This window comes from Actinoplanes sp. NPDC049598, assembly GCF_040675435.1.
In the GTDB taxonomy this organism is placed as follows: Bacteria; Actinomycetota; Actinomycetes; order Mycobacteriales; family Micromonosporaceae; genus Actinoplanes.
The window spans coordinates 55,074-112,744 of record NZ_JBFAOX010000022.1 but is presented as its reverse complement, the minus strand read 5'-3'; the positions used below and the strand labels follow the sequence as shown (position 1 = coordinate 112,744).

Genomic DNA, 57,671 nt, shown 5'->3' with positions numbered 1-57,671 from the left:
AGCCGGCCGGCCAGGTGCCGAACGGTGTCGGCGCGCTCCACGCGCCCTGGTTGGCCGAGCCGGCGTCGTAACTCAGGTTGTTGTCGCCGTTGGTGTTGTACAGCAGCCAGTACGGCGTGTTGGCGGTCAGCGTGGCCGCGATCGGCCGGGTGTTCCACGAGTTGGCCGTCAGAGAGCCCGTCGTGCTCGTGGCCACCCGGGCGCCGGGTGAGCCGTTCGCGTCGGCGTAGATGGCCAGCTGGTACTGGTTGTCCGGGGCCGCCTGCACGGTTCGCAGGTAGACCGACATGGACGTGACCGTCGCCGGGTCGGCGCCGGTGACGAAGCGCGAGCCGTTCATGTAGTTGGTGGCGCCGTAGTCCACCGACGCGCCGGGCTGGGTGTAGCCGATCCGCTGCACCGCCGGGGCGGCCGTGTAGGTCGCCGTGTACGTCGTCGCGGTGGCGGGCGCGGTGATGACGTGGGTCGCCGCGCCGCCGTCGGACCACGAGGCGAACGTCGACGAACCCTGCGGAGACGGCGCCGAAACCGAGTTTGTCGAGCCCTGAATCACCGTACGGCCGAATGGTGTTTGCCCTGAGGACGAGCCGACGGTCAGCTGCAGCCCGGACGGCACCGTGGCGAAGGTCAGGTCGACCGTCTTCGGGTCGAGCCGGCGCGTCACGGCGTGGGTCAGGCCCTCCTGGTCGGTGGCGACGAGCTTCAGCTCCAGATAGGACGGGTACTCGTGGTCGGGCGCCTCGAAGGAGCCGGACGCCGCGCCGGTCCAGCTGCGGATCGCGTGCTCGTGGCAGTTGTCCGGCGCCGAGCAGTGGTGCATGACCAGATCCCAGTTCAGGCGGGAGGCGGGCAGGGCGCCCTGCTGGGGATCCGTGGCGTGGCCGGTGAAGGCGATCGTGTCGCCGACGGCCCAGGTGGTGCCGACCGTCGGGGTGTCGATGACCGCGGTCGGCGCCTCGTTGCCCGGGGTGATGCCGATCGTGCTGGTGTGGGTGGCGTTCAGCGTGTCGGTCACGGTCAGCCGCGCGGTGTAGGAGCCGGCCGTGCTGTACGTGTAGTCCGCCGTCGGCGCGGTCGAGTCGGTGGTGCCGTCGCCGGTGAAGTCCCAGGCGTAGCGCAGCCGGCCGTCGTCGGCCGGGTCGGGGTCGGTGGAGCCGGTGCCGTTGAACGTGACGGTCAGCGGGGCCGGGCCCTGCGTCGGGGAGGCGTCGATGACCGCGGTCGGCGGCTGGTTGCCCGGGAAGTAGCGCACCCGGCGGATGGTGCCGCCCAGGTCGGCGTAGTAGAGCTCCCCGCCGGGGCCGACCTCGAGGTCGACCGGGCTGGCGGCGTCGGAGACGAACGTCTGCAGGTTCGCCGGGTCGGGCAGGCCGCCCGGGGCCGCCGGCAGCGACGCCCAGATGCACCGCCGGGAGTAATCGGCGAAGAAGACCGCGCCGTTGTACGCGGCCGGGTAGGGGCCGCCGGCGGTCGGGTAGAACGCCACCCCGGTCGACGACGAGCTGCCGGTCGGGCAGGCCTCACCGGCGACGAGCTTGCTCGAGTGGTTCCAGGCGACGAAGGGCGGGGTGTGGGTGGTGGCCGGCGCGGTGTAGAGGCTCTCGCAGATCGGCAGGTTGGCGCTGTCGTAGCCGGACTGCCGGGCGTTGCCCTCCCAGCACGGCCAGCCGAAGTTGGTCACGCCCGCGGTCGGGTCGGTCACCCGGTTGACCTCCTCCCAGGTGTTCCACCCGGTGTCGGAGATCCAGCTCTCGTTGGTGCCGGGCCGCATGGTGACCCGGTACGGGTTGCGCAGGCCGTGGGCGACTATGCGGCGGGTGTTGGCGTCGGCCGCGCCGAGGTTCGGGTTGCCGGGGGCGGCGGCGCCGGTGGCCGGGTCGAGTCGCAGCAGCGCCCCGTCCAGTTGGGTCGGGTCACCTGACGTGCGTACGTCCTGGGCCCGTAGTGCCCCTCCCTCGTTGGCCGGGTCGCCGCACGGATTGGTCGGCGCGCCCGCGGGGAACTGGCCGTAGTCGACCGCGCTGAAGCTCGCGCCGTCACCGGCGGCCACGTAGAGCATCCCGTCGGCGCCGAACGCGATGTCGCCGACGGAGTGGCTCGGGAACTGCTGGCACCAGTCGCGCAGCAGCACCTGCTCGCCGCCGGTCATCGTGTCGCCGTCGGCCCGCAGCCGGGACAGCTGGCCGGTGACCACGCAACGGCCGTCGTTGGCATTGGCGCAGACGTCGTTCCACACCGGAGCGGTCTGACCGGGTGGCGCGTCGTACGTGTAGAGCACGTAGACATACGGATCGGCTGGGAAGTTCGGGGCCAGCGCCAGGCCGAGCAGCCCCCGGTCCCACTGGTTGTGCACATTGGCCGACAGATCGGCGAAGACCGTCGGCGTCGTGTCGGCGAGGTCGTCGAAGACCTTGATCCGGCCGCCCTTCTCGGCGACGAAGACCCGCCCGTCGGCGGCGAACTCCAGGTCGACGGGCGAGCTCAGTCCGCTGTAGACGATCTGTTCCTGGAATCCGCTCGGCAGCGCCACCGCGGTCGCGGGTGGCGAGCCGACGAACGACGACATGGCGACCACCGTCGCCACTGCGAGGAACCCACCGAGCACACGCCGCATGGCCGAACCTTAACGAGACGTGACAACGCGAGTACTCGCCGTCCAGGTCGAACCTGCCGACCGTTCGAACGATGTCCGTCCATGTCCGGGGCCTGGATATTCCGGTGATGCCCTCGTTTGCCCGCCGCCGGTGGCCGGTGCTCGGCGCCTGGCTCGTCCTCGTCGCAGCCGGGCTCGTCTTCGGGGGCCAGGTCTTCGATCGGCTCACCGACACCGGCAGCCTGGGGCCGGACGCGGAATCGCAGCGTGTCGATCGGTTTCTGCGCGAAGGCCCGCTCATCGTGGCCGTCGTCGGTGGGCGCGACGTGTACGACCCGGCACTGGTCGCCGACGTCACGGCGGTCACGGAAGCGATTCGCGCCATGGACGGCGTCGTCGAGGTGGAGGATCTGTACGGCGCGCCGGGCGGGCGGATCGGCGCCGACAACCGCAGTTCGCTGATCCGGGTCGAACTGGCGCCCGGCCTGTCCGACGACCGGCGCGAGCGGGTGGAGGACGCGGTGGCCGGCGCGCTGCACCGCATCGACGCCCCTGAGGTGCTGGTCGGCGGCGAGAAACTGGCCGAGCGCGCCTTCGCCGAGCAGGCCGTCGCGGACGCGGCCGTCGGCGAGTCGATCGCGATCGTCGTCCTGGTGGTCGTGCTGGTCGTCCTCCTCGGCGGCTTCGCGGCCGCCGCGATTCCCCTGGCGGCCGCGCTGGCCACCGTCTCGGTCACCCTTCTCGGGCTGTACGGGCTGAGCGCGCTCACCGGGGTCAGCCAGTTCACGGTCAACGTGGTGACGCTGCTCGGCATCGGCCTCGCCGTCGACTACGCGCTCCTGATGATCGCCCGGTTCCATGAGACCGGCGCCGGCGCCCCCCGGGAAGAACGGCTGAACCGGACGATGGCCACGGCCGGCCGGACGGTGCTGATCGCCGGGCTCGCCGTCGCGGCGGCGATGGCCGGGCTGTCCGTGTTCGGCGACCCGCTGCTCAGGGCGATGGCGCTCGGCGGCGCGCTCGCCGTGCTTCTGGCCACGGCGGCCGGATTGACGGTCGTACCCGCTCTCATCGCCCTGGCCCATCGGCACATCCACGCCCCGCGCGCCTTCGGCCGCAACCTGCTGTCGCAGTTGGCCGGCTTCGCGCAGGATCGGCCGGCGCCGGTCGCGCTCGCCGTCACGGCCGGCCTGCTCGTCCTGTCCCTGCCGTTTCTCGTCGCGGTCGACCTCGAGGACTCCGGCGCCCGTGCGCTGCCCGCTTCGTCCGAGGCCCGGCGGCTGTACGAGACGGTGCAGCGCGACTTCAGCGGCGGCCAACCCGATCCGATCGTCGTGGTGGCCGACACGACCGATCCCACGCGCGACTTCCTCGACGCGCTCAACAACCTCGACGGCGTGGTACGGGTGCAGCCCGACCCCGATAACGGGGCCGTCATCGACGTCATCCCGTCCGGTGAGGCGGCCGAGGTCGTCCGCGCGATCCGGGCTCTCGACCCGCCGTTCCCGGTCCTGGTCGGCGGTCCCGCGGCCGAGCTGGTCGACTACCGCGACTCGGTGGCCGACCGCTTCCCCATCGCGATGCTCGTCGTGCTCTTGTCCACGGTGGTCCTGCTGTTCGCTTTGACCGGCTCTCTGGTGATTCCGGTCAAGGCGTTGCTGATGAACGCGCTCACCGTGCTGGCCACCCTTGGCCTGCTGGTCGTGATCTTCCAGTGGGGCGCCGGCCAGGCGATCGACGTCACCACCCCCGTCCTGGTGTTCGTCTTCGTCTTCGGCCTGTCGATGGACTACGAGGTGTTCCTGCTGGCCCGGATCAAACAGGAGGGCGACGTCCGCGCCGGCATCGACAAGTCGAGCCCGGTCGTCACCGCCGCCGCCCTCTGCATCGGCGTGGTCTTCCTCGGCTTCCTGCTCGGCGACCTGACCGCCGTCCGGCAGATCGGCTTCGCCATGACGACCGCCCTGCTCCTCGACGTCACCGTCGTCCGCGGCCTGCTCCTCCCCGCCACCATGGCCCTGCTCGGCCGGTGGAACTGGTGGGCCCCGGCCCCCCTGCGCCGCCTGCACGAGCGCTACCTCGCCCGAAATTCATAAGACCTTTATGCGCCCGGCTCATTGACGCATGGCAAAACGTGGATTTAACGTGAGCCGCGCTCACGTGCAGCGCCGCCGTCTTCACGGCGTCACGGGGGAAAGGTCCGGGGTTCCTATGCGAACTCAAGGGCGATTCGGCGTGCGCGTCATCCACGCCTTCGCTGCTCTGCTCACTTCTTTGACGGTCGTTCTCGCGGTTCCCGCGCATGCCGCCGTCGCCGACGGCCCCACCGACACCTGGACCAGCGACGGCCGGCTCGACGACGGCCTCGGCGTCGCCCGGCTCGACCGGTGCCGGCTCGGTTTCGTCAACCAGGCCGGCGGGCCCGCCATCCGCGCGGTGGCCCAGGCGGCCCTCAACGGCACCGACGCCCAGATGCACACCGCGGCCGACCCCGATTACTGGGACGACACGCCGCTCTCCGTCGCCTACAAACAGGACGACGACTCGTACCTGGCCAAGATGGACCAGCTCTACGCCCGCAAGGACGTGTGGAGCAACTCCATCCCCAACAACTTCGAGATCACCGGCGAGACCACCACCGGTTTCCAATGGGCGCCCGACTTCTACGGCGACCTCGGGATCAGCAGCTTCTACGGCAGCCAGTTCTTCGCCGACGAGGAGCGGCTCTACGCCGACCTCGAGCCGCTGGCCTCGGCCGAGTCGCTGACCACCGCGACCGACCTGGCCAAGCAGAAGCACTACTACGTCTACGACGGCGGCGACGCGGCCGGTTTCCGGGCGTGGAGCGCGGTCGGCGACTCCGACCCGTTCAACTCCGGGTCGGTGGTCTTCCACGGCAACCACCACGCCGACGACATCCGCGAGTGGCTGCAGTTCGGCGGCTGGCCGTCGGCCGCCATCCCGGCCGGATCGGCCGAGTTCCGGCAGGAGGTGGAGACGCTCAAGCAGCGGTTCTCCTCCTGCGACGCCGACAACCCGCTCGACCCGCGCCAGGTGCTGGCGCCCGTGGTCAAGACCGCGGCGGCCGAGTGGCAGGCCGAGCTCGACTCGCAGAAGAGCCAGCGCTCGGCGATCCTGGCCGCCCAGTCCAAGGCCTACACCGACCTGGAGAACGCCGCGATCGCCATGGGCGAGGCGGTGGGCCAGTCCTGGATCGCGCGGCAGCTCAGTCGCTGGCAGGCCTGCTGGACCGCGGGCGGTGAGTGCACCGCCGGCTCCGGGCCGATGACCGTCAAGTACAAGGCCAACACCGGGCTCTGCCTGGACAACGCCGGCAGCTCCACGGCGGCCAACGGAAAGGTCCAGCTCTACACCTGCAACAACTCCAACGCGCAGAAGTGGGCGCCCTCCGCGCCGTGCGACATCATGTCGACCAGCTGCTCGTTCACCTGGCTCAACGCCGCCCTGCGCAACGGCGTCGCCGGCCGGTGCCTCGACCTCAACGGCACCAACGTGGTGCAGAACGCCTGCACAACCAACAAGGCCACCCAGCGCTGGCAGTACACGACCACCGGCGGCCAGACGCGGCTGTTCAACGTCGGTGCGCAGAAGTGCCTCGACTCGGCCACGGCCACCAGCGGCCTGCAGGCCACGGTGCAGGCCTGCAACGCCGGCACGACCCGGCAGCAGTTCGTCACCGCGCAGAACAACGCGGGCACCTCGACCGGTACCGACTCGATGTTCGCGCCCAAGGCGGCCGACTTCACGTACGCCGTCAACGAGATCAAGAACGCCCAGAACCGGGCCGCGGCCCAGCTGACCATCGCCAACAACGCCTCGGCGGACGCCCAGGCGCAGGCCACCGCGGTCACCAACGCGCAGGCGGCGGCGACCACGATCGCCACCACCAGCAACTACCCGGTGGGCCGGGGTCTGGCCTACGCGCAGCAGTCGGCCCAGGTGACCAAGGCGTCGGCGGCCGGCGCGGTCGCCGCGGCCAAGGCCACCGCCACGGCCGTCCAGGCCACGAAGGCGTCGGTGGCCGACAGCGCCACCCTGGTCACGCTGGCCCAGACGCAGGCCAAGGCCATGCAGGCGGAGTACGCCAAGACGGCCGCCCAGGAGGCGGCGCGCCAGGCCAAGGCGGCGGCGACGTCGGCCGCGGCCGAGGCGAAGGCGGCGGCCGACGCCGCGGCTGTGGCCAAGGCCAAACGGGCCGAGGCCGAGAAGGCCAAGGCGACCGCGCAGACCGCCGCCGACAAGGCTGCGGCCCAGCGCAAGATCGCCGAGCAGCAGCGGCAGGTCGCGGCGAACCAGCGCGCGATCGCGGCCTCGAAGCACCAGGAGGCCGCGGCGGCCGACGCCGACGCCCAGCGGCAGCAGACCGCGGCCGCCACGGCCCGGGCCGACGCCGAACGGTACGAGTCCACGGCGGCCGACCGCGACCACGACGCGCAGACCGCGGCCAACGGCGCGCACATCGCCCGGCTCGCGGCCGAGACCGCGCGCGACAAACACGACGCGCTGGCCTCGCGGGCCGAGGCGTTGCAGGCCAAGGCCGACTCGCTCGAGGGCACCTCGCAGGCCGGGGAGGCCCGCGAGGCCGCGAACAACGCCCAGGCCGCGGCCGACCGGGCCGACGCCGCGGCCGACCAGGCCGAGCGGGACGCCGACATCGCCACCCAGGCCGCCCAGGAAGCACGGGAGGCCGCGACCCGGGCCCACGCCGCCGCGGCCCGGGCCCAGGCGGCCGCCGACAAGGCCGATGAGCAGGTGGCGATCACCCGGTCGGCCGCCGCGACCGCCCACGCCGCGGCGGCCGACGCGCTCGAGGCCTCGAAGGACGCCAAACAGCACGCGAACAACGCCGACGCCGACGCCGCGACCGCCGCGGCCGAGATGCGGGAGGCCTACCGGCAGTCCGCGCTCGCGCAGGCCGCGGCGGCCGAGGCCCGCTCGCTGAGCGCGGTCACGGCCGGCCGGGCGTTCGCCACCTCACTGGCCGCGACGGCCGCCCGCGACGCCGCGGCCGAGGTGGCCGCGCCGGCCAACGAGGCGGTCGCGCTCGGCTCGCCGTTCGTCGAGCGGGACCCGACCGCGGCCCTCGCGGTGCTGGTCGGTCAGGGCGCCCTCACGGTCGCCCAGCAGCAGACGGCCGTGGCTCAGGCCCGCGCCGACGAGGCGCAGACCGCGGCCACCACGGCGGCGGCGCTGGCGGCGCAGGCCACCGGCGACGCCAAGATCGCGGCCCAGGCCGCGGCCGACGCGGCGGCCGACGCGTTGGCGGCGGCCCAGTCCGCGAAACAGGCCCGGGCCTCGGCCGCCGCGGCCGCCTCGGATGCGGCCGCCGCAGCCGCCGCCGACGCGGCCACGCAGCAACTCAACGCCCAGGCCGAACGCGACGCGGCCGCGGCCCACACCGCCGCCAACGCCGCCTCGGCCGACGCCGACGCGGCCGACGCCGAGGCCGACGCGGCCGAGCGCAACGCCGCCTCGGCCCGGGCCGCCGCGACCCAGGCCCGCGCCGACGCGGACGCCGCCCAGGCGGCCGCCACCCGGGCCGACCAGTACGCCGACGAGGCCGAGGCGGCCGCCCAGCGCGCCCGCGACGACGCGAAAGCGGCCGAGGCGGCCGCCCAGCAGGCCGAGAAGGACGCGCAGGTCCAGGACCAGACCGACCAGATCAAGGCCACCTGGGACGGCGGCTACGCCTTCCTGCAACTGGTCCCGGATCTGACGGTCGACGCCTGGAGCGGCTCGTGCAGCACCGGCGGCGGGTCGCACACCTGCGACATCGACGTCCCGCTGCACGTCCACGGCACGATCTACTACAACATCGTCGTCTGCGTGCTCAACGGCACCGACAGCGCGACGTGCGTCCAGCGCCCGCTGGGCACCTCGGCCGCCGACTTCACCCAGCACCGCACGCTGCACATGGACGTGCGGGACACGCTGAAGGCGTCCTGGGACAACCTGGTCCACCTGGTCGTGGGCGACTTCATCGACTGCGGCAAGGCGATCAGCGCGGGCACCGTGAACACGGCCTGCGCGTGGGCGGCGGCCAACTTCATCCCGTACGCCCGGATCGCCGAGTGGCTGAAGGCGATCATCCTCGCCGACGACGCGCTGCGCACCGGGATCGGCATCGAGCGGGCGCTCGAGTTCGCCCGGGCCAGCGACCTGCCGATCGAGGCGCTGCCCCGGATCACGGCCGAGGCCGGCAACGTCACCCGGCTGGTCGAGTGCGCGGTCGGCGTGGCCAAGGTGGCGCCCGGCGCCAAGGCGGCCGCCGCCCCCGAGGTCTGCCCGGTCTCGCTGCTCAACGCGTCGGGCAAGGCCAGCTACCAGAAGCTGCTGGACGCCCTGCTGGCCGTGCGGGGCAAGACCGCCACCCAGTTCCGCGCTCTGCTCAGCCCGGACCAGCTCCGGGCCGGCAAGGAACAGCCGTACCTGCGCCGGATGTTCCTGGGCTCGGTGATCGAGAACGAGGTGGCCAAGAGCGCCGCGGTGGCCGGCGACGCGCAGATCACCCACCTGGGCACGTCGAAGCCGGGCCAGGCCGTGGCCGACTTCGTGATCAACGACGGGAAGGCGTCCGCCAACATCGACATCACCGGCGGCAGCGCCTCCTCGATCAGCGACCACCTGGGCCGGTCGTACATTGTGGGACGGGATCAGATCCTGGACTACAAGAGCTTCACCGACGACGCCCTGGACGACATTTTCAAGTAAGCGGGAGACCGGCCGTGCTGATCGAAAAGCAGACGTTCCTCAACGCCAAGGCGATCGGCGCCGGCCGGACCTTCGCGGACCTCGAGCTGGTGCGATGCGAGTTCACCGCCTCGCACCTGGCCAACTACGACGATCCCGGGCTGAGCCTGGTGGTCCGGGACGTCGTGGCCCGCCGCCCGGTGGTGAAACGGTCCGGCGTGCACGGCGTCCGGTTCGAGAACGTGCTGGTGGAAGGTCTCACCGGCACGCTGACCCAGCCCGCGGGGTGCGTGTTCCGGCACGTCACCCTGCGGGGCCGGTCGGGCGCCCTGATGATCGTCGGCCCCAACGACGGCCTGCCGCCCGAGGTCCAGCAGGCCTTCACCGACGCCATCGTGAAGTACTACCAGGACGTCGACTGGGCCCTGGACATCACCGAGGCCGAGTTTGACACCGCCGACCTCTACTACCTGCCCGGCGACCTGGTCCGCCGCGACCCGGAAACCCAGTTCCTGCTCCGCCGCCCGGATGCGGTCCCCGAGAACCTGCCCGCCTACGCGAGCATCGCTCTGAGCCGCTTCGAGTCCACCCCCTTCGACACCATCGTGGCGGTGGCCCCCAAACGGTCCAAGAACTTCGCCGAGATCAAGGAGCACTATCAGGAGCTCCGCGTCCGGGGCCTGGCCGACTGACCCGCCGGGGTCAGGATCGCGATCAGCGCCGACCGGTCGAGGATGTTGCTGAGGTTTGACGCTGCTCAGATAGCCCGGCCGGCCCTGGCGCGCTGATCACGCAGGCGGAAGCTGCGGCTTCCATGCGTACACCTCGAGGCCGACGCGATGCAGGCCGATCTCCGTGAAGGCGTGACCCAGCACGAGCAGCGTCGCTTCCGTGCCCAGGCCCCGATCACGCCCGGCCGGGCCGATCGAGATGCGGAAATTGCAGCTCTCGTTGGCCCTTTCCCACTCGTTGAGCACCACTTCGCCGACGCATTGACCGGAGGCATTGTCGACGACGGCCAGATCGAGCCGGTCGGCCCGATCGTTGCGCGATTCGTACCAGGCCCGCAGGCGCTCGTCGACGACCGGCTCACGACCGGTCGCGGCCTCGGTGGAATGGACGCTCCCGGTCAGGCGCAGCACCTCGGGGTCGGCCAGGACGACGGCCATCGGCTCGAGATCCTCGGCCCGGAACGGCCGGAGCGTGACCCTCCGGCCGGTCAGGGTCGGCTTGACGATCACCGGCGACTGGTGGCCAGCGTGACGAGGAACTGACCGCCGCCCGGATCGACCGTGGCGGTCACCGGCAGCTCGGGCATCAGCCGGGAGAAGCGGTCGACCAGCCAGTCCGCGGTCTCCTGGGCGTCCTTGCGGCTGGGGCAGCGGGCCACGAGCTCGCGGCCGCCCTTGCGCCCGAGACGGTCGGCCACCGCGGTCAGCGGCGCGGGCTCGACCACGTTCAGCCGGTCGGGCCAGGCGATGACGACCTTGACGGCGCCCTTGCGGCTGTTGCAGGCCCGGTGGGCCAGTCGCTCCGGGAGCTTCGCCTTCTTGTCGGTGGTACGCGTGTCGACGCTCGGCCCACGCGGGTCGTTGACCGACATGTCGGGGTCGACGGGCTCGTCGCACACCCAGCAGCGCCAGCCGTCACGGTCGGCCACATCGTCGAGGAGACTCATGGGGAGCAACGTAACTTGTCGGTGGCCGGTCGTAGGGTGGGGGTGACAATCGAAGAAGGGACTTACCGATGGCCAGGACCTGGTTCATTACGGGTAGCTCGCGCGGCTTCGGCCGGGAGTGGGCGGTGGCGGCGCTCGAGCGCGGCGACCGCGTCGCGGCCACGGCGCGCAACACCGGCACGCTGAGCGACCTGGTGGAGAAGTACGGCGACAACGTGCTGCCGCTCGCACTGGATGTGACCGACCGGCCGGCGGTGCTCGACGCGCTCAAGACGGCCGACGACCACTTCGGCCGGCTCGACGTGATCGTCAACAACGCCGGGTACGGCCAGTTCGGCATGATCGAGGAGATCTCCGAGCAGGAAGCCCGCGCCCAGTTCGAGACGAACCTGTTCGGCGCCCTCTGGGTCACCCAGGGCTCCCTCCCCTACCTGCGCAAGGCCGGCGGCGGCAACATCATCCAGGTGTCCTCGATCGGCGGCATCTCGGCCTTCGCCAACATCGGCATCTACAACTCCTCGAAGTGGGCCCTCGAAGGCTTCAGCCAGGCGCTGGCCCAGGAGGTCGCGCTCTTCAACATCAAGGTCACCCTCGTCGAGCCGGGCGGCTTCAGCACCGACTGGGGCGGCTCCTCCGCCCAGCACGCGACCAAGCTCGAGACGTACGAGGAAGTGCGCGCCCAAGCCGCCGAGGCCCGCAGCAAACGCGTGGCCAACCCCGGCGACCCCACCGCCACCGCCGCCGCCCTCCTGAAAATCGTCGACGCCGACAACCCACCCCTCCGCGTCTTCTTCGGCGAGGCCCCGCTGGGCATCGCCACCGCGGACTACGAGTCCCGCCTAGCCGAGTGGCGCAAGTGGCAGCCCCTGTCCATCGAGGCCCAGGGCTGACCCGGCGGGAAGCCACCGCCCCCGCTGGAAGCCACCACCGCGGCTCACCCCGTGGGAAGCGCGGCCCCCGATCGACCTCACGACAGGCAGCAACGCCGAAGCCGGCGTGTGAAGCCGAAGCCGATGGGCTGACCCCCGTGAGGCCATGGCTCCGGGCTGACCTCGCGGGAAGCCGGGCCCGGAGGTGGCATGGGAGCGGTGGCGACGACGCGGAGCTACTACGTCTGGGTGCGCTAGTGATGCTGGGCGTCGCGGTGCCCTTCCAGGAGTGCCTCCAGGCGTTCGGCGGGCATGGGGCGGGCCAGCAGGGCGCCCTGGCCGAGGTGGCAGCCGGCGGTTTGGACCGTGTCGAGGTCGACCAGGTCGTCCACGCCGTGGGCGATGACCTCCATGCCCAGGCGGCGGCCGAGGGTGACGGCGACGTCCAGGACGGCGGGTTCGGCGAAGACCTCCTGGTCGATTTTGAGCAGGTCGACCGGGAGGACGCGCAGGCGGCTCAGGGAGGTGGGGCCGGTGCCGAAGTTGTCGACGGCGGTGCGGACGCCCTCGGCCCGTAAGCGGCCCAGCAGGGCGGCCACCTCGTCGACGCCGGGCTGGCGGACGTCGTCCTCGGAGATCTCGACGACCAGGGCCGAGTGGGGCAGGCCGTAGGTCTCCAGCGCGGTGTGCAGATGCGCCTGGAAGGCGGGGTCGGCCAGCTGGCGGGGGCGGACGTTGACGGCCAGCCAGAGCTCCGGGTGCAGGCGGCGCCAGTCGGCCAGCAGCCGGCAGGCGGTCTGCAGCACCCGCTGGCCGACCTTGGCCAGGATGCCCAGCTCCTCGGCCAGGGCGAGCAGCTCGGCGACCGGTACCGGCCCGAGCGTGGGGTGCCGCCACACCGGCAGGGCCTCGACGCCGGCCGGCCGCCGGGTGGGCAGGTCGACGATCAGCTGGAAGAGCAGGTCGAGGTCGGCCCCCGGCAGGTCCTGCTCCAGCGTGGAACGCCGCATGAGCCGCGTCTCCATCTCGGCCTCGTACCACTCGACCGCCCCCGGCGGCCCCGCCCGCACCGACCGAAGCGCCAGCGCGGCCCTCCGCAGAACCTCCTCCGCTCCCCCACCAGCGGAGCCGCCCACCACCCCGTGGCCGTCCGATGAATCCGTCAAGTCGGATTTGTCCCGAGCAGGGGGCTGGACGGGCGGTGGGGCCGAGGCAGCGGATGAAGCAGGGGTGGGCCGGGATGAAGTAGGGGTCGGCGCAGATGAGGGGGTCGGCCCGGATGCGGCAGGGGTCGGCCCGGAGGAAGGGGTCGGCCCGGAGGAAGAAGGGGTTGACCGCGAGGTACGGGAGGTGAGGGCGGCCCCGGCATTAGCGCCAGGTGCGGCGGCGTCCGCGACGTCGGCCAGGCCGGCCCAGGCTGAGAGGTGGGAGACGGCGCCGGCGGCGGTGTAGGGGGCCGAGAGGGCGTTGACCAGCTGGCCGGCCAGCAGGTGGGCACGGACGGCGCCGCAGTGGGTGAGCACGGCCAGGCGGGTCTCGCCGACGCGGGCCGGGACGTCGGCGGTGGGGACCGCGGTGCGGAGGCGGCGGGCGGCCTCGACCAGAACCGAGTCGGCCAGGTCGCGGCCGTGGACGTCGGCGATGGCGGTCAGGCCGCCCAGCTCGACGACGATCATCGCGGCCGCGTCGGGGAGCAGGTCGGCCGCGCGGAGCAGGCCCTCGCGGTTGGCCAGGCCGGTGTGCGGATCGAGGTGGGTCTCCTGGCGCAGCGTCTGGGCCAGGTCGTGGGCCTGGCTGATGTCGCGGACGTGCAGCACCAGGGTGCGTCCGGGTTCGGCCGGGTCGGCGCCGCTGGTCGTCCATTCGGTTTCGCGCCAGCGACCGGAGCCGTCACGGAGGCGTACGGCCAGGGCCTGGCCTTTGATCGTGGGGTCGACCAGGCGTTTCATGAGGTACGCGTGGACGTCGTCGACCTGATCGGGGCCGACCAGGATCGACACCGAACGGCCGAGGGGGAGCCCGAACTGGCGGAAGGCGGCCGGCGACTGCCAGCGTACGGCCAGGTTGGCATCGAGGATCATCGCCACGTCGGCCGCCCCGAACATCAGGCTGCGGAGCCGGTTGCCCTGGTCGGTGAGGTGGCCGGCCTGGCGGCGCAGGGCGACCGCCGACACCCACTCGCGGGTCGCCACCGCGGCCACGCCCAGCGTGCCCAGCATGATCGCCGTGGCGTCGACCCGGCCGCCGTTGAGCAGATGATGGACGGTGATCAGGGCCGAGCCGAGGATCGCGACCGTGAGCAGCGGGAAGCTGGCCGACGGCTCGCTGCCGGGTGGGGGCAGGGGCGCGCGGTCGGGGCAGATCCGCACCGACCCGTACCAGAGGAGGCCGCCGGCCACGTTGATCGCGGCGGCGGCGATGACGGCGGCGATGGCCGCGTTCGGCACGCCGGGGTAGTCGAGGGCGATGACCAGCGCGCTCAGCCCGATCAGGGAGAGTGCCGCCGCGGGCCCGCACCATTGCAGCGCCGACCGCTGGCGGATGGCGTGCACACCCGCGATGCCGGCGGTGGTCGCGGCGCCCCCGCCGAAGATCAGGGCGGTGATTGTGGCGCCGCGCCGCTCACCGCCGTCGCTGAACAGCAGCAACCACGCCGAGAACATCAGGCAGGCCCACACCCCCAGGACATCCAGGGCCGTACGCAACCGAGCGAGCACCGAGCGTTTTTGCGGCGGCCGCAGGATCGCCGGGAGGTAGAGCGCCGCCACGAAGAACAGGCTGACCAGCGGGATCTCGGCCGGCAGGGGGACGCCGTCGACCGTCGCGTCCCGGGCCACCAGATAGGCGATGCCACTGGCGAGGCCGGCGGCCGCGGTCAGGCCGAGACCACCGGCCAGGGCGAGGGCCCGGGCGCGCGGCCCGGTCAGCCGGCCGGAGAGGGCGGCCCGCGCCATGATCACTGCCGTCGTTCCGGCCGCAGCCGTCAGCAGGCCCGCCACGCTCCCGGCCGGGAGCAGGGCGAACGCGCAGATCACCGCGACCGTCGCCAGCAGCACGGGCACGATCAGCCGGAGAGGGGTTCCGCCTGTCATGATGCATGGCTAACGACGGTGCGCGGCTACGGTTACGGCCGGGGAGAGAAAATGGCAACGATCGATCGGGTCGAGGTGCTCGTGACGTCGCCGGGACGCAACTTCGTGACCCTGCGGGTGACCACGTCGGACGGCGCGACCGGGCTGGGCGACGCCACGCTGAACGGGCGGGAGCTGGCCGTCGCGTCCTATCTGCGCGATCACGTGGCGCCGCTGCTGATCGGCCGGGATCCGGCCCGCATCGAGGACACGTGGCAGTACCTCTACAAGGGCGCGTACTGGCGGCGCGGGCCGGTGACCATGACGGCGATCGCGGCGGTCGACGTCGCCCTGTGGGACATCAAGGGGAAAGTGGCCGGGCTGCCGGTCTATCAATTGCTCGGCGGCCGCTCCCGCGACGGGGTGCTGGTGTATTGCCACGCGAGTGGGGTGGACGCCGATGCGCTTGTCGATGACGTGGCCGCGTACCGCGAATCGGGCTTCACAGCGATCCGGGCCCAAGCGGCCGTGCCCGGCCTGAGTGGCACCTATGGCGTCCGCAAGGGCGCGTTCTACGAACCGGCGGCGACGGCACTGCCGGACGAACAGCAATGGAGCACCGAGGCCTATCTGGATTTCGCGCCCGGCTATCTGGCCAAGGTGCGGGAGAAGTTCGGCTTCGGGCTGCACCTGCTGCACGACGTGCACCATCGGCTCACCCCGATCGAGGCGGCCCGATTCGGTAAAGCAGTCGAGGATCTGCGGCTGTTCTGGATGGAGGATCCGACGCCGGCCGAGAATCAGGAGGCGTTCCGGCTCATCCGGCAGCACACGACCACGCCGATCGCGACCGGCGAGGTGCTCAATTCGATCTGGGACGTGAAACAGCTCATCACCGAGCAACTCATCGATTACGTCCGCACCTCGGTCGTGCACGCGGGCGGGATCACCCACCTGCGGCGCATCTTCGACCTGGCCGCCCTCTATCAGGTCCGGACGGGCTCACACGGCGCCAGCGACCTTTCCCCGGTGACGGTCGCGGCCGCCGTGGCCGTCGACATTTCCCAGCCCAATTTCGGCATCCAGGAACACATGGGCCACCCCCCGGAGACGTACGAGGTCTTCCGCGGCACGCCCGAACCCGTGAACGGCATGCTGTATCCGTCGGAGGAACCGGGATTGGGCATCACCTACGACGATGCGGTGGCGGCGAAGTTCCCTTATCAGCCCCGGTACCTGCCCGTCGCGCGCAACCTGGACGGCTCCGTCCACGACTGGTGAAGCCCGATCTGGGTAAGTGCCGCCTCATGACCGACGATGACGTCACTCTCGACGCGGCTCTCGACCCGCTGGTGCTGGCGCTGGACATCGGGTCCACGGCGACGCGGGGTGGGGTGCACGACGCGGCCGGGCGGCGGGTGCACGGGCTGCAGCACAAGGTGCCGCACGCCTTCCGGGTGGCGCCCGACGGGACCTCGGTCATCGACCCCGACCAGGTGGTCGGGGAGGTCGAGCAGGTCATCGACGCGGTGACCGGCGAGGGGCGGCTGGGCACCCGGATCGCCGGGGTCGCCATGGACACCTTCGCCGCCTCGCTGATCGCGGTCGACCGGGCCGGGCGGGCGCTCACCCCGTGCCTGACCTACGCCGACTCGCGCAGCGCGGGTGAGGTGGCGGCGCTGCGGCAGGAGCTCGACGAGCACGCAGTTCAGCAGCGGACCGGCACTCGTCTGCACACCAGCTATCACGCGCCGCGCCTGCGCTGGCTCGCGAAGACGCAGCCGAAGGTCGTGGCCGCGACCGCGAACTGGTGGTCCCTCGGCGAGTACATCTGGGCCCGGCTGATCGGGCAGCCGCTCGCCGGGACCTCCACGGCCGCGTGGACCGGGCTGCTCGACCGCCGCACCGGCGAGTACGACGCCGAGCTGCTGGCCGGCTTCGGCCCCCTCACGCCGCCGTCGGACACGCCGGTACCGGCCTCGTCGCGCTGGCCCGCCCTGGCCCGGGCCGCCTGGTTCCCCGTCATCACCGACGGCCTGGCCAGCAACATCGGCGCCGGCGCGATCGACGCCACGGTGATGGCCGCGGCCACCGCCACCAGCGGCGCGCTGCGGGTGCTGCTCGACGGCCCGGCCGACCCGCTGCCGTTCGGGCTGTGGAACTACCGGGTCGACGCCAAGCGCACGCTGCTCGGCGGGGCGATCAACGACGTCGGCCGCGCCGTCAGCTGGGCTGAGAGCACGCTGCGCCTCAGTCCCTCCCTCGCCGAGGTGCTGACCGCGCCGCCGAGCGACGCCACCCCGCTCGTGCTGCCCTACCTCACCGGCGAGCGGGCGCCGGGCTGGGCCGGCAGCGCCCGGGCCGTCTTCGGCGGGGTGTCGGCGGCCACCGACGCGGACATCATGTTCCGGGGCATCATCGAGGGCGTCGCCATGACATACGCCCGGGTGGCCGACGAGCTGCACCCCGCCGCGCCGCAGGTGGTGCAGGTGGCGGCCGCCGGCCGTGTCAGCAACGACCAGCCGGAGTGGCTGCAGGTCCTGGCCGACGTCCTGGGCCGCCCGGTCACCCACGTGACCCGGCGCCGCGCCACCCAGCGCGGCACCGCCCTGCTCGCGCTGGACGAGCTGGCCCCGGACGTTCCGCGGGCGCCGCGCGCCACCGGCGCGACTTACGAACCTCGCCTCGCCGATGCCGAGTACTACGCGGGACGGCGGGCTCGCTTCGCTGAGACGTATGACGCCCTTGTCTCTCGAGCGGTCTGAGTCAGTCCGGCCGGCCGATATGAGCACCGTCCGCAAAGCGGTCGGTGCTGCGGATGAGACGGTCGGTGATGCCCGGCTCGAGCGATGAATGACCGGCGTCGGCGATCATGTGCAGGCCGGCTTCCGGCCAGCGACGGGCCAGCTCGTACGCGGTCACGGGCGGGCAGCACAGGTCGTACCGGCCCTGGATGATCGTGGCGGGCAGGTGCCGGATGCGGTCCACCCCGTCGAGGAGCTGGGTCTCCGACTCGAAGAACCCGCCGTTGACGGCGTAGTGGGCGAGGATCCGCGCGGCCGGCAGCACCGTGTCGTCGGCGGTCAGCGTGGCGATCAGCGCCGGGTCGGGTGTCAGCGAGGAGTTGACCGCTTCCCAGCGCATCCACGCGTCGGCGCACCGCCGCGCGGCGTCGGGGTCGTCCCCGGTCAGGCGGCGGTGGTAGGCCGCCAGGATGTCGTCGCGCTCGGCGACGGGGATGGGCGCGATGAAGCGTTCCCACTCCTCGGGCTGCAGATGGTGCAGGCCGCTCTGGTAGATCCAGGCTCCCTCGCTGCGGCGGAAGAGGCAGATCCCGCGCAGGATCAGCCCGGTCACCCGGGCCGGATGGGTCTGGGCGTAGGCGAGCCCGAGCGTGGAGCCCCAGGAGCCGCCGAACACCAGCCAGGCGTCCACGCCGAGGTGGTTGCGGATCAGTTCCAGGTCGTCGACGAGGTGCCAGGTGGTGTTGTCCCGCAGCTCGCCGACCGGGGTGCTGCGGCCGGCGCCCCGCTGCTCGGGCAGGATCACCCGGTACCGCGCGGGGTCGAAGAAGCGCCGCATGACCGGAGTGAGGCCGCTGCCCGGACCGCCGTGCACGAAGAGCACCGGAAGGCCCGCCGGGTTGCCGGCCTCCTCCACGTAGAGCTGGTGACCGCCGCCGGCGTCGAGGCGGTGGGTGGCATATGGCTCGATCGGCGGATACAGCGTTCGCAGCGGCATCGGACCGATCCTACGGGTTAAAGTCTGGTGTGGACGGCTCGCAGCGGGATCTGTTCGAGGTGCCGGACGACGTCGCGTACTTCAACGCGGCCAGCTTGTCGCCGGTGCTGCGGTCGGTGCGCGCGGCCGGCGAGGCGGCGCTGCGGCAGCGGGCGCGGCCATGGGAGATCGGCGAGGACGACTGGTTCGCCGGCGTCGAACGGCTGCGCGGGCTGGCCGGGCGGTTGTTCGGCGGGGATGCCGAAGGCGTCGCGCTGGTGCCGGCGACCAGCTACGGGTTCGCGGTGGCGGCGGCCAACCTGCCGCTCGGGCCCGGGCAGGAAGTTCTCGTCCTGGCCGACGAATACCCGTCCGGCGTCTACACGTGGCGACGTCTGACCGAGCGCATCCGGACCGTGCGCCGGGCGGCCGGGCAGAGCTGGACCGAGGCCGTGCTGGCGGCGATCGACGAGCGGGTCGGGATCGTGTCGGTGCCCAACGTGCACTGGACCGACGGCGGCCTCGTCGACCTCGAGCGGGTCGCGGCGGCGACCCGTACGGCCGGAGCCCGGCTGGTGATCGACGCGAGCCAGTCCCTGGGGGTCATGCCCCTCGATGTGGCCGCCCTGCGGCCGGACTTCGTCGTGTCGGTCGGCTACAAGTGGCTGCTGGGGCCGTTCGGGCGGGGCTACCTCTGGGTCGCGCCGGAGCACCGCGAGGGCCGCCCCCTGGAGGAGAACTGGATCCTGCGGGCCGGCTCCGACGACTTCGCCCGGCTCGTCGACTACCGCGACGACTACCTGCCCGGGGCCCGGCGGTACGACCAGGGCGCGCGCACGCTGTTCGAGGTGACCCCGATGGCCGTCGCCGCCCTGGAGCAGATCCTCGCCTGGACCCCGGCCCACATCGCCGGCACCCTGGCCACGGTCACCGCCGAGATCGCGGGGCGGTTGACCGCCGCCGGCCTGACCGTCACCGGCCCCCGCGGCCCGCACCTGCTCGGCGTCCGCGTCCCCGCGGACACGACCGACCGGGTGTTCACCGCCCTGAAGGCCGCCAACTGCTTCGTGGCCCGGCGCGGCGACGCCATCCGGATCTCGCCTCACCTGCACATCAACCAGGCCGACGTCGACCGCCTGACGACGACTTTCACCGCGAGCCTCTGATCGGCGGGGCCGAGCGGGCCTCCCCCACCAGGGCCAGCCGGCCGGGTCCGGGTGGTCGCGCATCGTGGCCAGCATCGCCTGCCGGAGCGCCTGACCAACTTGCTCCCCGCTGGTCACATGCGCGTAAAAGTGCTTCATCAGGGCGGCGGTCAGCAGGTCCGGTACCTCCCACAGCGAGACGACGACGGTGGGCGCCCCGGCCGTGATCAAGGCTCGCGACAGCCCGATGACGCCGTCGCCGCTGATCCGGCCCTGGGCCGTCCGGCAGGCGCTCAGCACGACCAGCGTCGCGCACAACCGGAGCCGGAGGATCTCGCCGGCCGTGAGCCAGCCGTCGTCGCCGTCGGCCGGGGCGATCGCTCCCGGCACCCCGGTCTGCTGGACGTCCTCGAGCGGTCCGAGCCGGCGTTCGCCGGCCCACTCCATCGCGTCGCGCAGGGTCGGCTCCCCCCGCGCTTCCGGGTCGTGGCCGGGTCCGAAGACACTCATGTCACTGCACCGGAACGCCACCCGCCCGGCCGAGTCGATGACCCAGATGGAAACGGCGTTCGCCTCGGCGAGGATAGGGGGACGAATTCTGGCTCTCTTCGGAGTTGATCAACGCTCGTACCCTGTCGCGGTGACGACTGTCTGGGTGAAGCGCGGCCTCATCGCCGGGTCTGTGGTGGTGGCCCTACTGGCGGCGTTGTGGGGGCTCTGGTTCCTGGCGTTGCTGGTTTTCGGCAGCGAGGAATCGCTGCCGCCGAAGTCGCGGATCCCCGACGTGCCCGCCGGGGCGACCGTGGCCGACCAGCGCCAGGCGTGCGGCTCCGGCGGATGCTCGTGGCTGCTGACCGTGACCCCACCACCCGGGCAGTCGCCGGAGGATCTGGCCCGCGAGATGGGCGTCGACCACGAGCAGACCCTCTCACCCCGCCCCCTTGACCCCGCCTTCGTCGCCGTCGGCTCGGAGGTCCGCGACGGCCGGCTGGCCATCTACGTCAACTACCGGTGAGGAAGCGCTGGACCTGGCCCGAGTCGATCGAGGCGCAGTAGACCGTCGACGGGTCGCCGAGCAGCGCGCGCACCCAGCGGGAGGGGTCAGATCGCGTAAGCGGCGGGCGGCAGCAGGATCCGGCCGGCGCCGGGGGCGGAGGCGAGGAGCGGGAGGCCGTGGGTGATGGCGGTGGTGGGGTGGTGCCAGCCGACGTCGATGCTGATGGTGGCGGCTACATTGTTGGCGTCGGTGATGTCCCAGAGGTCGTCCGGGTGGTCTTCGGGCTTGCCGGTCAGGTTGTGGGCGGCCATCCACTCGCGCTCGATGGGCAGGGGCTCGCCGGAGGACGTCTCGGGTTCCTCGCTGTCGAAGGTTCGGACGGGTACGCCGGCGCGGGCGATGTGCCAGGCCGAGCCGTCGCCGCGCTCGCCGAAGTAGAAGGCGTGCACCTCGCCGAAGCGGCGGCTCAGGTCGCTGATCAGGGCCCGTACCTCCTGGCGGCGGTCGCCGAAGGCGTCGCACCACGGGCCCATCACCGGAACCCACCCGTCGACCGACGGGCCGACGTAGACCAGGCCCTGCTCGGCCTCGCGGTCGTGCTCGAGGGTGTCGATCGCCTCGGCGGCCAGTCGGTAGGTGACCGGCCGTGGGTGGGTCAATCCGAGCGCGGCCACCACCTCGTCCTGGTCCGTGCTGCGCATGGCCCACCAGTACGTCCAGCATGACGTGACCGGGCCGATCGGGTCGGACCGGCGCCGGATACCGGCCAGCCGCTCCACGATCCGGACATCGGCCGGCGACAGGGCCGCCTCCCCGCCGAGATAGGCGAGGGCGTCGAGCGCCGCCCGCCGCAGCCGCCCGGGACCGTTGCGCCGGATCTCCGCCAGCGTCCGCCGATTCTCCGGCGAGTCCCCGATCCTCCGCAGCGCCTGCCAGCGCTCCTCCGGGCCGGCCGCAGCGAGTTGATCGAGCAACATGGCCCGGCACGATACCGCCGGCACGCCCGCCCGAACAATCTGCGCGCCAGGCTCGAGGAAGCCAGCCGGCCCGCCCGATCCGGACAACCGTCACGCCCAACCCGAAAGAATCAGCCCAGCCGACCCGGACGACCTGCACGCCCAACCCCGGACGACGTCGAACATCGACTACCGCTATCCGGGCGACGAGGCCGCCCAGCACTGGGTCATCTGCTACCGGTCCACCGGAGCCGGATCTGCCCGCCGGCAACCCGGGCCAGCGCACCGCCGACATCCATCGCCTGGTTGACCGACGAGAATCCGCGTGGCGGCAGCGGTGGGACACCCACCTCTATGAGAACCATGTGGCGAGCGCAGTGCCGGACCTGCACTACATCGGCGACACGGGCCGGCGCCGGCCGGAGAGGGCGAGCACCAGATCAGCGGCGGTGGCCTCCAGCAGGGGACCGTCGCCGTGTTGCCAGGCGAGGTCGGTGGCGCGCAGGCGCCGGTCGCTGAGGTCGACGCCGAAGTTCTTGCTGACGCCGCCGGCCAGGCCGTCGAGGACGAGGCGGGTGGCCGGGTCGTCGGCGGTGCGGGGCAGGCCGAGGGCCGAGGTGATGTCGAGGCCGTGGATGACCGCGTGGCTGAGGGCGCCGGCGGCCCCACCGCCAGGGGGCGCCCAGGCGGCCATGGTGTCGCTGCGCAGGTCGGCCACCAGGGAGCCGAACGGCAGGTCGCCGTCGCGGCGGGCGATCCGCTCGGACAGGGCGGTGAAGTCGTGGCCGACGGCGGCGAGCTCGGCCATGAAGGCCGGGCCGTCGTAGCGGGCGGCCATCGTCATGTGCGCGACCACGTGGCGTACCTCCCAGCCCTCGCACAAGGACGGGGCGGTCGGCGACTGGTTCTCGATGGCGTCGGCGAGCGCGCGGAACTGCGGCCCGACCAGCGCTTGAGTCTCGTTCTCGGATGTCACGTCGTCTCCCGGGTGAGCTTTTTGACGTAGGCGGCGGCGCGGTCGAGGGCGGTGGCCCAGCCGGCCCGCGCTTCCGGCGTGCGCATGTGCGGGGGCAGGCCGTGCTGGACGGTCACGACCTCGGTGGTGCCGTCGCCCCGGTCGGTGAAGGTGATCTCGGTGAGCACGTCGGAGCCGACCTCGCGCCACGACAGGAACTTCGGCGGGTCGACGGTGACGTAGACGGCCCGCATGGTGTACGTGTCGCCGCTCCGGTCGTTGACCATCGTGGTCTGGAAGGCGCCGCCGGGCCGCAGGTCGACCACGATGTTCGCCAGCGGCGTGTGCGTGCCCGCCGGACCCCAGAAGTGGGTGAGGTGCTCCGGCGTGGTCATGCACGCGAAGACCAGCTCCGGCGGCGCGTCGTGGAGGTATCTCACCCCAGCCGCCGCAGGTGCTCGGCCAGGCGGTCGTGCCGGGCGGCCCACTCGGCCCGGCGGGCGTCGATCCAGGTCAGGATCTCAACGAGCCGTTCGACTTCGAGGCTGGCCGGGCGGGCTTGGGCCTCCTGCCGCCGGGTGACCAGGCCGGCCTCCGCGAGCACCTTGAGGTGGCGCGACACCGCCTGCTGGGTCAGCTCGAACGGCTCGGTCAGCTCCTTGACCGTGGCGTCACCGGTGGCCAGGCGGGCCACGATCGCCACCCGGGTCGGATCGGCCAGGGCCGTGAACGTCCGCGCGAGGGTCTCAGCTTCCACAACCTGAGCCTTGCACAACCAATCAGTTGTGTAAAGGCGGCGCCGTCGACTCGCGATGCACCAGCTCCCGTCCACGCGGGCCCGGCTGCCCTACAGGCGCCGGGCGCGCCGCCTGGCCCGGGCCATCCGCCACAGGTAGAGCGGCGTGGGTGGCACCCAGCCGAGCTGAGTCGCCAGGCCGAGATCGTCGCGATTGGCCCAGTGCTCCACGACCAGGCCGTCCTTCAAGCGGAACCAATGGGTCTGGGTGATCGCGAACGGGCGGCCCCTCGGCGGGAACGCCTGGGCCACCTCACCCTGCTTGTCGTACCCCACGAACGGGCCGACCTGCCGCCCCGACATCGTGCAGTGCACGACGACCAGGTCGCCGTCGGCCACCGTGTCGTGGATCTCGAAGCGCAGGTCGGCGAAAGCGTCCCGCAGCCAGCGAGCCGTGGCCGCGAACGCCGCCGGCCCCTGAACCCGGCACGCCGGCGGCTCGTTCTGCGCCTCCCGGTTGACCGCTTCCGGGTGGACGACCTCGGCCAGCTCCGCGAGGTCGCCGGAACCCATGATCGTCATCGAACGTACGCACAGCTCGGTCTGCATGATGCCTCCCCAACGGAATCGGATACAGTTGGGAAGTATTCGATACAGCCGAACGGTAGGCAATGACTCGTCGCCCATACGACAACACCCGCCGCGCCGAACAGGCCCGGCTCACCCGCCGCCGCGTCCTCGACGCCGCCCGCGAACTGCTCATCGAGCGCGGACCCTCGGCGGTCACCATGCGCGACGTGGCCACCCACGCCGATGTCTCGGCCGAGACGGTCTACAAGACGTTCCGCACCAAGGCCGCGCTCATCAAGGACGTCTACGACGTCACCCTCGCCGGCGACGACGAACCCGTCCCGATGATCGAGCGCCCCGAGCATCAGGCGGTCTTCGCCGCCGGCAACCCCAAGGACAAACTGCGGCGGTACGCCTTCGTCGCGCGCCGCATCAGCGAACGCGCCGGCCCTCTGCTGGCCAAACTCCTGGCCGGCGCCCGCGGCGGCGACCCCACCCTGGCCGCCTTCCGCGAGACCATCAACCACGAACGCCTGCTCGGCGCCACCGCCATCGTCCGCCACCTGTCCGAAACCGGCGGCCTGCGCCCCGGCCTCGACCCGGCCCACGCCGCCGACATCGTCTGGACCCTGATCTCCCCCGAGCTCTACGAACTGCTCGTCAGCGACCGCGGCTGGTCCCTCGACGCCTACGAACAGTGGCTGGCCCAGTCCTTCATCGACGCCCTCACCCCACGCTGAACCCCGCGTGAGGCGGCCTCACGCGGGGTTCGGGGGCGGGGTTACTGGGGTTCGATCCAGACGTTGCGGTACTGGACCTTGTTGCCGTGGTCCTGGAGGCGGATGGAGCCGGTGGCGGGGCCCTCCGGGATGTTGCCGCCGGTGCCGTTCGGGATCTCCACGTTGTTCTGTACTGTGCGGCCGTTCCAGACGACGGTCACGCGGGCGTTGGCCGTCTTGGCGCCGGTCGCGTCGTAGCGGGCGGCGCGGAACGTGATGTCGTACTTCTGCCAGGTCTCGGGGGCGGTGGCCATGTTCACGTCCGGGGCCTTGACGGTGTAGATGGCGCCCGCCTCGTTGTTGTCGAGCGTCGTGTCCCCGTACGAGTCCAGGATCTGAATCTCGTAGCGCTCCTGCTGGTAGACGCCGCTGTTGCCGCGGTTCTGCCCGGTCACGTCCGGTGGCAGCAGCGGGACCTTGAACTCGACGTGCAGCTTGTAGTCGCCGAACGCCTCCTTGGTGCGCAGGTCGCCGCAGCACACCTCGGTCGCGGTCCTGTCGATGATCGGCCACTCGGGGCGCCGGCCGTCGGTGTGCTGCCAGTTGTCCAGGCCGTGGCCGTCGTAGAGGACGATGCGCTTACCGGGTTCGCGGATGCTGATCAGGTCGAGGTTGACGTGGCCGGTGTCGAGCGCGTCCACCCGGTACTGGATTTTGTTGACGCCCTTGTTCAGGCGCAGCGTCTCCGTCGCGGTGGCCCATTCGTCCCAGGTCACCGTGGACGGCAGCGAGATCTGCTTCACCTTGCGGTCGTTGACGTGCACGCTGATCGTCTTGGGGCCGCTGAACGGGTTGGGGCCGTTGGAGTACCGCAGCCCGACCGCGTACTCGCCGGCCTTGTCGACCGTGACGTGGGTGGTGGTCGCGGCGTTGAGCGAGCCGAAGCCGGCCACGAAACCGATGCCGGAGTAGCCGCGGTGGTCGTTGGCCAGCGACGCGCCGCCCTCCCGGTTGCCTTCCTCGGCCTCGTAGAACACCTGCTGCGGCTGCTTGCCCGGGAGCGAGTTGAGCGTGTACCAGGCCTCGGTGCTCCACAGTGTCTCGCCGTCGCGGGCCGCGAACGGGCGCGGCGACCGCAGATGCACGACCCGGTCCGCGCGCAACCCCTCGACCGTGAGCGTGACCGTCCTGCGGTCGCCGGAAACCTTGGCCCCGGTCACCTTCAGCGTCTCCTTGTCGACCTCCGGGCCGCCATATTGCGCCGTCGGGACATAACGCCACTGCTCCAGGCTGTACGCGGTGGGCAGCTTGGCGATCGTCTCGTCCGACAGCGGCTTGGTGTACTCGATCGCGAACCCGGTCGACGTGGCCTTCATGCTCTTCATGTCGAAGACCGTCTTGTTGTTCGGCGTCAGCTTCTGCAAACCGAAGCGGAGCTTGCCGTCCTGCCCCCAGTTGCCGTCGGCGCCGAGCCCGCCCACGTAGATGGCGCCGTCGGGGCCGATCGACACCCGGTTGATGCCGGCCTCCAGGCCCTGCGTGTGCCGGAAGACCGCGCCCTGCTCCTGGCCGTTCACCTTCTCCAGGTAGGCGCGCTGCAACCCGCCGTACGTCACGTCGCCGATCACGAACTGGCCCTTGAACGGCCCGGATTTGAGCAGCACGGGCGTGCTGGGCGAGTTGGCGATCTGATTCTGCGGCAGCCACAACACCGGCTTGGTCACGGGCTTGGCGTCGTACGGCCCGTCGGGGTTGGTGTAGTGGTTGAAGAACGCGCCCGGCTCGATCCTGACAAGCTTGGACGACGGCAGCCAGCCGCCCTGGTTGTCGGTGACGTAAAGACCGCCGTCGGCGCCCCAGCCCAGACCGTTGGGCGTACGGAGCCCGCCCGCGACCGTGGTCACCTGACCGGTCTTCCGGTTCACGACGATGCTGGTGCCACGCCCGCCGACCGGCTGGGGGTCCGTGGTGGCGCCACCCAGGTTGATCGAGACGGACAGGTTGGCGTAGAAGTTGCCGTCCTTGTAGAGCAGCCCGAACGCGAACTCGTGGAAGTTGCCGCCGAACGGCCAGACCGCGACCGTACGCCGTACATCCAGGATCTGATCGCCGTTGGTGTCCTTGAGCTCGGTCAGCTCGTGCTTCTGCGACACGTAGACCAGGCCGTCGACGACGGCGATGCCCATCGGCTCCTTGAGGTCACCGGCGAGCTTCTTGTATGTGACTCGCTCCGGCCCGGTCTTCCCGGTGACGTTCTCCACGAGGTAGACCTCGCCGGCCACCTTGTCCGAGCCACCCCAGGTGGTGATGAGCATCTTGCCGTCGGGCCGCCACGCGATGCCGGTGACCTGAGGCTCGAAGCCCGGCGGGCGCAGGTTGGTGAGGTCGTAGCCCGGGTTGACCGTGCTCAGCGGCAGCCCGTCGCCTGGCGTGTCGGCGCCGGAGGTGCATTCCTTGCGCCCGGGCGCGGTCACCCGCACCACGCCGGCATCGGTGCTGAGCGCACTCGCCGGGACGACGGCGAAGTCGCTCGCGCCCGGGGTCTTCCAGCTCAGCGTCAGCCGCTGGCCGCCGTCCCGGTCGAAGTGCTCGATCCGCAGCGGGTAGACGCCCTTGGCCAGCTCGATGGTCGCCTCGCCGGGCGGCTCGACGTCGTGCAGCCCGTCGTGGTCGATCAGCAGGCTGTCGTTGAGATACAGCTTCGACCCGTCGTCACTGACGAGCCGGAAGACGTACGCCCCGTCGGCCGGCACGGTCAGGTTGGCGATCGCGTGCGTGACGAAGTGGTTCTCAAGCCCGAACTGCTCGGTCGTCGACCAGTCCACGGCCGGCATCAGCTTGTCCACATTGGGCGTCTGGCCGGGCTTGAGCTCACAGACCTTGCTCATCGGCGTCCCGATGTCATACGTGCGAAGGGTGACCCCCGGCTCCTGCGCGGGCGGCTCGGCGGCATAGGCGGGCAAGGGAGTAAAGGTTCCAACGAGCAGGGCGGCCACGAGCAGACGTTTCATCGGCGCTCCCGGTTACGGCTCAGATTCGAAATTGTGAATATCCTGAGCCACTTTCCCTCCTCCGTCCATAACTTCTGAAGATCCTGCCCGAACTTTCCTCATTGGAGTCAAAAGTGCCGCACGCGGTAGCGCAGGTGGGTCACGCCGTCGCCCTCCACCACCTCGACCCGGTCCAGGGCGGCCTTATCGCCGGCGATGTTCTCGAAGTATCGGATCCCCTCGCCGAGAAACACGGGCACCAGGTCGATCCGGACTTCGTCCAACACACCCGCGTTGAAGCACTGCTGGGCGATGTTCGGGCCCGAGACTCCGACATTGCCGTCCCCGGCTGCCCTGGCCTGGGCGATCGCGCTCTCGACGCCGTCGTGAACGAAGGTGAACGGGGCCAGTCGCTCGGCCGGCCAGTCCGCCGGCGGTTCCCGGTGGGTCACCACGAAGGCGCGCCCACCGCCGGGCGGTCGGCCGCCCCACCCGCCGGTGTAGTCGAACACCCGGCGACCGCACACGAAGGCGCTTCCACGCGTCGAGTCCATTTGCGCCCGCAGGTAGTCCGCGCTGGCCGCGGACACCCGGAAAGTGATCGGGTAGCCGACCATCGGCACCTCGACGTCGCCGTTGGTATACCAGTCGAACAGAGGCCCGACACTGCCGTCCGGGCGGGCGACGAATCCATCCAGGGACATGCAGAAGCTTGCGGTCACGGTCATGCCACTAAGACCAAGGACGGCGTACGAACTCATCGCTCGGCGGCGGAGTAGCCTGCCGGGCATGCAGCCGGTTACCAAGTTCGAGCGCCGGGTGGTGGGCGCGGCCGAGCAGGCGCTGCAGCGGCAGCGGTATGTGAGCCCGCTCGACGTGCTGACCGGGATGGGGTGGGTGACGCCCGGCTCGGTGACCGAGTGGCGGCAGGGGCGGGCGGCGAGCATCGAAGCCGTGGCGGCGGTGTCGGGCGATCGGCTCGCGGACGCGCTGGAGGTCTTCCACCGCTGGGTGGCGAGTCGGGGCATGCTGGCGAGTGAGGTGGAGTACGTGGCGGCCACCCGTGATCGGCGACCGTTGCAGTTCAGCGCCGCCGGCCAGGCCGGGATCGAGCTGCGTTACCGGACGCACTGGACGCCGGCCGATCTGCCCGAGAGCAAGCGTGAACAGCTGACGGCAAAGCAGAGCAAGGCGCCGGACCTGGTCGTCGTGGTGCCGCTCAAGGAGTTCACCTGCACCGGCTGCGGGCAGACCGACACCGGCATGCTCATGATGGAGGACGCCGGGCCGATCTGCCTGACCTGCGCCGACCTGGACCATCTGGTGTTCCTGCCGGCCGGCGACGCGGCCCTGACCCGCCGGGCCAAGAAGGCCAGCCGCCTGTCCGCGGTCGTGGTCCGCTTCAACCGTTCCCGCAAGCGCTACGACCGGCAGGGCCTGCTGGTCGAACAGGCCGCCGTCGAGCAGGCCGAGCAGGAATGCCTCTCCGACGAGGACGCCCGGGCCCGTCGCCGGGAACGCGACGCCGTCCGCCGCGAGGCCGCCGACGAGGTCTTCCAGGCCAAGTTCGCCGACGAGATCACCCACCTGTTCCCCCGCTGCCCGGCCCCGCGCGCCACCGCGATCGCCCTGCACGCCGCCGTCCGGGGCAGCGGCCGGGTCGGCCGCAGCGCCGCCGGCCGCGCCCTCGACCCGGACGCCGTGACCCGCGCCGTGATCGCCTCGATCCGCCACCAGGACACCCCGTACGACGAGCTCCTGATGTCCGGCGTTCCCCGCGACGAGGCCCGCGCCCAGATCCGCACCGCCATCGACCAGGTCCTCGAACGGTGGCGGCGGGCGGGCGGCTAGCTTCCGGTCAAGGGATACGACCGGGCTATCAGGAGGCGTACAGGTTCGCTGGCTAGGGTCGGCGGCGAGGGGAGTACCTCGCTCAGAGCGCTGCGGTCATCACGGACGTCCCGGTACGTCCCCGTACGCTCGCCCGTGCTCTAGCGGGTGAGGGAGACCTCGGACGATGACGTGTGTCCGAGGGGGCCCTGTGCTTGAGTCGATCGCTACGCCGCAGCTGTGGGTGATCAGCATTGTGGTGCTGGTCGCGCTGCTGGTGGCGGATTTCTTCGTGACCCGCAAGCCGCATGACGTGCCGATGCGCGAGGCGGTCGGCTGGTCGGTGTTCTACCTGACCCTGCCGGCGGTGTTCGGCCTGGTGCTGTGGTGGGTCTACGGCAGCACCCCGGCCATCGAGTTCTTCACCGGCTTCGTGGTCGAGAAGTCCCTGTCGGTGGACAACCTGTTCGTCTTCATGCTGCTGCTGGCCTCCTTCGCCGTGCCTTCGGCCCTGGCTCAGCGGGTCCTGCTGTACGGAATCGCGGGCGCCCTGGTGTTGCGGGGTGTCTTCATCGCGGCCGGGGCGGCCGTGCTGCAGGCCGGCACGTGGGCGTTCCTGCTGTTCGGGGCGGTGCTGCTGGTCACCGCGATCAAGGTCATGCGGGACGCGATGCGCGGCGAGGACCATCAGGTCGACATCGACCAGATGCGCAGCGTCCGGTTGATGCGCCGGTTCTTCCCGGTCACCAAGGAGTACCACGGCGACAAGCTGACCGTCCGCCAGGCCGGGCGGCGGGCCCTGACCCCGCTGGCCGTGGTCGTGGTGGCCGTCTTCATGACCGACATCGTGTTCGCCGTCGACTCGGTTCCGGCCGTGTACGGGGTGACCGAGGACCCGTACCTGGTCTTCGCCACTAATGCTTTTGCTCTGATGGGCCTGCGGGCGCTGTACTTCGTGCTGCGCAACGTGCTCGACAAGCTGCGCCACCTCAACTACGGGCTGGCCGTCATCCTCGCCTTCATCGGGGTGAAACTGGTGCTGCACTGGGCGCACGGCGTCTGGCCGTCGCTGCCCGAGGTGCCGACCCTGGCCTCGCTCGGCGTCATCGCGCTCACCCTGATCACTGTCACCATCACGAGCCTGGTCGCGAATCGCCGGGACGAGGCCCGGCAGCTCGTAGGGTGAAGGCGAGGCGTGCCTGCGACGCTCGGTACTCGGCTGCGGGGCGTACGGCCGGACCGCAGGCGGCCGAGCCGAGACCGGTCACGCCGGCCGCCAGGTGTACGTGGAGCAGGTCGCCTTCGACCAGCTCGGAGGCGTGCCGGGCCTGTTCGAGCTGGGCAGTCGACCACGGTCGTACGGCCGCCTCGAACGGCTCGTCGCCCTCGATGGTGAGGGCACCGCGCGGATCCGAGAGGGTCAGACGGCGTACGGCCGAGCGGTTGCCGTTCTCCTGCGGGACCACGTACGGAGTCTGGGCGTCCCGGACCGTCATGCCCCAGCGGCCGTGCCGGACGGCGGCGCGGGAATCCGGGTAGGCCTCCCCCGGCCCGAGGCCGAGCCAGTCGAACCGCACCGACCCCGGCGAGGGCGTGCGCAGGGCGAGGGTGACGCCGAGGCGGGGCAGCGGCAGGCCCCCATCGCCGCGGCGGTCGATGTCGACCTCGAGCCGCAGCGCGTCGCCGAGGGCGGCCCAGCGGAAATCAACGTCGAAGCCGCTGTCCAGGCCGGGCGCGCCGTAGTAGGCACGGCGGCCGTCCTCGCGCTCCTCGACGATCCGCTCGACGAGTTGATGGAGCCCGGCCTCGCGCCAGCGCCGCTCCATCGAGACGCTGTTGCCCCAGCCGGGGGCCCGGTCGTTCTCCGTCGGTGCCCGCCAGGCGTCCAGGGTGAGCGATTCGAGGGGGAACGGACCCAGCATGGCCGGCCGGATCGATCGGGCCGGCCCGGTGGCGAGCGCCGCTGAGGCGGAAGTCGCTGAGGCGGGAGTCGGCCGCTGCATCCACGAGATCTCATGTCCGTCGACAACGGCGGTGACGGTCGACGCGTTCGCCGGCAGCCGCACGCGGCACGAGGAGAGCGGCTCGGTCACCGGGACGGCCAGCACGCCTTCGTCGACGATCAAGCCGTCGGCCGCGGCGGACCACGCGAAGACCACGTCCTTGGTGGTGGTGAAGCTCCACCGGTTCTCCACGACGAGGTCGTCGCCGTCCAGCCGCAGGCGCACCGGCGCGATCACCGCGGCGAACTCCTTCAGGCCGGGCGACGGTGTACGGTCGGGGAACACGAGCCCGTCGATGACGAACGAGCCGTCGTGCACCGTCTCGCCGAAGTCACCGCCGTACAAGCCCTCCTCCCCCATCCCGTGGTCGATCCACTCCCAGATGAAGCCGCCGGCCAGCCGCGGGTGGGCGTCGATGATGGCCTCGTAGTCGGCCAGCCCGCCCGGCCCGTTGCCCATCGCGTGCCCGTACTCGCACATGATCATCGGCAAGGCGCGGGCCTGTCTCTCGTGCCGGCCGATCGCCGCCAGCTCGTCATAGCCCGGGTACATCCGGCTGTAGACGTCGACGACCTCGCATTCCTCGTCGGCCTCGTAGTGGATCGGCCGGGTCGGGTCGCGCTCGGCCGTCCAGCGGGCGTTGGCGGCCAGGTTGCGGCCCCAGCCGGCTTCATTGCCGAGCGACCACATCACCACGCTCGGCGCGTTCTTGTCGCGCTCGACCATGCGCCGCATCCGGTCGAGGTAGACCTCGGCCCAGGCCGGGTCGTCCGACGGGTTGCCCCGCCAGCCCACCAGCGAGAAGCCGTGGGTCTCGATGTCGCACTCGTCGATGACGTACAGGCCGTGCTTGTCGCACAACTCCAGGAGGTACGGATCGGGTGGGTAGTGGCTCGTCCGTACGGCGTTGATGTGGTGCTGTTTCATCAGGGCGACGTCGCGCTCCATCTGCTCGCGGGAGACGGCCCGGCCGGTGTGCGGGTCGAAGTCGTGCCGGTTGACGCCGCGGAAGACGAGGGGGCGGCCGTTGAGCAGCAGGCGGTCGCCGTCGACGCGGACGGTCCGGAAGCCGACGTCGACCGTCACGGTCTCGGCGCCGGTGCTGATCCGCAACGGGTACAGCCGCGGATTCTCGGCCGACCAGGGTTCCACAGTGGACAGGTCGGGTCCGTCCCACCGTACGGGAAGGGAGCTCGACGCCTCGACGTGCAGCGTGCCGGTGCCCGTCGTGTGGTCGTAGCCGGCCACGACCCGTACGTCGTCGATGCCCCCGGCCGGGCGATGCAGCAGGGCGACCGAGCGGAAGATGCCGGACATCCACCACTGGTCCTGATCCTCGACGTAGCTACCGAAACTCCACTGGTGGACCCGCACCGCCAGGACGTCGTCGCCGCCGGTCAGCAGGTCGGTCACGTCGAACTCGACGGTCAGCCGGCTGCCCGAGGAGCGCCCGGCCGAGACGCCGTTCACCCAGACCTCGAACCACGAGTCGACACCGTCGAAGCGCAGGAACACCCGGCCCCCGTCCCACTCCTCGGGCCGGTGGACGACACGCCGGTACTCGCCGGTCGGGTTGACGTCGGGCACGTGCGGCGGATCGATCGGGAACGGGTACCGCACGTTCGTGTAGGCCGGCGAGCCGTACCCGTGCAGCTGCCAGTGACCGGGAACCGGGATCTCGTCCCAGGACCGGCCCGGATCGGCCGGATCGCGCCCGGTCTGCGCGGTCGGCGACCAGGCGAAGCGCCACCTGCCGTCCAGCGACAGGACACCGGCGGTCGTCGCCACGCGCGCTCGCGGGGGCAGGGCGCCGGTCGGCGGCTCGATGATCTCGTAGGCAGCGCTCATACGGCGACGGTAGCCGCATTCGGCTATGTTGCGATGATGGCACGATTCACCCGGGCCGCCGGGCTCGCTGCGGACGTCGCGCTGGGACTCCCCCTCAAGGCGGTGCCGTACGAGGTACGGCGTGACGTCAGCGTGCCGATGCTCGACGGGGTCACGTTGCTGGCCGACCACTACCGTCCGGCCGGGCACGACGGGCCGCTGCCGGTGGTGCTGATCCGCCTGCCGTACGGCCGGGCCGGCGCCTTCGGCCAGCTGTTCCCGGCCCCGCTGGCCCGCCGCGGCTTCCAGGTATTCGTGCAGGCCACCCGGGGCACGTTCGGCTCCGGCGGCCAGTTCCGCCCGTTCACCACCGAACGCGACGACGGGCTGGCCACCGTCGACTGGCTCCGCAAACAACCGTGGTGCGACGGGCGGGTCGCGATGGTCGGCGGCAGCTACTTCGGGCACACCCAATGGGCGGTGGCGCCGTACGCGGACCCGCCGCTGACCTGCGTGTCACCCCACATCACGTCGGCCAACGTGACCGACCGCCTGTTCTACGAGCACGGCGCCCCGCAGATCCACACGGCGCTGAGCTGGTCGGCCCAGATCGGCCGGCAGGAGCGCTCGTTCCCGTTCCCCGACCCGCGCGTCAAGGGCCGGGTCCAGCGGGCGCTGTGGAAGCTGCCGCTGCAGGCAGTGGACGTGGCGGTGGCCGGCGCGCCCGTGCCGTTCTGGCGCGACTTCGTCGCCCACTCCGACGACTCCTTCTGGTCCCAGGCCGACCACGACCAGGCCGATCTCAGCCGGATGCCGCCGGTCAGCACGGTCACCGGCTGGTGGGACCTCTTCCTGGCCGGCAACCTGGCCGACTACACCGCCCTGCGCGCGGCCGGGGTCGAGGCCCGCCTGGTCGTCGGCCCGTGGCTGCACGGCGAGCCCGGCGAGTTGAGGACCGTCGTCCGTACGGACGTCGCCTGGCTCAACCATCACCTGAACGGCGGACCGGCGCCCTCGGGCCCGCCCGTCCGGGTGTACTTGCAGCAGGCCCGCCGCTGGCTGTCGTTCGACTCCTGGCCGCCGCCCGCCGTGGCCCGTCCCCTCTACTTGCAGGGCGACCGTAGTCTCGCGTCCTCACCCGGCGAGGCCGAACCGAGCCGCTTCACCTACAACCCGGCCGACCCGACCCCGACCGTGGGTGGCCCGCTGCTGCAGCCACCCGGCAAGCAGGCCGACAACGCCCCGGTCGAGTCCCGCCGCGACGTGCTGGTCTTCACCGGCCCGGTCCTGTCGGCGCCGCTGGACGTCGTGGGCCCGGTGACGGCCACCATCCACGTACGGACCGAACTCCCCCACGCCGACGTCTTCGTCCGCCTGTGCGACGTCGACGAGAAGGGCGTCTCCCGCAACGTCGTCGACGGCATCCGCCGCCTCACCCCCGCCGACTCCGCCTCGCCGGACGTTCTCGCGGTCGAGGTCGAGTTGTTCCCGACCGCCTACCGTTTCCGCGCCGGCCACCGGCTGCGGGTACAGGTCAGCGGCGGCGCTTTCCCGCGTTACGCCCGCAACATGGGCACGGACGAGCCGTTCGCCACCGCGGTCCGGGGCCGGACGAACCGCTTCGAGATCTTCCACGACCCCACCCACCCGTCCCACATCACCCTGCCCGTCCTGGCGAAGTGACCGGTGGTCCTCCGCGTCGCCCTGCACGACCTCGGCACACCTGGCTGCGCGTGGGCCCTCAAGTCCACCCCCGGCGACCGCCTGACCCTCGAACCACCCCGCACCAAAATCACCATCGACCCGACCGCCCGCCACCACCTGTTCCTGGGCGACGAGACCGGCGCCGTCCCGCTGCTGGCCATGTACGCCGCCCTCCCCCGCACAGCCGTCGCCCACGGCGTCTTCGAGGCCGCCACCCCAGCCGACGAGGTCCCCCTCCCCGCGCCCACGTTCCGGTGGGTCCACCGCGGCCAAGCCTCCGCCGTCGCTTCCCGCATCTTTCTGCGGGCCGTGCAGGACTTGGAACTGCCCCCAGCACCCGGCGCCGCCTACATCGCCGGCGAAAGCGACACCTGCCGCCTCCTGCAGCGCCACCTCATCGAACAGCGCGGCTGGCCCCGCCGCGCCGTCCACCCGCAACCCCAGTGGTCCCCCAACCACCCCGGCTTCGGCGCCGGCCGCGACTGACCGCGGCGGACATCACGGGCGAACGGCGTGCGGATCAGTACGGAACTGTACGGAACAGGCGGAACACTGTCATCGCGGCGCCGAGATCGATTGGCTGGAGTGGACCAAGCCCCTCGATCGGGAGAGTTGCGATGATTCGAAAGAGCTCCGTGCTGTTGCGCCTGGCGGCAGTCGGCGTCATCGGCGCCGTCATGTTCGGCACAGCCGGGTCGGCCGCCGCGGCGCCGGTTTCCGCCGCGGCGTCGTTGTGTCCCTCGTTGATTCCCGCCCGTCCCCAGCCCGGCGCGATCACCAACCGGAGCAGCGTCGGCGTCGGCGTGATCCACTTCGCGGACGGCGCCTGTACCAAGGACACCCACGACACGGTCCTGCCCCCGAACCAGGACACCTTCCACTACCAGCCGATCAAGTGGTCGGAGGTGGCCGGCGTGTACGTCGGCAAGGGCTACTTCGGCGTCATCAGCGGCGGCCCCAACGGCCTGAGTTACTACATCGAGCCCGGGCACTGGAACATGGATCCCTGGGGCCAGGGCGGAAACTGGACGATCACCGTCACGAAGCTCTGATAGCGGGTCGCCCAGGCCGGCCGCTTGCGGTAGCAGGCGGCCGGTCAGCGCGGTGGGAGCGGCGGCAGCGGGCGGCGGTCCAGCCACGTGGTGAAGAGGGCGTCCAGCGGCTGCGTGGTAAAGCGCTGCGCATGCGCGCGGAACTGGGCCGTGGTCACCGTGGCGTGGCGGTGTTCGGCCACCCAGGAGCGGAGCAGGGCGAAGAAGGCCGCATCGCCCACGTGGCGGCGCAGGGCGTGCAGGGCCAGGGCGCCGCGCTTGTAGACGACCGGGTCGAACATGCGGGACACGCCGGGGTCGGAGACCACGACGTCGGCCGGGCGGGACCACAGGGCGGCGTGCCACTCGGCGGCCAGGGCGTCGGTCGACGGGCCGCCGGAGACGCCGGACCACAGCCATTCGGCGTACGTGGCGAAGCCCTCGTTGAGCCAGATGTGCTTCCAGTCGGCGACGGTCAGGCTGTTGCCGAACCACTGGTGGGCCAGCTCGTGGGCCACCAGGCGTTCGTGGGTGCGCCAGCCGTCGAGGTGGTTGCGGCCGAAGACGGCCATCCCCTGGGCCTCGATCGGGTCGTCGAGGTCGTCGTCGGCGACCACCACGACGTACTCGCGGAACGGGTACGGGCCGAACATGTCGGTCAGCACGGCCATGATCTCCCCGTGCCGGCCGAAGTCGTGGCGGAACAGGTTGCGCAGGCGGGGTGGGATGGCGGCGCGCTGCGGCACCGGGCCCGACGCGAGGTCCAGCAGCTCGTAACGGCCGATCTGCACACCCATGAGGTACGGCGGGGTGGGCTCGGTCCGCTCGTACACCCAGGTGGTGTTGCCGGCGCCGCGGCGGCGGGAGACCAGGTCGCCGGTGGCCACGACCGTGTACGGGGTCGGGGCCGTCAGCGTGACCAGGTAGGTCGCCTTCTCGAGCTTGTCGTTGCACGGGAACCACGACGGCGCCCCGTTGGGCTGGCTCGCCACGAGGGCGCCGTCGGTCAGCTCGTCCCAGCCGATGTCGCCCCAGCGTCCCGAGATGGGCACGGGCGCGCCCGCGTACCGCACCTCGATCTTGAACGTCGAGCCGTAACCGAGGGTCTTCTCCGGCTTGATCCGCAGCTTGCCGCCGCGGTGGGTGAACGGGGTGCGCCGGCCGTCGATCCGGACGTCCTGCACGCGGAAGACGCCGAGGTCGAGGCTGAACCGGGACAGCGACTGCACGGCCTGCGCCGTGATGGTCGCCTTCCCGGCGAGCCGGTTCGACACGACCCGGTAGTCGAGCTCCAGGTCGTAGTGGAGCACCCGGTAGCCGCCGTTGCCGTGGGTGGGCAGGTACGAGTCGGTGGAGCGGTCGGTGCCCGGAGGCGTCATTGCCAGGTCGCGATCGGGTTTCCCTGCCAGCGGCTGTCGGCCGGCACCACGTCGCCGCGGGTGACCAGCGAGCCGGGGCCGACGGTGGTGCGGGCGCCGATGCCGGCGCCGGGCAGCACGATGCCGTGCGGGCCGAGCGTGGCCCCCTCGGCCAGGGTGACCTCATCCATGGCCATGATCCGATCATGGAAGAGGTGGGTCTGCACCACGCACCCCCGGTTGACCGTGGCCCCCTCACCAAGGGTGACCAGGTCGTACTCGGGGAGCCAGTACGTCTCCAGCCACGAGCCACGGCCGATCTTCGCGCCGAGCGTCCGCAGCCAGATGTTGAGCAGCGGGGTGCCGGCGGCGACGCGGAACAGCCACGGCGCGGCCAGGACCTCGACGAACGTATCGGCCAGCTCGTTGCGCCAGACGAACGACGTCCACAGCGCGTGCTCGGTGACCCGGAACCGGCCCACCAGCAGCCACTTCATCAGCGTCGCGAGCAGGGCGCCGGCGATGACCGCGGCGAACAGCACCGGACCGGCGGTGGCTGCGGCCACCCAGCCGTTGGTGGCCCGCCAGATCACGTCGAGCGCGGCCAGCACCAGCACACCCAGCACGCCGGCGACCATCACCGGGATGATCCGGCACAGCTCGATGGCCGCGCGGGCGATCTTGAGACGGAGAGGCGGGGCGTACGTCCGGCTGGCGTCGCCCGACTCGACGGTGCGCCGCAGCGGCATCGGCGGGGCACCCAGCCACGACGAACCCTTCTTCGCCTTGCGCGGGGCCGACGACAGCACCCCGACCAGCCCGCGCTTGGGCACCGAGCGCCCGGGCGCGGCCATGCCCGAGTTGCCGAGGAACGCCTGCTTGCCGATGCGGGCCGGCGCGACCCGTAGCCAGCCGTGACTCAGCTCGTAGGTGGCGACCATCGTGTCGTCGGCCAGGAACGCGCCGTCCTCGACGGTCGTCATCTTGGGCAGGGCCAGGACCGTGGACAGCTCCGCGTTGCGGCCGATCTTCGCGCCGAGCAGCCGCAGCCACACGGGTGTGAACAGGCTGGCGTAGATCGGGAAGAGCGCGATCCGGGCCATGCCCATGAGCCGCTCGGTGGTCCACACCTGCCAGGCCACCCGGCCCCGGACGGGGTGGTAGCCGGCCCGGATACCGACGCTGAGCAGCCGGACGGTGGCCAGCACGAGCAGCGCGTACGTCAGGAAGTAGGCCACCGCCGCGACCGGCGCGACCAGCAGCGCCGCCCCGAGGTCGGGCCCGTCGGTGACGGCCCACCCGAGCAGGGCGAGCGCGGGCAGCACGGCGATCACCGGCAGCAGGCCCAGCAGCTGGGCGGTCACGCTGTAGACGCCCACCCACAGGCGGGAACGGCGCGGCGGGCGCTGCGCCGGCCAGGCCGCCCCGTCCTTCGAGGGAGCGGGCGCGGCGGGCGAGCCGGCCCACCGCTTGTTCGCGGGCACGGCCCCGGTCACGGTCGAGCCGGCGTCGATGTGCGCGCCCTTGCCGACGCGGGCGCCGGGCATGAGTGTGCTGCGGCCGCCGACCCGGGCGCCGGCGCCGATGCGGACCTTGCCGACCCGGACGACGTCGCCGTCCACCCAGTAGCCGGAGAGGTCGACCTCGGGCTCGACGGCCGCGCCCCGGCCCAGCTTGAGCAGGCCGGTGACCGGCGGGGCGGAGTGCAGGTCGACGTCGCGGCCGATCTGGTTGCCGAGCGCCTTGGCGTACGTGATCATCCAGCCCGCCCCGGCCACGCCGGTGGCGCCGGTCAGCTCGGCCAGCCGCTCGGCCGCCCACAGCCGCAGATGGACACTGCCGCCGCGCGGATAGTTGCCCTTGCCGACGCCGCGCAGCAGCAACCGCGCCCCGCCGGCGGCGATGGCGATCCGCCCGGCCGGGCTGAACAGCACGAGCCAGCCGGCGGCGATCCACCACCAGGAGATCCCGGGGCCCCACGAGGTCAGGTTGAGCAGGGTGGCGGCCACGGTGAGCCAGCGCAGGCCGACCAGGGCCAGCATGGGCGCCATCAGCAGCGCCTGGAACAGTCCGGTGCGGCGCGGCGCCGGCTTGATCTCGCGGCGGACGGTCTGGGTCGCCACCAGCGCGTCGAGCGCCGCCGCCATCTCGGACAGCCGCGGCCTCTGGTAGACGTCGGCCACCGCGACCTGCGGATGCTTGAGCCGGATCCAGGCCACCAGCTGGGCCGCGTTGAGGCTGCTGCCGCCGTTGCTGAAGAAGTCGGCATCGCTTTTCGAGGGGCGCAGACCGAGGATCTGCTCCCAGCCGTCGGCGAGCCAGGTTTCCGTGGCCGTCATTTCGGTTGAGTCCGAAGATACGACCAAAGGCCACGGGAGAGCCGCCCGGTCCACCTTCCCGGAGGTTCGGGTGGGCAGCGTGTCGACCTCGGCCAGCAGCGGCACCAGCGCGGCCGGAAGCTGCTCGCGGATGCGGGCCGTCGCCGCGGCGTGGTCGAACCCCTCGCGCGGCACGACATAGCCGACCAGGAGCTGGTTGCCGGCGGCGGTCTTCTTGATCGCGGCGGCCGCGCCGGCCACCCCCGGCAGCGCCTGCAGCGCCGCGTCGATCTCGCCCAGCTCGATCCGCCGGCCCCCGAGCTTGACCTGCTCGTCGCCGCGGCCGAGGAACAGCAGCCCCTCGGGCTCGGCCCGCACGATGTCGCCGCTGCGGTACGCCCGCGACCAGCCCAGCGACAGCAGCGGCGCGAACTTCTCGGCGTCCTTGGCCGCGTCGAGGTAGCGGGCCAGGCCGACGCCGCCGATGACCAGCTCGCCGGTCTCGCCCATCGCGACCGGCTGACCGGCCGCGTCGACCACGGCCAGCTCCCAGCCGTCCAGCGGCAGCCCGATGCGCACGGGACCCTCGCCGGTCAGCGGCGCCGCGCAGGCGACGACGGTGGCCTCGGTCGGCCCGTACGTGTTCCAGACCTCGCGCCCCTCGACGGCCAGCCGCTCGGCCAGCTCGGGCGGGCAGGCCTCGCCGCCGAAGATCAGCAGCCGGACCTCGTCGAGGGCCTCGGCCGGCCAGAGCGCGGCCAGCGTGGGCACGGTGGAGACGACGGTGATGCGCTGCTCGGCCAGCCACGGGCCGAGATCGACGCCGCTGCGGACCAGCGAGCGGGCGGCCGGCACCAGGCAGGCGCCGTTCCGCCAGGCGAGCCACATCTCCTCGCACGAGGCGTCGAAGGCGACCGACAGCCCGGCCAGGACCCGGTCGCGCGGCCCGATCGCCTCGGTGTCGTCGCCGGTCAGGAACAGCCCGGCCTCGGCGTCGACGAACGCGGCGGCCGAGGCGTGCGAGACGGCGACACCCTTCGGGGTGCCGGTGGAGCCGGAGGTGAAGATGATCCAGGCGTCGTCGTTCGGTCCGGGCCGTCCGGGCCGGCCCTCGGGGGTACGCCTCGGAGCGACACTCAAACCGTCACCGAGCACCGCGGCCACTCCGGCCTCGGCCCAGACCAGCTCGGCCCGCTCGTCCGGGTCGTCGGCGTCGACCGGCACGTACGCGGCGCCGGCGGCCAGCACGCCCAGAATCGCCAGATAGAGCTCGGCCGTGCCGGAGGAGACCCGGATGCCGACCCGGTCGCCGACCCCGATCCCGTGCCCGGCGAGCGTGACCCGCACCGCCTCGACCTCGTCGGCCAGCTCGCGGTAGGTGAGCACGCGGCCGCCGGCGTCGAGGGCGGGGGCGCCCCCGTGGGCCTGCACGGTGGCGTCGAGGATGTCGACGAGCGTGCGCCTGACCGGAGTGGAACGGGAGTGGAACAGCGCCGGAGCCTCCGGCGCGAACGCGATCTCGGGAAGGTCGATCAGGCGCAGGTCAGTCGTCACGGTCACCGGGCGTTAGCTCCATCTCCACCACTGCGGGTTCACGTCGGCCAGGCGCACGGCAAGAAGCCGCCCGGGGCGACATTCCACGTTACAGGCGGGAAACGGGAAGTGACGTCGATGTGTCCAACGTGACAGATGATCAGTCGGCCTCCCCCATGACCAGGCCCTCGATGGTGTGCTTCTGGGTGATGGGGGTCAGCCGGTCGACGACCGGGCAGTTCAGATGCCGCCGTACGCCCTCGGGCAGCGCCGCCCAGTAGGCCTCGGTGACCGCAAGGTCGTGCTTGTCGGCGTTGGTCGCGTCGGCCGCGTCCACGCCCAAGACCAGCACCGGGCGCGACAGCTGCGACCGGTTCTTGGTGCCGCGATGGATGGTCAGCGCCGACCGAGCCGAGATGTCCCCTTTTTTAGGATATTTACGGACGGCTCGCTCGTCGTACCGCTGGTAGTGGCTCTTGTGTGGGAACATGCCGTGACCGAAGTCGGGCTCGTCGTCGAACTGGGTGCCGGGGGCGATCTCGAACGGGCCCATCTCGTCGATGGTGTCGACCGCGGTGAGGTTGAAGGCCAGCGAGTCGAGCCGCCCCTGCGCCCGGGTCACCTCGGGCATCGGGAAGTCACGGTGCCAGGGCTGGTTGACCGCGCCCGGGAACGGGATGTCGAAGCCGAGCTCGACGATCTTGTAGTCCGGCCCCAGCACCGCGGTGCACACCGCGTCGACCCACGGGTGGCTGACCAGCTCGACGAAGCCGCGCAGCTGCTCCGGGTGGATCTCCACGTACCAGCGTTGGGGGCCGCGGCCGACCGCGCCGCCCTCCCGCGACCGGGCCTCGGCGAACGCGGCCTCGATGTCCTCGCGCATGGCGTCGGCCCACTCCGCGCTGAACGCGCCGCGCAGCGCCGTGATGCCCTCGTCGTAAATGGCGGCCCGGGCCCGCCGGCCCGCGTCTGCATCGATAGAAGTCGTCATCCTCTCTGCCTACAGCCCCGTTTCCAACGTTGCAAGTCGACGGGAGCGCTTCCAACGCCTACCGTCACACCGCCCTGACCCAGTCGGCGCGCAGGTCACCACGCGCAACGCCGGCTGCACCGGCGCCGTGCAAGGCTTCTCGCTCAACTACAGCTCAGCCGTCCCTGCGTCACGGCCCGCCGAACGTCATCGTCGGGCCGGGCGCGGAGATGTTGCGGATGGTCAGGCCGGACTTCCTCCCGTTCCACCAGCGGCTGTCCGGGGTCGTGTCGTCGGCGAAGCGCCGGGCCCGCGGCGCGCCGAACAGGTCGCCGGCGTCGCCGTCGTGGTTGGCGGTGCGCTCCAGCTGGAAGCGGCCGTCGGCCTGCTCCAGCGAGCACTCGTAGTGTCTCTCCGGGGTCATCTGCTCGTCGCTGTTGCTGCCGCGCTCGTCGACGTGCCAGATGGCCAGGCCGCTGGCGGGCAGCGAGGCGTCCCGGCCGGTCTGCTGCCGGTTCTCGACGATGAAGTACTCCTGGTCGTCCTTCTCCCAGACGTGGAAGTCGTTGCGACCGGCCTCGACCGTCGCGACCTGGGACGGGTCGATGACCGTGCGGCGGCTCGCCCAGCCGGCCTCCGCCTTGAGGTACGCGCCGACCTGAACCGGGTTCTTACCGCCGCTGGTGGACATCAGGCAGAAGCGGCCGGCCCCGGAGGAGTTGTATTGGTAGTCGTACAGGTCGGGGAAGTCGCACAGCATGTGGCCGTTCTCGTGGCAGAACGTGCCGATCGTGAGCTGGTCGCCCATGTCGGTCCACTGCAGGTCGCGGAAGATCGGGCCGCCGCCCGGCACCCGGAAATCCGGCTCCAACGCCGTAGCCCCCGGCCACAGGCCCTCCGACCAGCGGTTGACCCGCTTCCCGGCGTAGAAGAGGTTGAACGCGTAGACGAAGCCGCGGTCGTCCACCGACAGCCGCCCGAAGTCGAACCCCTCGTCCACGAGTTGCTGGAGCACCTCCACCGCGAGCTCCTTGGCCCGGCGCGGCCAGCGCACACTGGGCTCGGCGTAGTAGCGGCGGGGACGGGAAGCCGTGAGATAGCGCGTTACGACATTGGTGTAGCTGAGCTTGCCGTCCGAGACGTCCCGGAAGTAGTCGCGCACGGAGCCGTTGTTGCCGAACCCCGTGTAGCCCTGCTGGTTGCAGAACTTGTCGACCTCGTCCGGTGGGATAGCGCCGTCCACGTCCGGGAACTGGACCAGCACGCAGAGGCCGACGTAATCACCGGTGATGCCACCGGTCGCCCGGCCGGTGTGCCGGATCGCCCGGCGCTCGGCCCGGCGTTCCTCCCAGCGGCGCGGCGCTTCGTCCTCATCGGAGTCGGCCGCGGTCACCCGCGCCGCCCCCCGATCGGGGCGCAGATGCGGCGCGACACCGAGCGTCGCGGGATCGACCTGGCCGACCCGGGACCCGCTCGACGCGAGCTCGCCGGCGCCCGCCACCGCGTAGCAGTAGTCACCCGTCTCCGGGTCGGGCACGACCGTGTAGCCGTCCGGCGTCTCGAACACGGCGTGGTACTGGTTGCCCCACCCCCGGACCTCGACGGGTGTCCCGTCCGGGTCGTGGAAGGTGAAGGGCTCGGCCACAAACGGAGCGGGCATGACTTGAGGCTTGCACGAAGAAGGGGACCGCCGTGGCGGTCCCCTTCTTTTCCACTCCGTGGATCAGTGATCGGCCTCGAGCTCAGCCGGCTTGCCGTTGACCGTCTTGTTCTGACCGAGCTTGGCCAGCAGACCGGCCAGGTCGATGCCGGTCAGGTCGGTGCCCAGCTGCAGGCCCTGGGCCACGTTGTTGGCGACCGACTTGGTCAGCGAGGACGCGCCGTCGGTGGAGATGACGGTCATCTTGTCGATCGAGCCCATCGGGGCCGCCGCGGCCTCGACGACCTGCGGCAGGACGCGGACGAGCAGGTCGAGGACGGCCGCCTCGCCGTACGCCGCGAACGCCTCCGCCTTCTTGGCCATGGCCTCGGCCTCGGCCCCGCCCTTGGCCAGGATGGCCGCCGCCTCGGCGGCGCCCTCCCGCTCGATCGCCTCGGCGATCGCCGAGCGCCGGCGCTGCTCGGCCTCACCCTCCTTGGCGCCCTCGATCGCGTTGGCCTCGGCCAGCGCGGCCCGGCGGGCCCGCTCACCCTCACCGGTCAGGCGGGCCTGCTCGGCCGAGGCCTGGGCGGCGGCGATGACCGCCTGCCGCTGAGCGTCGGCGTTGAGCACGGCCGCGGCGCGCGACGCCTCGGCCTCCTGCTCGACCTTGTACCGCTGGGCGTCGGCCGGCTTGCGGACCTCGGTGTCGAGCTGGCGCTGCTTGAGCTCGGCGTTGCGCTCGGCCACCTTCTGCTGCTCGGCCAGCACGGCCTGGTCCCGCTCGGCCTGAGCGAGCGGGCCGGCCGCGGCCGACTTGGCCTTGGCCGCGTCGATCTCGGCCTGGATGCCGGCCTGCTTGAGCGAGAGGTTGCGCTGGGCCTCGGCGATGGCCTCCTCGGCCAGCAGCCGCTCCTGCTCGGCCTGCTGCCGGGCCCGGGCCTCGGCGATGGCCGCGTCCTTGAGCACGCGGGCCGCCTCCGGCCGGCCCAGATCCTGCAGGTACGAGCCCTCGGCCAGGATGTCCTGCAGCTGGAACGTGTCGAGCACCAGACCCTGGTTGGTCATCGAGTGCTCGGCCTCCTCGGCCACCGCGCTGGCGAACGCGGCCCGGTCCCGGATGATCTCCTCGACGGTGAGCCGGCCGACGATCGATCGCAGCGCGCCCGCCAGCACCTCGCGGGTGAACTCCTCGATCTCGGCCTGCTGGTGCAGGAAGCGCTGGGCGGCGGCCCGGATCGCGCCCTCGTTGCCGCCCACCTTGACGATCGCCACGCCGTGCAGGTCGGCCCGGATACCCTGCTTGGAGACCGCGCCCTTGATGCCGACATCGATGCGGCGGCTGGACAGGTCGAGCGACTGCAGCTTCTGCACGACCGGCAGCACGAACACCGAGGCGCCCATGACGACCTTCTGCCCGGACAGGTCGGTGGTGTTGGTGCCGTCGGCCGACTGCGTCACGCGGCCCTTACGGCCGGTGATGATGAAGGCCTCATTCGGGCCGGCCACCTTGATCCGGGACAGCACGAACAGGATCACGAGGATGATGAGCAGGACGGCGCCGCCGATGGCGATGAGCAAAGGTGACATCTAGGCCTTTCCCGGGGTGTGTGGGGTGTTTCCGTCGATCCGGAGGGTCTCTTCGACCACGACGCTGGTGTCGGACGGCGCCTCGACCACGAAGACGTGGGCGCCGGCGGCGATCGGGTGCTCCGCGCGGGCGTACAGCTTGACGGGTTGACCGCCCAGCAGGACCCGCACCTCGCCGTAACCGCCGCCGAGCGGCACGGCCGTGACCACCACGCCGAGCGTGCCCACCAGATCCTGCCGCCGCGGAGTGGCGTCGGTCGGCATCGTGCGGGCGGCGCGCGAGAGGCGCAGGGCGAACCAGGCGGTGGGCACGGCGGCGGCCAGGCCGACCACCGGCGGCAGTACGGGTGAGCCGGAGAGCTCGGCCGTGATCGCAGCGGCGAACCCGAACGCGCCGAGGAAGCCGGTGACCACCTCGAGCGAGACGGGGCCGTCGCCGACGTGCAGGAAGCTCATCAGCTCCCCGCCGAGCAACGACAGCGCCAGCACGACGACACCGACCGCGCCGATCGCCAGATAGATCGCCGTGGCCGTTGCCATCCGCACCGCCTCCCCGCCCGAACGTCGAGGTCAGGGTAGATCAGCGCCGCCAGCCACCCGCAGTCGGATCATGGACCCAGAGGGCCGCCGTGCTGGCCGGGCGCGCTTCGATGGTGCATGGACTCGGATCCCCAGACAATCGTCGTCTCCACTGAGCAGTTCCGCGGTCAGGAGGCCGGTGCTCGGCGTGTCGCCAGCGACCTCGACGAGGCCGACAAGGCGCTGCTCGCCCGGGCCTACGCCGCGATGGCGGACGTGCCCCAAGCGCCCGGGGTGCTCAGCGCCCCCGACGATCAGGCGGCGTCGCTGATGCTGACCTACCTGGCCGAGCACGCGCAGGAGCTGGGCGAGATCCACCCCAGCCCGGCCGGCGGCCAGGAAGCCCGCTCCTTCGCATTCGACCAGTGGGACATCCGCTGGGCCAAGACCCTGCTGCCGTGGCTGCGCGAGAAACTCGGCATCCCGCACCGCTCCCTCCGGCCGCCGCTGCGCGACGCGCCGGTCCAGCTGCCGGCCCAGGCCAAGGTGGCCCTCCTGGGCGACTGGGGCACGGGGCTGTACGGGGCGCCGGCGGTCGCCCGCAGCATCGAGAAGCAGGGCGACTACGACGCGCTCGTGCACCTGGGCGACGTCTACTACTCCGGCAGCGAGAGCGAGATTCAGCACCGCTTCCTCGACCTGTGGCCGCAGATGCCGAGCGCGGTCAGCCGGGCCTGCAACTCCAACCACGAGATGTTCAGCGGCGGCGAGCCCTTCTTCCGGCTCACCCTCGGCGAGTTCAAACAGCCCTCGACGGTCTTCTCCCTGCAGAACGACGACTGGGTCTTCGCCGGCCTCGACACCGCGTACGACGACCACGACCTCGACGAAGGTCAGGTCGACTGGCTGAACGGCCTCGTCGGCCAGCTCGGCGGCCGCAAGCTCGTGCTGATGTCGCACCACCAGCTCTTCTCCACCCTGGCCGGCCAGGGCCCCCTTCTGCGGCAACGCCTGGCCCACCTGCTCGACCGGCGCGCCATCAACACCTGGTACTGGGGCCACGAGCACCGCTGCGTGTTCTACGAGCCGCACCCGCAGTGGGGCCTGCACGCCCGCTGCATCGGCCACAGCGGCTTCCCCTACTTCCGCGAATCGATCCGGGACCTCCCCGGCGGCGTCCCCCTGCCCGGCAACCAGCGCTGGTGCACCCTCCCGGCGACCACCACCGTCCCGGAGGCCGGCATCCTCGACGGCCCCAACGAGTACCTGGGCGACCACCCGGAGCGTTACGGCCCCAACGGCTACCTCCGCCTCGAGCTCGACGGCCCCCGCCTGGCCGAGGTCCTCTGCGCCGCCGACGGCACGGTCTTGTGGCGCCGGGAAAGAGAGTGACCGACCGGGCCGTACGCGCCCTGGCCGCCATCGACCCGACGGCGCTCTTCGGCCAGTGGCGCGAGATCATCGGCCCACCGTCGGACCAGCTCGGCGATGACGCCGCCGCCGGGCTGGCCGCCCTCAAACGCGGCACACAACCGACGGCGCGGCAGATGCAGGCGCTGGAGCTGGCCATCCGCCTGCTGCGCCCGTCCGTCCTGGTGCGGGACGGCCAGGTCGAGACCCTGAACGGCCCACCGGCGGACGCCTTCCCGGTCTGGGAGACCTTCCGCAAGACCGTCGAGCCCTACCTGACGGTGGTGGGCCGGGTGGACCGCGTCGGCGGCGGCGCACTTCCGGCCGGGCCGGTCGCCACCGCGTTCCTCATCGCGCCCGGCCTGGTGGTGACCAACCGCCACGTGGTCGACGAGCTGACCCTGGGCACCGGCCGGTTGGTCCGCGGCCAGGCCGTCATCCGCTTCGGGCAGCAGTACGAGCGCGGCGCGGAGCCACCACCTGTCAAGATCGCCGCCGTCCACGCGACCCATCCCGATCTCGACATCGCCGTCCTCCGTCTGGCCGCCGAGCCGAACCTCGGCGATCCGATCCCGCTCAGCGGCGACACGGACGCCGAGGACGTCGCCGTGGTCGGCTATCCGCTGGAGCCGGAGCGTGTCCCGCCGTTCGTGCGCGCCCAGTTCGGCGATCATTTCAACGTCAAACGGGTCGCCCCCGGCCAGATCATGAAGCGCGTGGACGACCTCATGCACCACGACTGCACGACACTGCCCGGCAACTCCGGCTCCCCGGTCCTCTCCCTCGACGGCGCCCACTTCGTCGGCGTCCACAGCGGCGGCTATTTCCTGGCCCGTAACACCGCGATCACCGGCAACCGCCTGACCGACTTCCTCGGAGCGCTATGACCGGCACGTACGCCCTCGTGGTGGCGATCGAGAAGTACGGCAAACGATCCGGCCTGGCCAGCCTGCCGGGCACGCTGGAGCGCGCCTACGAGTTCTGCGACTGGCTCGTGCAGGTGCGCGGCACCGACCCGGAGAACATCTTCTTCTGCGGCGGCGAACCACCCTTGGCCGGCCCGCACACCTTCCCCGGCACGCGCGCGGGAATCCGGACGGCGACCAAGAAGCTCGTCGCCGCCGGCCGTGACACTGGCGGCGATGTCTTCGTCCACTGCTCCGGCCATGGCTACCAGGTCGCTCTGTCCGAGCAACGGCAGATCTACTCCGACGTACTGGTCGGCGCGAACTACGACCAGGACGGCGAACGCTGTCTGCGGCTGGACGAACTGCGCAACGAGCTGCAGTTCTCGATGGGCCCGGCCAGCCACTTCTGGTTCGTGGACACCTGCCGCAACCGGTTGGCCGTCCAGGTGCCCGAGCTGGCTCTGGGCCTGGCGAACTCCGATCGGGGCGCCGCCGTTCCCTACACGATGTTCAGCGCGGCCGAGGGGATGCCGGCGTTCAACGACACCCAGTTCGGCGACGCGCTCCTGGGCGAGTTGCACGGCCGGGGCCGCGCCAAGATCAGGGTGGGCGGCGCCTACTGGGTGACCTTCGCCCGGCTGTCGGAGACCCTGGGAACGCTGTTCCACGGCCGCGGTCGCGAGATCACGGCCCAGCCCGGCCCGGGCGAGGGCCGGATCGCCCGGATCGTCGACGTGCGCCGCACCCCGGTCACCGTGACAGTGGACGGTCTCCAACCCGGTGAAACGCTCCGCCTGCTCCTCACCGGCGGCGAGCGGCAACCCCGTCGCATCACGATCGTCGAGGCCGTGACCCACCTCGAGGTCGACCCCGGCGACTACTTCGTCCAACTGGAACGGGGCGATCAGCTGGCCCGGCGGGTCGACCCGGCCGGGACCGAGAAGCTCGACCTGTACGAGGCCCGGCAGCTCCGGTTCGACGCCAGGTCCACCGAGCCCGAGCCGGCCGACATCTTCGACAGCCTGCCGTCGGCGGATCCGGGCTACCTCGGACTCTCGTATTTCGGCGATCTGGCGACCCCGTACCGCATGGCTCCGCGCGGCGGCCTTGTCATGGATCCACGGGCCGACCTCGAGACGTTTCTTTCCGTACAGGGCGCGGTCGAGGTCCCCGGAAGTCGCGGCCACACCGCCGGCGTTGCTGATATCCGGGTCCTGAGCGACCTGCCGCGCGGGCAGGCGCGACTGCTCGGCCGGCCGTCCGCGGCCGAACTGGTAAGCAGGCGGGACGGCATCGCCCGGGCCGGCCTGACAGCCGAAAGCGGGCCGCACCGGCTGCACCTCGACGGCGGCGAACAGTTCGCCGTCGCCACCGCGGCGTTGCCGGGCCGTGTCACCCTCGTCGTCGCGCCGGCGTCGGCGGCGCTTCCCGTCTTCCAGTACTCGCTGGCCGGACGTCCGGGCGCCCTGACGGTCCATTTCCTCGAGAAAGTCGGCTTCTCGGCCTGGGTCCAGCGCCGATTCGGCCAGAACCGCGAGGTGATCAGCGAACATATGCCACCCCGCCTCCAAGGACTTTGGCGGCAGCTGCTCAGCGGCGACTGGCCCGACCCCATCACGGTCCTGGTGGCCGGCTTCGAACTCGTGCGCCGTGGCGCCCACGCCGCCGACCCTGCGGACCTCCGGCGCCTCGTCGGCCGGCTGCGCAACGAGTACGACGAGGAGCTGCTGCCCGACCTGGGTGTGCTGTCCGCCCTGGCCCACGGGCGGCGACCGGTACGGCGCAGCGACGCCGATCCGCTGCTGCTCGACGCGAGCACGGCGATCGGGATCGGGGGGCCGCCGGAGGGGATGGCCACCGACTACAGCGGCCCCTGGACGATGTGGCGGCCCTGGCTCGCGGCCTAAGGGCGGGCGCCGTCGTCGATCCAGCGGCGGAGCACGGCGGTGTTCTCCTCGGGCCAGCCACCGTCGCAGGGCATGGCGTTGCAGGCGAGGGCACCGTAGATCGCTTCCGCGTTCTTGCGGACGTCGTCGAGGGACCACAGGTCGAACATGAAGCGCATGGCGTTGCGGTCCTTCTCGCGGAAGAGGGGACGGATGTCGGTTTCGAAGCTTGTCGGCATGCCGCTAAGACTGCGCGGGTGGGGCGGTTGTGACGGCGGGGCCAGAAGTCGGTGATGCTGCTGACGTAGCCGGTCATGTAGGCGCGGGCCTTTTTGCGGATCTCGGGGCCGATGTCCTCGATCGCGGTGCGGCTGATGGAGACCTTGGCGCTGGTGCCGCGGAAGCGGGCGTGCTCGGCGCGGTATTTGAAGAACAGCACCTGGGTGACCGAGGGCGTGCTGGCAGTGCTCGCCAATCTGGCGGCGACCACGGATGACGAGGGCCTGCTACAGGTGGCCGTCCCCGCCGTGGCCGCCCGAAAACCTCGTACAGACCGGGAAGGGTCTTTGTCCTGGACCCACTCCGCAACACCGGAGGCCACCGGAACCGTCGCGGGCTTCTGGCCGGTGCTGCGGCAGGGCTGGGCCTATCTGGACGACGACCCCGACTCGGCGCTGATCCGTCCCGGCCTGCCCGAGCTGGCCGGCGAGCTCACCACGGCCCGGTTCAGCACGTTCCCGCACGCCGCCGGTCTGCGTCTGGCCCAGCTGTTCGGGCTCACCCCGTAAAGCCGATGTCGATGCGATGATCTTCGATGCTAAGCTCCGGCGCCCCCGCACGAGGGGCATCGGGGAGAACGAACATGCATCGCACCGTACGGGCGCTGCTGTCCGCGGCGACCGCCGCGCTGAGCGCCACCATCGTCCTTGTCGGTCTGTCGCCCGCTGCGGCGCAGGCCCAGACCTACGGCAACGTCCCGCTGACCGCCTGGACCTACACGGACCAGGCCCAGCCCACCACCACCAACCCCAACCCGGCCGGCGATTTCCTGATCGGCACCCGGGACGGGCACACCGGCCGGGCGTACTTCACGTTCGACCTGACCGCGCTGAAGGGCCAGGTCCTGCACCGGGTCACCTTCTACACCAGCGAGCGCTCGGTCAACGACTGCACGCAGGCCGCGCCGATCGAGGTCTGGCGTACCAAGCCGGTCACCGCCACGACCACCTGGCAGAAGCCGCCCAAGGAGCTCGAGCTGCTCGACGAGCGCTCCTACGGCAGCGGGGCCATCTGCCCGGGCGCGTACCTCGGGGTCGATCTGATCCCCGCGATCCAGGCGGCCTTCGCCCGCGGCGAGAAGAGCATCACCCTTGAGGTACGCATCGCAGCCGGCAGCGAAAGCAACGGGACCGTCGGCCGCACCATGACGCAGGCGCGGATGAGCTACGCGGCCAACCACGCGCCGACGGTCAGCGGTCTCAAGCTGAAGTACCCGGACGCCGGCTGCGGCACCCTGGAGAAGCACCCCACGGCCGGCACCTTCATGCAGGCCCAGGCCACAGCCACCGACGCCGACCCGAACGATCACCCGCAGATCACGTACGCGTACTGGCCGGTCGAGCACCCGGATCAGCGCAAGGAGTCCAGCGGGCCGAGCCTCGACCTCAACGGCTTCGCCGAGGGCACGGTGGTCGCGTGGACCGCCCAGGCCAAGGACTACGACGACGCCGGCCCATGGGGCAAGACGTGCTACTTCGCGGTCGACACGGTCGCGCCCAGAACCCCGCCGGTCGTGTCGTCCAAGAAGTACCCCAGCGCCGACTACCCGGGCACCGGTGGTCCGGGGGTGGCCGGCGCCTTCGTCTTCGACGCGGGCGGCGACCTCGACGTCACCGGCTTCGTCTGGGACGAGCTGACTGGCCGCATCGGCGAGACCGTCAAGGCCAACCACCCCGGCGGCCGGGCCAAGGTCACCGTCACTCCGGCCTCCTCGGGCCGGGGCCGGCTCCAGGTCGCCCCGATCGACGCTGCCGGCAACCGCGGTGCGTACGTCCGGTACGAGTACCAGGTCCGCAACACCACGCCCTACGCCACCTTCGAGGTGAACGGGGTCGGGCTGACCAGCCACGTCAAGCTGCAGACGGCGGCCACCGAGGCCACGTCCTTCGGGTACGCCCTCGACGGCGGCCCGGAGGTCGCGGTGCCCGCGATCAACGGCAAGGGCGAGGGCGATCTGGTGTTCGACAGCGTCGGCACCAAGTCGGTGGTCACCCGTGTCTACAAGGGCACCAAGCTGCTCGGCGCGCAGACCGACACCGTCACCGTCACCGACGCGCCGAAGGTCACCTCGGCCGAGTTCCTCGGCGAAAACAACCCGATCATGGGTGAGCCCGGCACGTTCACCTTCGCCCCGCGCAGCCCGAACGTCGTCGCCTACTACTACAGCCTCAACCGGGGCGAGGAGCAGCGGATCGACGCCGGCGCCGACGGCACCGCGCAGCTGACCTGGACATCGGAGCTCGGCGGCACCCGTAACACCATCGCCGTGTACTCGGTCGACGCGGCGGGCCGGCGGTCACAGGCGACGCAGGAGTCGTTCACGGTCATCGCGAACTACCCGGGAGTGACCGCGTACTCGGCCGGCGTCCACATCGGCGAGCCGATCACGGTGAGCGCCTGGTCGGACCTGCCGGACGCGGTCGCCATCGTGTACAGCTTCGACGGCGGCCCGCGCCAGACGGTCGACGGCTCGTATGTGAACTTCCAGGTCGTGCCGGCCCACTCGGGCGACAACACGCTGGAGGTCTGGGCCAAGCGGGCCGACGGCAGCCTGTCGCCGTCGGTCACGCGCGTCCTGCACATCGAGTCGTCGCCGCGGCTCACCCGGGAGGGCCCGTTCAGCACGGAAGCGGTCGCCGGGCGGGCTCTGAAGCTCACCTTCACCGCGGGCCAGGAGGGCGCGGCCAGCTTCCGCTACCACCTCGGTTCGCTGCCCGAGCAGACCGTCCCGGCCGGCCCGGACGGCGCCGCGACCGTCTCGGTCGACGTGCCCGAGGGCTGGACCAGCACGTCGATCTCCGTGGTGAGCCTGACCGCGGACGGGACGGTCTCCGACCCCACCACCCAGTGGATCATGGTGCAGAGCCCGCTGGTGGACGTCACCACAACGCTGGGCGCGGCCGGTGAGCCGAGCCAGTTCGGGTTCTCCGCGTGGGATCTGGCCGAGGTGACCGAGAAGTTCCTGTGGCGGGTCGACGACGGCCCGGTCCAGGAGGTCCCGTACGACTGGTTCAGCTGGGAGACGATGGTCTCCTACACGCCCGAGAGCGCGGGCGACCACACCCTCACCGTGCAGCGGGAGTTCACCGACGGCTCGCTGTCGCCGGTGACGACCGTGCCGTTCACGATCTACTAGCGGGAAGGGGGCCGGCATCAACCGGCCCCCTTTCGCTCACTCCTCTTCGATCTTCGTCTCGGCCGGCAGGCTGTCCATGAACGAGCTCACCGAGAAGACCGCGTTGCCGGCTCCGGGCGGGCCGTAGCCGGGTGGGCTCGACAAACCGTTGGCCTCCATGGTCGCGCGGTAGGCCTCGAGCAGGCGGATGTGGTACTCGAGCGGGGCGCCCTGCGGATTCGTACGGCCCAGGGGTGTTGTCGGCTCGGGGCACCAGGTGGTGAACCGCGGGGTGATGCCGCGCGACATGAAGTACTGCAGGCCCTCGGTGGTCGACTCGATCGCCTCGTCGACGCTGCGGAAGCCGTACGGCTCGGCCATCTCGACCCCGGCCACGAAGTTCGGGATGACGTTGCGCGGGCCGAAGACCTCGGCCGACTCCAGGATGCGGCGGTGCCACTCGGCACGGCCCACGTAGCGCTCCTTGCCGGGGCAGTAGAGCTCGAACAGCCGCTTGTCCCACACCTCGAAGTTGGGGTGGTAGATCTGGATGCCGTAGTCCTTGAAGCGCTGCACGTCCTCGCGCGGCAGGGCCTGGGCGACCACCTTGCCGATCCAGCGGCCGGGGAAGCGCTCCTCGATCGCCTGGGCGTACCGGCCGTAGAAGTCGGCCTCCTCCAGCCCGTCGACCTTCGAGGTGACGCTGCCCCCGGTCAGGGTGTACGCGTGCGAGGTCTTCGCGGTGTCGTACTTGTCGATGATCGCGAGGGCCTCGAGCACCTCGTCGACCGGCTTGACACCGGTGTACGGCCGGCCGGCGGCCTTGTGCTGGCGCCAGTTGTGGTTGATGTCGCAGTACTGGCACTCCTCCTTGGCGCCGAAGTACTGGCAGACGCGGAAGACGGTCAGGTAGACGAGGTAACCCCACTGGATCGTGGGCGCGACCTCCATGACCTGCTTGCCGTTCTCCAGGGTGTGCCGGTAGTAGTCCGGCATCGGGGGCAGCCCGACGTCGGCGATCGGCTTGCCGTCGAGGAAGAGCTGGAGCTTCCCGTCCTCGCCGGGCTTGACCCGGTACGGCGAGTCCGGGTTGGTGCGGACCGAGACGACGGTGCGGCGCAGCCCGTACGGCCCGCCGGTGAGCACGATCTCCTCCGGCGGCCGCCGCAGGGCCGCGGTACCCAGCTCGGGCAGCGTGCGGTGGTCGAACGAGAAGATGAAGTACGACTTCGGCTTGACCTCGCCGCCCTCGTTGTCGGTCAGCGCGGAGTCGTCGAAGGCCAGCCCGCCACGCAGCAGGTCTTCCTTGATGACCGCTTCGCGCGGAACGTGCGGGAAACGGCCCATCAGATCTTCGACGAGATCCGTCCGTGACGACATGCGCCCTCCTGCCATTGCTGAGTTGACCTCATTCCATGTCATCACGCCGACGGCCTGTCACCGGGTCCCGGGTGAGAGACGTTAGCGACACCTAGCAGCTCCGCGAGCACGGCGGCCTCGCTGATCGCGACCTCCTTGCTGGCGGTGAGCAGCAGCAACGGCCGACCCAGCTGCCGGAGGTGAGCCAGCGCTTCGGCCTGCTCCCCCGCGGCCAGCTCGGCCTCGTAGCGCCGGCGGAACTCCGGAAACCTGGCCGGGTCGTGGCCGTACCATTTGCGCAGCTCAGGGCTGGGAGCGATGGCTTTGCACCACTCGTCAAGGGTGGCCCGCTCCTTGCTCACCCCCCGCGGCCAGAGCCGGTCGACCAGCACGCGGGCGGCGCCGTCGCAGCCGGGCTCGTCGTAGACGCGCCCGGCGTGGACTCCTGATCTCATGTCGACCATTCTTACTCGGTGGCGTAACCTAGGGCCCCTAGGTTTTGCCAAGGGGGTCCGAGGATGCCGCGGGTGGGTCTGACCGCCGACCGTGTGTCGGCGGCCGCGGCCGAGATGGCCGACGAGGTCGGGCTGGACCGGCTCACGGTGGCCGCGGTGGCGCGGCGTTTCGGGGTCGCCGACGCCAGCTTGTACGGGCACGTGCGCAACCGGGAGGCTCTGCTGCACCAGGTCGCCGTGCGGGCCGCCGCCCTGTTCGCCGACCGGCTGTCGATCGCGGTGGCGGGCCGCTCCGGCCGCGACGCCCTGTCCGCCTTCGCCGGCGCCTACCGGGAGTTCGCGGTCACCCACCCCGGCCAGTACGCGGCGACCAACCTGCAACTGCCGGCCCCGATCGGCCTGGCTTCCGCCGGGCACCTGCGCCTGATCGAGTTGAGCTACGCCACCCTGCGCGGCTATGACCTGCAGGAGCCGGCCCTGACCGACGCCCTCCGTTTCGTCCGCAGCACCCTGCACGGCTTCGCCACCCTCGAAGCCACCGGCGGTTTCGGCCACCCCCGCGACCTCGACGCCTCCTGGCGCAGCCTGATCGACGCCCTCCACACAACTCTTTTTAGGTGGACCCCATGACCCTTGACGTACGCTCCGCCGACGGCACCCGCCTCTCCGTCCGCCGCCTCGGCGCCGGCGACCCGATCCTGCTCCTGCACGGCTCCGGCGGCGGCCTGCACAGCTGGAACCCGCTCGTCCCCCTGCTCGAGTCGTCCTACGAGCTGTGGATCCCAGCCCGCCGCGGCCACGCCCCGAGCGACGTCCCACCCACCCGCAAGTCGTTCAAGGACGAGGTCGCCGACGTAACCGCGCTCCTCACCGCCATAGGCCGGCCAGCCCACCTCGTCGGCGCCTCCTACGGCGCCCTGGTCGCTCTGCACGCAGCCGCCCAGCTCACCCCGGACGCCCCGCACGCCGTCTCGTCCTCTCTCGCTGGCGATGGCTCGCCTGCGCCTGCTCCGCTCATCCGGTCGGTGGCCGTCTTCGAGCCGCCGCTGTTCGCCACCGGGCCACGGATCGCGCCGCTGCTCGACCGCTACCGCTCGGCGTGGGAGCGGGACGACCACGCCGGCATGTTCGCCGTCCTCAACGAGGTCACCCAGGTGCCGGCCCGGATCCGCGCCGCCTTCGGCACGCCCGCCCCGAACCCGGTCGCGGCCACGGGCTGGCTGCACGATCTGGAGGCCCTCGCCGACGACACCCCACACTTCTCCCCGCTGCCCGTGCCCACCCTGATCCTGCAGGGCGCCGACACCTGGGAACCCATGCCGACCAGCATGGACACCCTAGCCGCGGCCCTGCCGGGCGCCCACCGCATCAGCTGGCCCGGCCAGTCCCATTTCGCCCCGAGCGCCGCCCCCGAGCTCATGGCCACCGCCCTACGGGACTTCTACGCCGCCCAGCAGGAGTGAGCCGCCCGGCGCACCCGCGCTAGGCATAGGCAGGCCGCGCGCTCGCCCGCCCACCAAGGGCAGGCCGCACGCTCGCCCCTCAGCAGGGGCAGGGGCGGTAGGCGACCGCCGCGGCCGGTCTCGGCTGTTTCACTCTCGTCTCGATGTCGGTGAGTATCCGGCGGCGGCGGGCCGGGGCGATCAGCTCGCCCCGCACGACGACGCTGTTGATGCGCGTCGTGTTGCGGATGTCGCGCAGCGGGTCGGCGTCGAGCAGGACCAGGTCGGCCACCGCGCCCGCCGCGACCACCCCGAGGTCGCGCCGGCCGAGGTAGCGGGCCGGGTTCAGCGTCGCCGCGGCCAGCGCCTCGATCGGCCTCAGGCCTGCCCGGACCAGGTGCTCCAGCTCGTCGTGCAGGCTGAAGCCGGGCATCAGATACGTGGTGCCCAGGTCGGTGCCGGCCAGCAGCGGCACCCCGGCCGCGGCCAGGTCGGCCGTCGCCCGCAGCCGCCGGCGGTAGATCTCGTGTGATTCGGCCACCTGACGGGGCGTACGGCCTGGCAGGTAGAGCTCTTCCAGCGCCCAGTCCCAGTAGCCGATCATGTCGGCGCTGACATACCGGTAGCGCGGGTCGTGCCGGTCGATCGCCTCCGGCCGGTCGTTGGTGTCGTGCAGGACCAGGGTCGGCGTGACATACGTGCCGTTGCGCGCCAGCCGCTGGAACACCCGCCCGGCCTTGCCGCGGTCGTAGCTCGTCGCCGCCGCGTACTCGAGTGGCCGCATC

General features: G+C 71.5%; 44 protein-coding genes and 1 pseudogene (2 of these 45 cut by a window edge). 21 read left to right on the top strand and 24 right to left on the bottom strand.

Translation table 11 applies throughout. The features are described from left to right. On the bottom strand, nt 1-2,614 hold the 5' portion of the coding sequence (locus tag AB0J66_RS37135; RefSeq protein WP_364671226.1) for a PQQ-dependent sugar dehydrogenase. Its footprint begins 830 nt before the window's first position; only the first 2,614 of its 3,444 coding nucleotides appear in the window; it begins with the start codon at nt 2,612-2,614; its stop codon lies off the left edge, out of view. Between the two features lie 107 nt (nt 2,615-2,721). Here AB0J66_RS37135 and AB0J66_RS37130 point away from each other — a divergent pair, with 107 nt between their 5' ends. The 3 genes from AB0J66_RS37130 to AB0J66_RS37120 all read left to right on the top strand — a co-directional run bounded on the left by AB0J66_RS37130 (nt 2,722) and on the right by AB0J66_RS37120 (nt 9,996). Continuing rightward, complete coding sequence (locus AB0J66_RS37130) at nt 2,722-4,689, top strand: MMPL family transporter (protein WP_364671223.1); 1,968 nt, start codon at nt 2,722-2,724, stop codon at nt 4,687-4,689. A gap of 139 nt (nt 4,690-4,828) precedes the next feature. After that, nucleotides 4,829-9,325: an RICIN domain-containing protein gene (locus AB0J66_RS37125; RefSeq protein ID WP_364671221.1), complete on the top strand. Its 4,497-nt coding sequence runs from the start codon at nt 4,829-4,831 to the stop codon at nt 9,323-9,325. A 14-nt stretch (nt 9,326-9,339) separates the two neighbouring features. Then, entirely contained in the window at nt 9,340-9,996 is a 657-nt protein-coding gene (locus AB0J66_RS37120) for a hypothetical protein (RefSeq protein WP_364671219.1), read from the top strand. A 96-nt stretch (nt 9,997-10,092) separates the two neighbouring features. Here the strand turns inward: AB0J66_RS37120 and AB0J66_RS37115 are convergent, their stop codons facing one another. Both AB0J66_RS37115 and AB0J66_RS37110 read right to left on the bottom strand, forming a co-directional pair. After that, complete coding sequence (locus AB0J66_RS37115) at nt 10,093-10,545, bottom strand: GNAT family N-acetyltransferase (RefSeq protein WP_364671216.1); 453 nt, start codon at nt 10,543-10,545, stop codon at nt 10,093-10,095. Beyond that, nucleotides 10,542-10,982 carry a hypothetical protein gene (locus tag AB0J66_RS37110; protein ID WP_364671214.1) on the bottom strand — a complete coding sequence of 147 codons (441 nt, stop codon included), beginning with the start codon at nt 10,980-10,982 and terminating at the stop codon, nt 10,542-10,544. Before AB0J66_RS37110 ends, AB0J66_RS37115 begins: the two co-directional genes overlap by 4 nt. Before the next feature lie 68 nt (nt 10,983-11,050). Between AB0J66_RS37110 and AB0J66_RS37105 the strand changes: the two genes are divergently transcribed. Then, nucleotides 11,051-11,872: an SDR family oxidoreductase gene (locus tag AB0J66_RS37105; protein WP_364671211.1), complete on the top strand. Its 822-nt coding sequence runs from the start codon at nt 11,051-11,053 to the stop codon at nt 11,870-11,872. Nucleotides 11,873-12,105: 233 nt separating this feature from the next. On the opposite strand, the gene AB0J66_RS37100 is transcribed toward AB0J66_RS37105, so the two are convergent. Further along, nucleotides 12,106-14,943: an EAL domain-containing protein gene (locus AB0J66_RS37100; RefSeq protein ID WP_364671208.1), complete on the bottom strand. Its 2,838-nt coding sequence runs from the start codon at nt 14,941-14,943 to the stop codon at nt 12,106-12,108. Nucleotides 14,944-14,994: 51 nt separating this feature from the next. Here AB0J66_RS37100 and manD point away from each other — a divergent pair, with 51 nt between their 5' ends. Then, entirely contained in the window at nt 14,995-16,203 is a 1,209-nt protein-coding gene (gene manD / locus AB0J66_RS37095; RefSeq protein ID WP_364671205.1) for a D-mannonate dehydratase ManD, read from the top strand. A gap of 26 nt (nt 16,204-16,229) precedes the next feature. Next, on the top strand, nt 16,230-17,687 hold the full coding sequence (locus AB0J66_RS37090; protein WP_364671202.1) for a gluconokinase: 1,458 nt from the start codon (nt 16,230-16,232) through the stop codon (nt 17,685-17,687). A 1-nt stretch (nt 17,688) separates the two neighbouring features. Here the strand turns inward: AB0J66_RS37090 and pip are convergent, their stop codons facing one another. Next, nucleotides 17,689-18,663: a prolyl aminopeptidase gene (pip, locus tag AB0J66_RS37085; RefSeq protein ID WP_364671199.1), complete on the bottom strand. Its 975-nt coding sequence runs from the start codon at nt 18,661-18,663 to the stop codon at nt 17,689-17,691. Nucleotides 18,664-18,692: 29 nt separating this feature from the next. On the opposite strand from pip, the gene AB0J66_RS37080 reads away from it, so the two are divergent. Further along, on the top strand, nt 18,693-19,808 hold the full coding sequence (locus tag AB0J66_RS37080) for an aminotransferase class V-fold PLP-dependent enzyme (protein ID WP_364671196.1): 1,116 nt from the start codon (nt 18,693-18,695) through the stop codon (nt 19,806-19,808). Between the two features lie 54 nt (nt 19,809-19,862). On the opposite strand, the pseudogene AB0J66_RS37075 reads toward AB0J66_RS37080, so the two are convergent. Further along, nucleotides 19,863-20,234: pseudogene (locus tag AB0J66_RS37075) on the bottom strand (CHAT domain-containing protein); the annotation flags it as partial. Nucleotides 20,235-20,427: 193 nt separating this feature from the next. Here AB0J66_RS37075 and AB0J66_RS37070 point away from each other — a divergent pair. Continuing rightward, on the top strand, nt 20,428-20,802 hold the full coding sequence (locus AB0J66_RS37070; protein ID WP_364671193.1) for a hypothetical protein: 375 nt from the start codon (nt 20,428-20,430) through the stop codon (nt 20,800-20,802). An 86-nt stretch (nt 20,803-20,888) separates the two neighbouring features. Here the strand turns inward: AB0J66_RS37070 and AB0J66_RS37065 are convergent, their stop codons facing one another. The 5 genes from AB0J66_RS37065 to AB0J66_RS37045 all read right to left on the bottom strand — a co-directional run bounded on the left by AB0J66_RS37065 (nt 20,889) and on the right by AB0J66_RS37045 (nt 24,040). Beyond that, nucleotides 20,889-21,761: a hypothetical protein gene (locus AB0J66_RS37065; RefSeq protein ID WP_364671190.1), complete on the bottom strand. Its 873-nt coding sequence runs from the start codon at nt 21,759-21,761 to the stop codon at nt 20,889-20,891. 370 nt (nt 21,762-22,131) lie between these two features. Further along, nucleotides 22,132-22,716: a maleylpyruvate isomerase family mycothiol-dependent enzyme gene (locus tag AB0J66_RS37060; RefSeq protein WP_364671188.1), complete on the bottom strand. Its 585-nt coding sequence runs from the start codon at nt 22,714-22,716 to the stop codon at nt 22,132-22,134. After that, complete coding sequence (locus AB0J66_RS37055; RefSeq protein ID WP_364671185.1) at nt 22,713-23,135, bottom strand: SRPBCC domain-containing protein; 423 nt, start codon at nt 23,133-23,135, stop codon at nt 22,713-22,715. Before AB0J66_RS37055 ends, AB0J66_RS37060 begins: the two co-directional genes overlap by 4 nt. Next, nucleotides 23,132-23,452, bottom strand: a complete 321-nt coding sequence (locus tag AB0J66_RS37050) for a metalloregulator ArsR/SmtB family transcription factor (RefSeq protein ID WP_364671183.1) — start codon at nt 23,450-23,452, stop codon at nt 23,132-23,134. Before AB0J66_RS37050 ends, AB0J66_RS37055 begins: the two co-directional genes overlap by 4 nt. A 90-nt stretch (nt 23,453-23,542) precedes the next feature. Next, nucleotides 23,543-24,040, bottom strand: a complete 498-nt coding sequence (locus AB0J66_RS37045) for an ester cyclase (RefSeq protein WP_364671180.1) — start codon at nt 24,038-24,040, stop codon at nt 23,543-23,545. A gap of 62 nt (nt 24,041-24,102) precedes the next feature. Here AB0J66_RS37045 and AB0J66_RS37040 point away from each other — a divergent pair, with 62 nt between their 5' ends. Further along, nucleotides 24,103-24,741 (top strand): TetR/AcrR family transcriptional regulator, encoded by a 639-nt coding sequence (locus AB0J66_RS37040; protein ID WP_364671177.1) that lies wholly within the window; start codon nt 24,103-24,105, stop codon nt 24,739-24,741. 41 nt (nt 24,742-24,782) lie between these two features. Here the strand turns inward: AB0J66_RS37040 and AB0J66_RS37035 are convergent, their stop codons facing one another. Next, nucleotides 24,783-27,731, bottom strand: a complete 2,949-nt coding sequence (locus AB0J66_RS37035; RefSeq protein ID WP_364671174.1) for a family 16 glycoside hydrolase — start codon at nt 27,729-27,731, stop codon at nt 24,783-24,785. Nucleotides 27,732-27,838: 107 nt separating this feature from the next. Continuing rightward, nucleotides 27,839-28,438 carry a dihydrofolate reductase family protein gene (locus AB0J66_RS37030; protein ID WP_364671171.1) on the bottom strand — a complete coding sequence of 200 codons (600 nt, stop codon included), beginning with the start codon at nt 28,436-28,438 and terminating at the stop codon, nt 27,839-27,841. 61 nt (nt 28,439-28,499) lie between these two features. Here AB0J66_RS37030 and AB0J66_RS37025 point away from each other — a divergent pair, with 61 nt between their 5' ends. After that, entirely contained in the window at nt 28,500-29,561 is a 1,062-nt protein-coding gene (locus AB0J66_RS37025; RefSeq protein WP_364671168.1) for a DUF2293 domain-containing protein, read from the top strand. Between the two features lie 190 nt (nt 29,562-29,751). Then, entirely contained in the window at nt 29,752-30,726 is a 975-nt protein-coding gene (locus AB0J66_RS37020) for a TerC family protein (protein WP_364671165.1), read from the top strand. Here AB0J66_RS37020 and AB0J66_RS37015 read toward each other — a convergent pair. Next, on the bottom strand, nt 30,674-33,391 hold the full coding sequence (locus AB0J66_RS37015; protein WP_364671162.1) for a glycoside hydrolase family 2 TIM barrel-domain containing protein: 2,718 nt from the start codon (nt 33,389-33,391) through the stop codon (nt 30,674-30,676). The genes AB0J66_RS37020 and AB0J66_RS37015 overlap by 53 nt on opposite strands. Before the next feature lie 36 nt (nt 33,392-33,427). Here AB0J66_RS37015 and AB0J66_RS37010 point away from each other — a divergent pair, with 36 nt between their 5' ends. The 3 genes from AB0J66_RS37010 (at nt 33,428) to AB0J66_RS37000 (ending at nt 36,126) form a co-directional block, all read left to right on the top strand. Further along, a complete protein-coding gene (locus AB0J66_RS37010; RefSeq protein WP_364671159.1) occupies nt 33,428-35,053 on the top strand; it encodes a CocE/NonD family hydrolase in 1,626 nt (541 codons plus the stop codon). Between the two features lie 3 nt (nt 35,054-35,056). Beyond that, nucleotides 35,057-35,560, top strand: coding sequence for a siderophore-interacting protein (locus AB0J66_RS37005; RefSeq protein ID WP_364671156.1), 504 nt, complete (start codon nt 35,057-35,059; stop codon nt 35,558-35,560). Nucleotides 35,561-35,691: 131 nt separating this feature from the next. Beyond that, nucleotides 35,692-36,126: a hypothetical protein gene (locus tag AB0J66_RS37000; RefSeq protein ID WP_364671154.1), complete on the top strand. Its 435-nt coding sequence runs from the start codon at nt 35,692-35,694 to the stop codon at nt 36,124-36,126. A gap of 44 nt (nt 36,127-36,170) precedes the next feature. Here the strand turns inward: AB0J66_RS37000 and AB0J66_RS36995 are convergent, their stop codons facing one another. The 6 genes from AB0J66_RS36995 to AB0J66_RS36970 all read right to left on the bottom strand — a co-directional run bounded on the left by AB0J66_RS36995 (nt 36,171) and on the right by AB0J66_RS36970 (nt 46,053). Next, nucleotides 36,171-37,484, bottom strand: coding sequence for a M1 family metallopeptidase (locus AB0J66_RS36995; RefSeq protein WP_364671151.1), 1,314 nt, complete (start codon nt 37,482-37,484; stop codon nt 36,171-36,173). Further along, a complete protein-coding gene (locus AB0J66_RS36990) occupies nt 37,481-41,341 on the bottom strand; it encodes a Pls/PosA family non-ribosomal peptide synthetase (protein ID WP_364671148.1) in 3,861 nt (1,286 codons plus the stop codon). The genes AB0J66_RS36995 and AB0J66_RS36990 overlap by 4 nt, the downstream gene beginning before the upstream one ends. 133 nt (nt 41,342-41,474) lie before the next feature. Continuing rightward, entirely contained in the window at nt 41,475-42,305 is an 831-nt protein-coding gene (locus AB0J66_RS36985) for a phytanoyl-CoA dioxygenase family protein (RefSeq protein ID WP_364671145.1), read from the bottom strand. 169 nt (nt 42,306-42,474) lie between these two features. Next, nucleotides 42,475-43,944, bottom strand: a complete 1,470-nt coding sequence (locus AB0J66_RS36980; RefSeq protein WP_364671142.1) for a M6 family metalloprotease domain-containing protein — start codon at nt 43,942-43,944, stop codon at nt 42,475-42,477. Between the two features lie 63 nt (nt 43,945-44,007). Then, on the bottom strand, nt 44,008-45,513 hold the full coding sequence (locus AB0J66_RS36975; RefSeq protein WP_364671139.1) for an SPFH domain-containing protein: 1,506 nt from the start codon (nt 45,511-45,513) through the stop codon (nt 44,008-44,010). Then, on the bottom strand, nt 45,514-46,053 hold the full coding sequence (locus tag AB0J66_RS36970) for a hypothetical protein (protein ID WP_364671137.1): 540 nt from the start codon (nt 46,051-46,053) through the stop codon (nt 45,514-45,516). Between the two features lie 117 nt (nt 46,054-46,170). Between AB0J66_RS36970 and AB0J66_RS36965 the strand changes: the two genes are divergently transcribed. Genes AB0J66_RS36965 through AB0J66_RS36955 form a run of 3 tightly spaced genes read left to right on the top strand, consistent with a single transcriptional unit; the run spans nt 46,171 to nt 50,257 of the window. After that, complete coding sequence (locus tag AB0J66_RS36965) at nt 46,171-47,424, top strand: metallophosphoesterase (protein WP_364671134.1); 1,254 nt, start codon at nt 46,171-46,173, stop codon at nt 47,422-47,424. Further along, nucleotides 47,421-48,329: a serine protease gene (locus tag AB0J66_RS36960; RefSeq protein WP_364671132.1), complete on the top strand. Its 909-nt coding sequence runs from the start codon at nt 47,421-47,423 to the stop codon at nt 48,327-48,329. Before AB0J66_RS36965 ends, AB0J66_RS36960 begins: the two co-directional genes overlap by 4 nt. Then, nucleotides 48,326-50,257, top strand: a complete 1,932-nt coding sequence (locus AB0J66_RS36955; RefSeq protein ID WP_364671129.1) for a hypothetical protein — start codon at nt 48,326-48,328, stop codon at nt 50,255-50,257. The genes AB0J66_RS36960 and AB0J66_RS36955 overlap by 4 nt, the downstream gene beginning before the upstream one ends. On the opposite strand, the gene AB0J66_RS36950 is transcribed toward AB0J66_RS36955, so the two are convergent. After that, nucleotides 50,254-50,475 (bottom strand): hypothetical protein, encoded by a 222-nt coding sequence (locus AB0J66_RS36950; RefSeq protein WP_364671126.1) that lies wholly within the window; start codon nt 50,473-50,475, stop codon nt 50,254-50,256. The two genes, AB0J66_RS36955 and AB0J66_RS36950, sit on opposite strands and share 4 nt — an antisense overlap. Before the next feature lie 111 nt (nt 50,476-50,586). Between AB0J66_RS36950 and AB0J66_RS36945 the strand changes: the two genes are divergently transcribed. Beyond that, nucleotides 50,587-51,024: a hypothetical protein gene (locus AB0J66_RS36945; RefSeq protein ID WP_364671124.1), complete on the top strand. Its 438-nt coding sequence runs from the start codon at nt 50,587-50,589 to the stop codon at nt 51,022-51,024. 74 nt (nt 51,025-51,098) lie between these two features. Then, nucleotides 51,099-53,651 (top strand): hypothetical protein, encoded by a 2,553-nt coding sequence (locus AB0J66_RS36940; protein WP_364671121.1) that lies wholly within the window; start codon nt 51,099-51,101, stop codon nt 53,649-53,651. 36 nt (nt 53,652-53,687) lie between these two features. Here the strand turns inward: AB0J66_RS36940 and AB0J66_RS36935 are convergent, their stop codons facing one another. Both AB0J66_RS36935 and AB0J66_RS36930 read right to left on the bottom strand, forming a co-directional pair. Next, nucleotides 53,688-55,010: a radical SAM protein gene (locus AB0J66_RS36935; protein WP_364671118.1), complete on the bottom strand. Its 1,323-nt coding sequence runs from the start codon at nt 55,008-55,010 to the stop codon at nt 53,688-53,690. 41 nt (nt 55,011-55,051) lie between these two features. After that, the gene (locus AB0J66_RS36930; protein WP_364671116.1) at nt 55,052-55,444 is read right to left on the bottom strand and encodes a DUF488 family protein; all 393 of its coding nucleotides are present in this window, start codon (nt 55,442-55,444) and stop codon (nt 55,052-55,054) included. A 63-nt stretch (nt 55,445-55,507) separates the two neighbouring features. Between AB0J66_RS36930 and AB0J66_RS36925 the strand changes: the two genes are divergently transcribed. Beyond that, complete coding sequence (locus tag AB0J66_RS36925; RefSeq protein ID WP_364671114.1) at nt 55,508-56,074, top strand: WHG domain-containing protein; 567 nt, start codon at nt 55,508-55,510, stop codon at nt 56,072-56,074. Further along, nucleotides 56,071-56,907: an alpha/beta hydrolase gene (locus AB0J66_RS36920; protein ID WP_364671111.1), complete on the top strand. Its 837-nt coding sequence runs from the start codon at nt 56,071-56,073 to the stop codon at nt 56,905-56,907. Before AB0J66_RS36925 ends, AB0J66_RS36920 begins: the two co-directional genes overlap by 4 nt. Before the next feature lie 79 nt (nt 56,908-56,986). Here the strand turns inward: AB0J66_RS36920 and AB0J66_RS36915 are convergent, their stop codons facing one another. After that, nucleotides 56,987-57,671 carry the 3' portion of an amidohydrolase family protein gene (locus tag AB0J66_RS36915; RefSeq protein WP_364671108.1) on the bottom strand. It continues 836 nt past the right edge of the window, so 685 of the gene's 1,521 nt are visible here — the last part of the coding sequence; the start codon falls outside the window, past its right edge; its stop codon occupies nt 56,987-56,989.

Bases quoted from the DNA above. Each gene is read 5' to 3' on its own strand.
- pip (WP_364671199.1), bottom strand. From the start codon at position 18,663: ATGCCGCTGCGAACGCTGTATCCGCCGATCGAGCCATATGCCACCCAC.
- AB0J66_RS37025 (WP_364671168.1), top strand. From the start codon at position 28,500: ATGCAGCCGGTTACCAAGTTCGAGCGCCGGGTGGTGGGCGCGGCCGAG.
- AB0J66_RS37090 (WP_364671202.1), top strand. From the start codon at position 16,230: ATGACCGACGATGACGTCACTCTCGACGCGGCTCTCGACCCGCTGGTG.
- AB0J66_RS37040 (WP_364671177.1), top strand. From the start codon at position 24,103: ATGACTCGTCGCCCATACGACAACACCCGCCGCGCCGAACAGGCCCGG.
- AB0J66_RS36985 (WP_364671145.1), bottom strand. From the start codon at position 42,305: ATGACGACTTCTATCGATGCAGACGCGGGCCGGCGGGCCCGGGCCGCC.
- AB0J66_RS37010 (WP_364671159.1), top strand. From the start codon at position 33,428: ATGGCACGATTCACCCGGGCCGCCGGGCTCGCTGCGGACGTCGCGCTG.
- AB0J66_RS37105 (WP_364671211.1), top strand. From the start codon at position 11,051: ATGGCCAGGACCTGGTTCATTACGGGTAGCTCGCGCGGCTTCGGCCGG.
- AB0J66_RS37015 (WP_364671162.1), bottom strand. From the start codon at position 33,391: ATGAGCGCTGCCTACGAGATCATCGAGCCGCCGACCGGCGCCCTGCCC.
- AB0J66_RS36955 (WP_364671129.1), top strand. From the start codon at position 48,326: ATGACCGGCACGTACGCCCTCGTGGTGGCGATCGAGAAGTACGGCAAA.
- AB0J66_RS36935 (WP_364671118.1), bottom strand. From the start codon at position 55,010: ATGTCGTCACGGACGGATCTCGTCGAAGATCTGATGGGCCGTTTCCCG.
- AB0J66_RS37045 (WP_364671180.1), bottom strand. From the start codon at position 24,040: ATGCAGACCGAGCTGTGCGTACGTTCGATGACGATCATGGGTTCCGGC.
- AB0J66_RS36930 (WP_364671116.1), bottom strand. From the start codon at position 55,444: ATGAGATCAGGAGTCCACGCCGGGCGCGTCTACGACGAGCCCGGCTGC.
- AB0J66_RS36920 (WP_364671111.1), top strand. From the start codon at position 56,071: ATGACCCTTGACGTACGCTCCGCCGACGGCACCCGCCTCTCCGTCCGC.
- AB0J66_RS37130 (WP_364671223.1), top strand. From the start codon at position 2,722: ATGCCCTCGTTTGCCCGCCGCCGGTGGCCGGTGCTCGGCGCCTGGCTC.
- AB0J66_RS37000 (WP_364671154.1), top strand. From the start codon at position 35,692: ATGATTCGAAAGAGCTCCGTGCTGTTGCGCCTGGCGGCAGTCGGCGTC.
- AB0J66_RS36975 (WP_364671139.1), bottom strand. From the start codon at position 45,513: ATGTCACCTTTGCTCATCGCCATCGGCGGCGCCGTCCTGCTCATCATC.
- AB0J66_RS36925 (WP_364671114.1), top strand. From the start codon at position 55,508: ATGCCGCGGGTGGGTCTGACCGCCGACCGTGTGTCGGCGGCCGCGGCC.
- AB0J66_RS36945 (WP_364671124.1), top strand. From the start codon at position 50,587: ATGTCCTCGATCGCGGTGCGGCTGATGGAGACCTTGGCGCTGGTGCCG.
- AB0J66_RS36950 (WP_364671126.1), bottom strand. From the start codon at position 50,475: ATGCCGACAAGCTTCGAAACCGACATCCGTCCCCTCTTCCGCGAGAAG.
- AB0J66_RS36965 (WP_364671134.1), top strand. From the start codon at position 46,171: ATGGACTCGGATCCCCAGACAATCGTCGTCTCCACTGAGCAGTTCCGC.
- AB0J66_RS36980 (WP_364671142.1), bottom strand. From the start codon at position 43,944: ATGCCCGCTCCGTTTGTGGCCGAGCCCTTCACCTTCCACGACCCGGAC.
- AB0J66_RS36995 (WP_364671151.1), bottom strand. From the start codon at position 37,484: ATGACGCCTCCGGGCACCGACCGCTCCACCGACTCGTACCTGCCCACC.
- AB0J66_RS37065 (WP_364671190.1), bottom strand. From the start codon at position 21,761: ATGTTGCTCGATCAACTCGCTGCGGCCGGCCCGGAGGAGCGCTGGCAG.
- manD (WP_364671205.1), top strand. From the start codon at position 14,995: ATGGCAACGATCGATCGGGTCGAGGTGCTCGTGACGTCGCCGGGACGC.
- AB0J66_RS36940 (WP_364671121.1), top strand. From the start codon at position 51,099: ATGCATCGCACCGTACGGGCGCTGCTGTCCGCGGCGACCGCCGCGCTG.
- AB0J66_RS36970 (WP_364671137.1), bottom strand. From the start codon at position 46,053: ATGGCAACGGCCACGGCGATCTATCTGGCGATCGGCGCGGTCGGTGTC.
- AB0J66_RS37035 (WP_364671174.1), bottom strand. From the start codon at position 27,731: ATGAAACGTCTGCTCGTGGCCGCCCTGCTCGTTGGAACCTTTACTCCC.
- AB0J66_RS37100 (WP_364671208.1), bottom strand. From the start codon at position 14,943: ATGACAGGCGGAACCCCTCTCCGGCTGATCGTGCCCGTGCTGCTGGCG.
- AB0J66_RS37030 (WP_364671171.1), bottom strand. From the start codon at position 28,438: ATGACCGTGACCGCAAGCTTCTGCATGTCCCTGGATGGATTCGTCGCC.
- AB0J66_RS37110 (WP_364671214.1), bottom strand. From the start codon at position 10,982: ATGAGTCTCCTCGACGATGTGGCCGACCGTGACGGCTGGCGCTGCTGG.